Below are 56,512 nucleotides of genomic sequence, written 5' to 3'. Positions count from 1 at the left end.
CCGAGACCAGGTTCACCCGCACCCTGTGCTCGCCCAGGTAGCGGGCCAGGTAGCGGGCGGTGGAGGTGAGCGCCGACTTGGCCACGCCCATCCAGTCGTAGATGGGGTAGGACACGCTGTTGTCGAAGTCCATGGCCACGACGGACCCGCCGTCCTTCATCAGCGGCAGCACCGCGGTGGTGAGCGCCTTGAGGGAGTAGGCGGAGGTGTGCATCGCGTTGGCCACGTCCTCCCACGGGGTGTTGAGGAAGTTGCCGCCCAGCCCGGACTGCGGGGTGAAGCCGATGGCGTGCACGACGCCGTCGAGCCCGTCCACGTGCTCGCGCACCCGGTCGGCGAGGCTGGACAGGTGCCCCTCGTCGGTGACGTCGAGCTCCAGCACCGGCGGAGCGTCGGGCAGGCGCTGGGCGATGCGCTCGACCAGGCTGAGCCGGCCGTAGCCGGTGAGCACGACGGTGGCGCCCTGCTCCTGGCACAGCCGGGCGACGTGGTAGGCGATCGAGGAGTCCGTGATCACCCCGGTGACCAGGATGCGCTTGCCTTCGAGAATTCCCATGAGAGTCCTTGTCAGGTGTTCGTGCGTGCGGCCGGGCAGGGCCTAGTGGCCCATGCCCAGGCCGCCGTCGACCGGGATGACCGCGCCGGTGATGTAGGCGGCGTCCTCGGAGGCCAGGAAGCGGACGGCCTTGGCGATCTCCTCGGTGGAGCCGTAGCGGCCCAGCGGCACGCTCTTCTTGATCTCGGCCTGGCGCTCCTCGGGCAGGGCCGCGGTCATGTCGGTCTCGATGAACCCGGGGGCGACCACGTTGACGGTGATGTTGCGGGAGCCGAGCTCGCGCGCCAGGGAGCGGCCGAAGCCGACGAGGCCGGCCTTGGAGGCGGCGTAGTTGGCCTGCCCGCCCGAGCCGAGCAGGCCCACCACCGAGGAGATCAGGACGATCCGGCCGGTGCGCTTGCGCATCATGCCGCGCACGGCGCGCTTGGCGACGCGGAAGGTGCCGGTCAGGTTGGTGTCCAGGACCGAGGAGAAGTCGTCCTCGCTCATCAGCGCGAGGAGCTGGTCCTTGGTGATTCCGGCGTTGGCCACCAGGACCTCGACCGGGCCCTGCTCCTCCTCGACGCGCTTGAAGGCGGAGTCGACCTGGGCGGTGTCGGTGATGTCGCAGGGGACGCCGAGCAGCCCTTCCGGCGGCTCACCGGACCGGTAGGTCACGGCGACGTCGTCCCCGGCGGCGGCGAGCTCACGGGCGATGGCCAGGCCGATCCCCCGGCTGCCGCCGGTGACCAGTGCCGAGCGGGACATGTAAGGGCACCTCCGTACGCGCTGCTGAGCGCGGTAAGACCATGTCAGAACGGACAGCAGAGTATCGAGCTACCGCCCGGTACATGAACCGCGGGCGCCGCGGCCCCCGCCGCCGTGCCCGGGGGCCCGTTCCGGCCCGGCCCCGGGGCGGGTACCGGGCGTCCCCGCGGCGTCGCCGCAGCGGAGAGCGGGTATGGGGGGACTGGCGCGCGCACCGGTGCCGGCCACCGGTCGGAGCCTTGGAGTTCCCGGGGAGGACCACCATGACGACCGTCACGACCGCTGCCCCCGTCGACTTCGCCCGCTACGGCGACTACGGAAGCTCCCTGACCACCCCCAAGGGCGCCGCGTTCGAGCGCCCTGCGTACCGCTTCGGCGGCCGGATCGGGTCCGAGCGCTTCCCCGCCGAGGCGGGGCGCTACCGCCTGTACGTGTCCTACGCCTGCCCGTGGGCGCACCGCACGCTCATCGTGCGCGCGCTCAAGGGGCTGGAGGACGCGGTCTCGGTCGCCGTCGTCGACCCGGTCCGGGACGGCCGGGGGTGGGCCTTCCGCGAGGGGCCGGGGCACGGCCCGGACACCGTCGGGCACTTCGCGCTGCTGCGCGACCTGTACGAGGGCACCGAGCCCGGGTACGAGGGGCACGTGTCGGTGCCGGTGCTGTGGGACACCGACACCCGGCGCATCGTCTCCAACCGGTTCGACGAGATCGCGCTGGACCTGAACGCCTGCTTCAACGCCTGGGCGCGCAACCGCGCCGACCTCTACCCGGCGGGCCTGAGGGAGGAGATCGACGCGCTCGACCGCCATCTGTACGCCGCCGTGAACAACGGCGTGTACAAGTGCGGCTTCGCCCCTTCGCAGGAGGCCTACGACGAGGCGGTGGCGGCGCTGTTCGAGGCGCTCGACGGCCTGGAGGAGCGGCTGTCGCACCGGCGCTACCTGGCCGGGGACCGGATCACCATGGCCGACGTGCGGCTGTGGCCGACGCTGGCGCGCTTCGACACCGTCTACGGCACCCACTTCAAGGCCAACCTGAGGCGGTTGCAGGACTACCCGAACCTGTGGGGGTACGCGCGGGACCTGTACGCCGAGCCGGCCTTCGGCACCACCACCGACTTCGACCACATCCGGCGGCACTACTACATCACCCACGGGGCGCTGAACCCGCGGCGGATCGTGCCCGCGGGGCCGCTGCCCGACTTCGCGGCCCCGAACGACCGCGCCCGCCTGGCCGGGGCCGGGGCGGGCGCGGCGGCGGGCGCGGGGGCGCGGGTGGTCAGCCCGCGCCCAGGCGCTTGAGCCCGGCGCCGACCAGGCCGGGGACGGCGTCGCCGATGTGCGCGAAGTCCCCTCCGACGGTCTTGCCCTGGGTGTAGCGGAAGTGGATGCCCTCCAGGATCACCGCGAGCTTGAAGAAGGCGAAGGAGACGTACCAGTCGAAGTCGGACAGGTCCCGTCCGGAGCGCTCGGCGTACCGGGCCACCAGCTCGTCGACGGCGGGGAAGCCCTCGGCGGCCGCGGCGTCGCCCACGCCCGGCACCGAGGGCACCTCGGCGCCGCTGTAGACGGCGATCAGCGCCAGGTCGGTGAGCGGGTCGCCGAGGGTGGACATCTCCCAGTCCAGGACGGCGGTGATGCGGTCGGCGCCGCCCCCGGAGGCCACCAGGACGTTGTCCAGCCGGTAGTCCCCGTGCACGACCGCGGGGGCGGGTGAGGCGGGGATGCGTGCGGCCAGGCCGTCGCGCAGCTCCTCGACGCCGGGCAGGTCGCGGCTGCGGGAGGCGTCGAGCTGCTTGCCCCAGCGGCGGACCTGGCGCTCCAGGAACCCGTCGGGGCGGCCGAAGTCCTCCAGGCCGACCCCGGCGGGGTCGACGGCGTGCAGGGCCACGAGGGTGTCGACCAGGTCGAGCACGACGGCCCGGGTGCGCTCTGGGCCCAGCTCCGCCAGCTGGCCGGAGGTGCGGTAGGGGGTGCCCTCCACGTACTCCATGACGTAGAAGGGCGCGCCGAGCACGTCGGTGTCGGTGCACAGCAGTTCGGTGCGCGGGACCGGCACGGGGGTGGGGGCCAGGGCGCTGATGACGCGGTGCTCGCGGGCCATGTCGTGGGCGGTGGGCAGGACGTGGCCGAGCGGGGGGCGGCGTACGACGAGGCTGCGGGCGCCGTCGGTGACCTCGTAGGTGAGGTTGGAGCGGCCCCCGGCGATGAGCCGCGCGGTCAGCGGGCCGGCCGCCAGGCCCGGGCGCTCGGCGTCCAGGTGCGCGCGGAGGCGTTCGGGGTCCAGGCCGGGTGGGGGCGTGCCGCGGTCGTCCACGCGTGCTCCTCGTTCGGTGGTGGGCGGTCGGCGAACCAACATACCACTTGGTCTGTCGCCTGGGCCGCTCCCCCGGCGCCTCGCCTCCCCCTCCCGCCCCACCCGCCCCGACCTGCCGAAGAAGGATTGCATTCGCGGGCCCGATCATGAAGGTTTCTTACTAACCCCTGTTCGACAGGGAGTCGCGGCGTCTCCCCCGCGCCGGACACGCACGAGGGGCGGCGCCCGACCTCACGCACGGTGTGTAGTGAATTCACTACACTCTGCACATATCGCTGAGCGGAAGGAGCCCCCGTTGGCCCGCCCCGACCGGACCGCCCGCCCGTCGCCCCGCGACGCGGCCGCGGCCCCCATCCCCCGAACCGCCGCCGTGTGCGGCGTGCTCGCCTTCCTCCTGACCGCAGCGCTCACGGCCGCGCCCCCGGCGTCGGCCTCCCCCGGCCGCTCCGAGGGCGCCGAGGGCGCCGGACGGCCCGGAGCCGGATGCGAACCCCCCGCCGACGCCCCGCCCAAGCGCCGGATGCGCGCCGAGTGGATCGCGAGCGTCGTCAACATCGACTGGCCCAGCGAGCCCGGCCTCAGCCCGAAGGAGCAGCGCGACGAGCTCGACGCGCTCTACGACGAGGCCCAGGCCAATGGGCTCAACGCCGTGTTCGTGCAGATCCGGCCGACCGCCGACGCGTTCTGGCCCTCCCCGCACGAGCCCTGGTCCGAATGGCTGACCGGCGAGCAGGGGCGCGACCCCGGCTACGACCCGCTCGCCTATGCCGTGGACCAGGCGCACGCGCGCAACCTGGAGTTCCACGGCTGGTTCAACCCCTACCGGGTGGCCATGCACGACGACCCCGGGCGGCTGACCGAGGACCACCCGGCGCGGCGGAACCCGGACTGGGTGTTCTCCTACGGCGGGCGCCTGTACTACGACCCGGGCGTGCCCGAGGTCCGCGCGTTCGTCATCGAGGCCATGATGGACGCGGTCGAGGGCTACGACATGGACGGCGTCCACTTCGACGACTACTTCTACCCCTATCCCTCCGGCGGCCAGGAGATCCCGGACGGGGACACCTTCGCCGAGTACGGGGGCGGCTTCGACGACATCGGAGACTGGCGGCGCGACAACGTGAACCGGCTGGTCGAGGAGATGGGCGAGGCGGTCCACGCGGCCAAGCCGCACGTGAAGTTCGGCATCAGCCCGTTCGGGATCTGGCGCAACGCCTCCAGCGACCCCGACGGCTCGGACACCTCCGGGTTCGAGTCCTACAGCGGCATCTTCGCCGACAGCCGCACGTGGGTCCGCGAGGGCTGGGTGGACTACATCAACCCGCAGGTGTACTGGGAGATCGGGCTGCCGGTGGCCGACTACGCGAAGCTGGTGCCCTGGTGGGCCGAGACGGTCGAGGGCACCGGGGTGCACCTGTACATCGGGCAGGCGGCGTACAAGGCCGGCAACGACGGCGCCTGGTCCGACCCGCAGGAGCTCTCCCGCCACCTGGACCTCAACCGGCGGTACCCGAACGTCGCCGGGGACGTGTACTTCAGCGCGACCTCGCTGCGGACCAACGCGAGCGAGGCGATGGAGGCGGTGGTCGAGGACCACTACTCGTCTCCCGCGCTGATCCCGGTCAAGGAGGACCTGGGCGGCCGTGCGCCGTGGCGGCCGCACGTGGTGGGTGCCGAGGCCGGTGAGGGCGGCACCGAGCTGACGATCCGCCCGCACCGGCGCACCCCGGCGGCCTACTTCGCCGTCTACCGGTTCGACGGGGGGCCGGACCCGGACGACCGGTGGTGCGGCCTCAAGGACCCGAGGAACATGATCGGGACCGTGCGTGCGTCCGGCGGCGGGAAGACGGTGTTCACCGACCCGGAGGGCGGCGGCGACCGGACGTACTACGTGACGGCGCTGGACCGCCTGCACCACGAGAGCCGTCCGGCGGTACACCACGTGGGCTGACCGCGAGGCGTGGGACCGCGGGGCCGGTGCCCGCTCCGGAGCGGGTACCGGCCCCCTCCGCCGTCCTCCCCCGGTGAGGGATCCCACCGAAGAGACCGGCCGGTAACAGGCCAACCGGTCTATTGTGTTCCCAGGCCTTCCCGAGGCCCACCAGCCCGCCGGACCACCCGGTCCGCGCCCCCGACAGAAAGGCCGTGCCGTGGCCGTGCGTACCCGCGGCGGTCGGGCCAAGCCGACCGCGACCGCGCCCGACACCGCGCTGATCGCCGCCGCCTCACCCGACAACCCGGTCCCGCAGCGGCTGCTGGCGGTGGCCACCCGCCTGTTCGCCGACAAGGGGTTCGACCGCACCTCGGTGCAGGAGATCGTGGAGACCGCCCGGGTCACCAAGGGCGCGATGTACCACTACTTCGACTCCAAGGACGACCTGCTGGCGGAGGTCTACGCCCGCGTCCTGCGCATGCAGATGGAGCGCCTGGAGGCGATCGCCGCCGAGGGCGGCCCCGTGTCCGAGCGGGTGCGCCGCGCGGCGGCCGACGTGGTGGTGACGACCATCGCCAACCTGGACGACGCGACGATCTTCTTCCGCTCCCTGCACCAGCTCAGCGAGGGCAAGCAACGCGAGGTGCGGTCGCAGCGCCGGACCTACCACGAGCTGTTCCGCTCCCTGATCACCGAGGGGCAGCGCGAGGGCGTGTTCACCGACCGGGTGCCCGCCGACATCGTGGTCGACTTCTACTTCGGGTCGGTGCACCACCTGAGCACCTGGTACCGCCCCGACGGCGAACTGGCCCCCACCGAGATCGGCGACCACTACGCGGACCTGCTCCTGAGCGCCCTCCGCCCCGACGGCCCGGGGCCTGCAGCAGTGAAAGACCTGCCCCAGCCGTGAATGCCGATCCCGCGCCCCGGTCGGAGGCGGGTGCACGGAAGTGGAGACGCTACAGCGTGTGAGACCTGGAGGCCGGGGCCCGACCGGATCCGGGAGTGGACCGGCCTGTGCCGTGGCGGCCGGTCCACTCGCCCGTCACCCTTCGGCGCCGGCCTTCTCGCGGGCTCGGCGGCCGCGGACCAGGAGGCCGACCGACAGCAGGGCCACCAGACCCAGTGCGATGAGGTAGGCCGAGACCGCCATGGACGTTCCCGCCACGCTGAGCAGGGCCACCATCGCGAACGGGGCGAACCCGCCGCCGACCACCGAGGCGATCTGGTAGCCGAGCGAGGCGCCGGTGTAGCGCACCTCGGCCGAGAACAGCTCGGCGAACAGGGCGGCCTGCGGGGCGTACATGACGCTCAGGAAGACCCCCGCGACGAACATCCCGACGGCCATGAGCAGGATGTCGCCGGTGTCGACGAGGAGGAAGAGCGGCACCGCCCACAGGCAGAGCCCGACGATCCCGAAGGTGTAGACGCGGATGCGCCCGATCCGGTCGGACACCGACGCGGCGATCGGCATCAGCGGCAGCTGGAACAGGCTCAGCCCGAGGGCGACGGCGAGCACGGCCTCCCGGGCCAGACCGAGCTCGCGGGTCGCGTAGTCCAGGATCCCGGTGATCAAGATGTAGAACGTAGCGGTGTTGACCGCGAAACTGCCCGCCGCCAGCAGCACCGTGGCCTTGTGGGAGCGCAGGACGTCGCGCAGGGGCGAGCCCCGTTCTTGCCGCTCGGCGGCGGCGCGGCGGAAATCGGGGGTCTCCTCGACGTTGCGGTGGATCAGCCAGGCCAGGACCAGGACGAAGACGCCGAGCAGGAACGGGATCCGCCACCCCCAGGCGGCGAAGGACTCGTCGCCGGTGGCGAAGCTGACCGCGAAGTAGACGCCGTACGCGGCGACGAGCCCGAGCGGCACGCCCATCTGGACCAGGCTGCCGTAGAGGCCGCGGCGGCCCTCCGGGGCGTACTCGGTGGCGAGCAGGGCCGCACCGCCCCACTGCATGCCCACGGCGATGCCCTGGACCAGGCGCAGCAGCACCAGGGCGATGGGGGCGGCGATGCCGATGGCCTCGTAGGAGGGCAGCAGCCCGATGGCGGTGGTGGCGGCGCCCATCCCCGCCAGCGCCCACACCAGGACCGGTTTGCGGCCGTAGGTGTCGCCGAGCTGGCCGCCGATCACCCCGCCGAGGGGGCGGGCGAGGAAGCCGACCGCGAAGGCCGCGAAGGAGGCGAGGACCCCGGCGACCGGACTGAACTCGGGGAAGAACAGCGAGCCGAACACCAGGGCGGCGGCGACGCTGAAGACGAAGAACTCGTACCACTCGACGGTGGCCGTGGCGGCCGCCGCACCGGCGACGACCCGGCGTGTGCGCAGGGGGACGTCCAGCCCGGGAGAGGCGGGGGTGGTCGGGGGGTCAGCGGACATGCCGGTCCTCCTCGGCAGGGGATGGGACCACGGGCGCCGGGGCGATGCGGGACGCCCCGGCACCTGGCCCGACGATGGAACCGACCAGCCGGTATGTCAACGCCCCTTCCGGCCTTCGCGACCCGACCGTGACCTGAGGGAACGGCGTCCGACGCGGGTGCGCGCAGGGCGCAGTGGGCGGCGGGGCGGACCGGGCGCCGCCCGGCACCGCGTTCATCCGCACAGAGCAGGTCGTTTGCATCTGAGTCGAAATTCGTTGACCGCCGAAAATCCGATGGTTACCGTTTTCCGTACTCTGATCTCTCCCCCGGGCCGAGTCCGCACGATTCGATCAAGGTCTTTCACCGACGCCTGTACGAACGGCATCTGTACGAACGGCACCGACCCCGGCACACCTGTCCCCCGTATTCCGTATTGGAGAGTGCGATGTCCCGTCTCCACGCGTTCGCCATTGGGCTTCTCACCGTCGGAGCGGTCTTCACCGCCACGGCCCCGGCCTCGGCGGCCGAGGCCTCGCAGGCGGACGACGGCGTCCGGACCGCCGCCGCGTGCTCCGGTTCGCGCATCGGCGTGACCTACACCAAGTCCACATCACCCCTGCGCACGGGCCCCGCCGCCAGCTACAGGGAGATCCTCACCCTCCCCGCCGACTACCAGCTGGGCATCTACGAGGTGACCAGGAACAGCCACGGCAACGTCTGGTACCGCGTGCAGTACACGACACGGGCCAACGACTGGTGCGGCTGGGTCTACTCCGGAAACGTCACCTGACGGAGCACCCGCCGCGAAGTACCGGCCGCGAATCCCCGGCCGTCGAATTCCCCGCAGGCCTTCATGAGCCGGAGCCCATCGGAAGCGGAATGATGCTGGGAGGCCTGCGGGGACGAATCGCCGTCCCGCGGCTTTTCAGCCGCGCCCCCGGCGTTCGATGAGTTTGGCGTGGAGAAGGGACCCGGAGACCTCGATGTGAAGGGGCGCGTCGGCGGAGAAATCCTTTGAGGCGACCTTGGCCTTGGAGAAGGCGAGGTTGAGCCCGCCGGCGTCGACCACCGTTCCGGGCGGGGTGACCAGGCGCAGGCGGCCGTGCATCATCTCGGCGTTGATGCGCACCAGGTTCGACGTGATCAGCGCACGGGTGAAGTCGAGGGTCACCCTGCAGATCTGCGTGTGCACATCGATCCGCGGCGGAACGGGCCACCGCCCGTCCTGGACGTACTTCCCGCCGGCCTGCCTGATCACCAGGACCTCCTTGGCCTCGGGCCGGGCCGGCAGGTCGGCGGTGAGCGCGGACAGCTCCCCGCGCGTCCGGGCGTTCAGCGCCCTCTCCACCCGGGTGTCGAGCTCCTCGGCGCCGAGTCGGCCGTCGGCCGCGGCAGCCTGCAGGACCTCGACGACGCGGTCGCGGTCCGCGTGCGACGCCCGCATCTCGGGCGCGTGATTCGACATGCGGACCACGCTAGCAAGCCCGCGCTTGCCCGCCCACGGTGCCGACCGGCCGCACACGGCCGGGGCGCCGGAGCCGATCGGCAGGCGCTCAGCAGGGCGAGTGGAGACCGACGGTCACATGCTGCTACTACTGAACGCACAGGGAGACACCCCCACACTCGTCTCCCTCACCCCGCACCCACGAGGACCATGAAGCAGCCGCACCCCGCTCAGCCTGCGTCGACTCTGCTCTCCTCGCCGCCGGTACCGGACGGGCCGCCCGTCCGGGCCGTCGGCGTGCCGGACGCCGTCCGCGTCCCGGCCCCCGGACGGGCTCCCGGCCCGGACCCAGGGCCGGAGCCGCCGGGCGGCCGGGCCGCCGCCGATGCGGCACCGCCCGACGAGGAGCCTCCCCATCCGCCGCCCCCCGGGCGGCTGACCGGCGTCGACCTCGCCCGCTACCTCGCCATCGCGGGCATGCTCGTCATCCACTTCGGCGTTCCGTTCCTGGAGGCGGACCGGCCGACCGCCGCGATCGTCTTCACCTACGCCTGGGGCCGCTCCACCATCCTGTTCGCCTTCCTGGCCGGTGTCTCCCTGGCGCTGGCGTCCGGGGGCGCCCGCCCGCACCGGGGGCGGCGCGCCCGCACCACCGCCGCCCGGGTGGCGGTGCGCGGCGCCTGCCTGCTGGTCATCGGCTGGCTCCTGCACGCCGTCATCACCGCCGGCCAGTCCAACCTGACGGTGATCATCACCTTCTACGGCCTGTACTTCCTGCTGGCCCTGCCGTTCCTGCGCCTGCCCGCCCGCTGGGCCGCCACCGCCGCCGCGGCCGCCCTGGCCGCCGGGCCGCAGCTCCTGTTCCTGCTGCGCCGGTCCAACGACACCGGCGGCGCCGTGTCCGCCTTCACCGAGGCGTGGAACGGCCGGGACCCCGCCCACCTCCTCCTCGGCCAGGGCATGCTGGAGCTGGGCGTCTACGGCTACTACCCCGCCCTCGCCTACCTGGGCGCGGTGCTGGCCGGGCTCGCGGTGGGCCGCCTCGACCTGCGCTCCCGGGTGGTGCGGCTGCGGCTGGCCCTCGGCGGGGCCCTGCTGGCCGCCGTCGCCTACCGGGTGTCCTGGCACGCCTGGTACAACTACGGGCTCTACGACGCGCTCGGCCCGCGCGAGGAGGTCATCGGCTCGATCCCGACCGACGACGCCCGGTGGCTGCTCACCAGCATGCCGCACACCTCCACCAGCGTGGAGGTCGCCGGGGGCGTCGGCGTGGCCGCGTGCATCCTTGCCGGCTGCCTGTGGGCCGCCGAGCGCCTGCCCCGGCTGCTGGAGCCGTTCACCGCGGCGGGCGCGATGGCGCTCTCGGTGTACGCCGTGCACGCGCTGGCCATGGCCTGGCAGGCGTGGTTGCCCGACCACTTCGTGGGTCTGGCCGGGGCGGTCGACGCGCACATGGCGGAGGTGTTCTTCATCGCCTCGCTCATCGGCGCGTTCCTGTGGCGGAGGCTGGTCGGGCGGGGGCCGCTGGAAGCCACCGTGTCGACGCTGGCCCAGGCGGCCGCCCCCGGCCCACGGACGGGGGCCCACGCACGTCCGAAGGGGTGACGGGGGCGGGCGCCAGGGGCGGCCGCGGGCGCGCCCCGGCCGGGTGGGTCAGACCCAGCCCGCGTCGTGGGCCAGGATGGCCGCCTGCACCCGGTTGGTCATCTCCATCTTCGCCAGGATGCGGCTGACGTGCGCCTTGACCGTCGCCTCGCGCATGCCCAGCTCCCGGCCCGCCTCGGCGTTGGACATGCCCCGGGCGATGGCCACCAGCACCTGCCGCTCCCGGTCGCTGAGCACCGACAGGCGCCGCTCGGCCTCGCTGGAGGCGGGGGCGACGGGCGCGGCGAAGCGCTCCAGCATCCGCTTGGTCACGCTCGGCGCGAGCATCGCGTTGCCCTCGTGCACGGTGCGCACCGCCCCGATGAGGTCCCGGGGCGGGGTGTCCTTGAGCAGGAACCCCACGGCCCCGGCGCGCAGCGCCCTGTGCACGTATTCGTCGAGGTCGAAGGTGGTCAGCAGCACCACCCGGGGAGGGGTGGGCAGCTCCGCCAGCTCGGCGGCGGCGGTGAGCCCGTCCACCCCGGGCATGCGGATGTCCAGGAGCATGACATCGGGGGCGGTCTCGCGGGCGACCTGGACCGCTTCGGCGCCGTCCGAGGCCTCGCCGACGACCTCGATGTCGTCGGCCGCCTCCAGGATCATCTTCAGCCCCGAGCGGACCAGCTGCTCATCGTCGACCAGAACCGTGCGGATCATCGGCCGCCTTCCCCGTCACCGCCTTGCACCCCCGGGCACCGCGCCCCGGCGCGCTCCCCCTGCCACGCGCGACGCTAGCGCATCGCGAGGGGAACGGCGGACGCCTGCGCCGGCGCCGAACCTTCACGGGCCGGGCTCACCGGTCCCCCTCCTCACCGGAGGGGGTCTCGTCCTGCCTCAGCGGGAGGACCGCCCGCACCTGCCATCCGCCGTCCGGGTACGGCCCCGCCGTCAGGGTGCCGTCGGCCAGCGCCACCCGCTCGTGCAGGCCCGCCAGCCCGTAGCCTCCCCCCATCGGCGGCTCCGGAGCGCCCCCGGTGCGCGGCGGGGGCGGCTCGTTGGCCACCGCCACCTCCAGGTCGCTCTCCCCGTAGTCGACCCTGACCTGCACCCGCGCGCCCGGTGCGTGGCGCCCGGCGTTGGTCAGCGCCTCCTGAACCACGCGGTACGCGGTGCGCTCCACTTGGGCGGGCAGCGGGCGCACCCGCCCGCGGGTGCTCCACACCACATTCATCCCGGCGGTGTGCCACTCCCCCACCAGCCGCCCCAGGTCGGCCAGGACCGGCTGCGGCGCCGTGGGCGCCGGACCGGACCCGTCGGCCGAGTCGCGCAGCACCCCGAGGATCTCCCGCAGCTCGCCCAGCGCCTCGCGCCCCGTGGTGCGGATCAGCCCCGCCACCTCGGCCGTGCGCTCGTCGGAGGCGTTCACCTCCAGCCCGCCCGCCTGCAGGACCATCATGCTGACCCGGTGCGCCACCACGTCGTGCATCTCCCGGGCGATGCGGGTGCGCTCGGCGTTGATGGCCCGGTCGGCCATCAGGTACTGCTCGCGCTCCAGCCGCTCGGCCCGCTCGCGCAGGTTGCCGATGAGCTGGCGGCGGGTGCCCACCCACAGCCCCAGGGTGAGCGGCAGCGCCACCCCGGTGAGGAGGAAGAACACCGAGGCGGTCTTCGGGGCGTCCGACACGGCGAAGGCGGCCCCGCCCGCGACCACGGTCACGGCGGTCCAGGTGGCCAGCCTGCGCCGGTCGTTGAACCACGACGCGTAGGTGTACAGCGCCAGCATGGCCGGCACCGGGTTGCCCAGGAGCAGCAGCAGCGCGGCCGACACGGCCAGCAGCCACTCGGGCCGGCTGCGGCGGAGGACCAGCAGCACCGACACCCCGGCCGGGATCACCAGTCCGAGCACGAGCCCCGCGGCGACCTGCAGGGGGAAGGGCAGGGCCGTCGCCAGCGCCATGGCGGCGGTGGACCCGGTGGCCAGCCCCCCGCTCGGCGCGATGTCGAACAGCGCGGTCCAGGGGAAGGCGCACACGGCCACGAACCAGTCGCCGATCCGGTGGCGGCGCTCCCACCACCACTTCCACACCTGGACCGGCCCGTTGCCGAACGCCGCCCGCAGCCGCCCCTCTTCGCCTTCCCCGTAGAACACACCCCGGAGTCTAGGCGGCGCCGCGGCCCCGATCCTGCCTGGTGAGCGGCGGTTCCCGGCGGGGGCGACGAAGGTCGGTGCCGGGCGCGCGCCCAGCTCAGGGCGGGCCGACGCGGTGCCGGAGGGCGCCCGGACACCCCCGGGCCGCCCCGCGGTACCGACGAAAGTCGGTACCTGGACACCGCCCAAGGCGCCGGACCGCGGCACATCCCCTCCTTTCGGCCATGACGGATATCGGCTTCGCGACCGAGGTCCGAAGGGCATCCGCGCCCATAGCGTTTCCAGGGTCGGTGTCCAGGCCGCGAACCCGCCGGACTCCGCCGCACTCTTCCGGGCCGTCCGCGGCCCGGCCCACCAGCCCATCGACGGCATTCGACAGCAGGAGCGACGAGACGTGAGCCAGACCGCAGCGGTGGCCGCACCCGACCACAGCACACAGGCGCCCCCCGTGGTGATCGCACGGAGCCTCTCCAAGGTGTACGGGGCGGGCGACTCGGCCGTGCGGGCGCTCGACGGGGTCAGCGTCGAGTTCGCCCGCGGGCACTTCACCGCCATCATGGGCCCGTCGGGCTCGGGCAAGTCCACCCTGATGCACTGCCTGGCCGGGCTGGACACCGCCAGCTCGGGCACCGTGCACCTGGGCCGCACCGACATCACCCGCCTCAACGACCGGCAGCTCACCCAGCTGCGCCGGGACCGCATCGGCTTCATCTTCCAGTCGTTCAACCTGCTGCCGATGCTCACCGCCGAGCAGAACATCCTGCTCCCGGCGCAGATCGCCAAGCGCAAGGTGGACCGGGGGCGCTTCGAGCGGCTGATCGACGTGGTCGGCCTGCGCGAGCGGCTGGACCACCTGCCCTCCAAGCTCTCCGGCGGCCAGCAGCAGCGCGTGGCGGTGGCCCGGGCCCTGCTCGGCGCCCCCGAGGTGGTCTACGCCGACGAGCCCACCGGCAACCTCGACTCGCGCTCGGGCGCCGGGGTGCTGTCCTTCCTGCGCGACTCGGCCCGGGACATGGGCCAGACCATCGTGATGGTCACCCACGACCCGGTGGCCGCCTCCTACGCCGACCGGGTGATCTTCCTGCGGGACGGCCGCCTGGTCGACGAGGTGCACGCGCCCACCGCCGAGACCGTCTCGGACCGACTGCTGAAGCTGGAGTCCTGATGCTGCGCACCACCCTGGCCGGGCTGCGCATGCACAAGGCGCGGCTGGTCACCACCGCCCTGGCGATCGCCCTGGGCGTCATGTTCGTCTCCGGCACCCTGGTGTTCGGCGACACCCTGCAGGCGGGTTTCAGCACCAAGATGATGGGGTCGGCCGGCGACTTCGCCGCCGTCGCCGTCCCCGCGGAGGACGAGGACGCCCCCGCCGACCCCGAGGCGCCGGCGCCGGTGCTGCCGGCCGACACCCTGGAGGAGGTCCGCGACCTGCCCGAGGTGGCCTCGGCCGGGGGGATGACCCGCGGCGACGCCCCGCTGCTCGACAAGGACGGGCGGGCCGTGGGGAGCATGCCCACCATCGGCATGGGGCTGGGGGACGGAACCCGGTTCCAGCCCGATGAAGGGGGCATGCCGGAGGGTTCCGGTGAGGCCGCGCTGGCCACCACCGTCGCCGAGGCGACCGGGTACGGGGTCGGCGACACCGTCACCGTGCTCGACTCCGAGGGCGACCGGCACGAGTTCACCGTCAGCGGCCTGGTCGACTTCGGTGTCGACGGCGAGCTGGCCTACCGCGGCGTCGTCGCCTTCGACGAGGACACCGCCCGGGAGATGACCGGGGCCGAGGGGTATTCCGAGATCGACGTGACCGCCGCCGAAGGCGTCACCGACGCCGCCGCCGTCAGCGCGGTGGAAGGCGTGACCGGTTCGGACGCCGACGTGGAGACCGGCACCGCCTTCGGCGAGCGGCTCGCGAAGAACTCGGGCGCCGACTCGCAGATGCTCACCGTCGCCCTCATGCTGTTCGCGCTGATCTCGGTCTTCGTGGCCGCGATCGTCATCTATAACACCTTCGCGATCCTGGTGGCCCAGCGCCAGCGGGAGATGGCGCTGCTGCGGTGCGTGGGCTCGGCGCGCGGCCAGGTGTTCCGCAGCGTGCTCACCGAGGCGCTGGTGGTCGGGCTGATCGCCTCCGCGCTGGGCATCGCCGCGGGCCTGGGGGCCGGCTGGGCCGGGTTCGCCTTCGGGGGCGAGGCGCTGGGCGCCGACACCTCTCAGTCGCTCGTCGTGGGCGTCCTGCCGATCGCGGTGGGGATGACCGTGGGCACCGTGATGGCGCTCGGCGCGGCGCTGCTGCCGGCCTGGCGCGCCACCCGCGTTCCGCCGCTGGCGGCGCTGCGCACCAGCGCCACCGCGCAGGGCCTGGAGAAGGGCATCGGCTGGGCGCGCATCGTGATCGGCGGGGTGCTGTTCCTCGTCTCGGGCGGCATCGTGTTCGCGGCCACGAACTCCACCGGCATCGGCACCACGGGCCTGGTGCTGACCACGGTCGCGGGCCTGATCTGCTTCGTCGGCGTCGTGGTCCTGTCGCCGCTGCTGGTGCGCGCGGTCGTGGCGGCCGTCTCGCCGGTGATGCGGCGCGTCGGGGTGGCGAGCATGCTGGCCGCCGACAACTCGCGCCGCAGCCCGAAGCGGGCGGCGACGGCGATGATCGCCCTGACCGTGGGGGCGACGCTGATCACCGGGTACGCGGTGGTCAACGCCTCGCTCAAGACCACGATGGACGAGATGCTCTCCGAGCAGTTCCCGGCCGACTACATGATCAGCGCGCCCCTGGACGAGCCGGACGCGGTGATCCCCGACTCGGCGGTGGCGGAGCTGGAGGACTCCGACGCCCTCGGGAGCGTCGTCGAGGTGCACCAGGCCTACGCCGGGAGCGGCGGCGCCACGGGGGACATGCCGGTGAGCACCTACATCGGCGCCACGCTCGGCGAGGACCTGAAGAACGACGCCGTCTCCGGGTCGCTGGCCGACGTGGGCCCCGGCAAGGTGGCCGTGTCCCAGGGGTACGCGGGCGACCTCAAGGCCGGGGACACGCTCCCCGTCGCCACCGGGAGCGGCGAGAAGGAGTACGAGATCGCCGCGGTCCTGGAGGAGGGAGGGACCCTGTACGGGGCGACCCTGTCCCCCCGGGACTTCGAGCAGGCGTTCCCGGACGCCGACGGGGCCTCCAGCGTGATGGTGACCGGGGCCGACGGCGCCTCGGCCAAGCAGGTGCGCGACGCGGTGTACGACGCGGTCGCCGACGCCCCGACGGTGGGCGTGGACTCGATGGCCGAGATGAAGGCGCAGTTCGACGACGTGCTCAACATCGCGTTCCTGGCCATCGCGGCCATGCTGGGCCTGGCGATCATCATCGCGGTGTTCGGCATCGCGAACACGATGGCGCTGTCGGTGCTGGAGCGCACCCGCGAGTCGGCGATGCTGCGGGCGCTCGGGCTCGCCCGGGGGCAGCTGCGGCGGATGCTGAGCATCGAGGCCGTGGTCCTGTGCCTGATCGGCGCGGGCGTGGGCATCGTGCTGGGGATCGTGTTCGGCTGGGCGGCCGGGGTCTCGGCCATGCCGAGCATGGTGTTCGCCCTTCCGGCCGGCCAGATCTCGGTGTTCATCGGCGTCGCGGTGGCCGCGGGCCTGCTGGCCTCGGTGCTGCCGGGCCGGAAGGCCGCCGGGCAGTCGATCACGGGGGCGCTCGCGAGCGAGTGAGGGGGAACCGCACCCCGGCGGGGGCGGGACAGGGCGCCTGTCCCGCCCCCGCTCCGTGTGCCCTCCGGCGCGCTGTCCCGCCGCTCCCGGCCCCGCGCGCGTAATGTGACGCCCGGCGCGGCGCGGGATCCGCCGTCGGCGGTGACGGCCCGTCGGGAGCGGCGCGCCGGGGAGAGGAGGCGCGCGTGGACACGGGGAGCGGCGAGGAGCGGGGCGGCGGCATCGCCTGGGGGACGCCCGCGGCACGGTGGACACTGGCCGCCACCGTGCTCGGGTCGGGGATGGCCTTCCTCGATTCCACGGTCGTCAACGTCGCCCTGCCGGTCATCCAGGACGACCTGGGCACCGGGGTGGCCGGGCTGCAGTGGATCGCCAACGGCTACATGGTCACCCTGTCGGCGCTGATCCTGCTCGGCGGCTCGCTGGCGGACCGCTTCGGGCGGGTGCGGATGTTCTCCCTCGGCGTGGCGTGGTTCGCCCTGGCCTCGGCCCTGTGCACGGTCGCGCCGACGCTGGAGCTGCTGGTGGCCGGCCGGGTGCTGCAGGGGGTGGGCGGCGCGCTGCTCACCCCGGGAAGCCTGGCGGTGCTGCAGGCGGGGTTCCGCAAGGAGGACCGGGCCCAGGCGGTCGGCGCCTGGTCGGGCCTGACCGGGGTGGCGGCGGCGGTCGGGCCGTTCCTGGGCGGGTGGCTGGTGGACATCGGCTCCTGGCGGCTGATCTTCCTCATCAACCTGCCGCTGGCGGCGGCGGTGCTGCTGATCGCCCGGCGCCACCTGCCCGAGTCGCGGGACGCGGGGGCGCCGGCGCGGATGGACTACGCGGGGGCGCTGCTGGCGGTGGTGGCGCTGGCGGGCATCACCTACGCGCTGATCGAAGCCGGGGCGGGGGCGGTCCCGCCGGTGGCGGTGGCGGTGAGCGGGGCCGTGGGCGCGGCGGCGCTGGCGGCGTTCGCGGCCGTGGAGGCGCGCAGCGCGTCCCCGATGCTGCCGCTGGGGGTGTTCCGGTCGGCGCGGTTCACCGCGGCGAACCTGGTGACGGTGCTGATGTACGGGGCGCTGGGGCCGCTGCTGTTCCTGCTGGTGCTGTACCTGCAGGAGGCGGCGGGGTACACGGCGTTGGAAGCGGGGGCGGCGTCCCTGCCGATCACGGTGCTGATGCTGCTGCTGTCGGGCCGGTCGGGCCGCCTGGCCGAGCGGATCGGCCCGCGCGCGCAGATGACGGCGGGCCCGCTGCTGGTGGGGGTCGGCATGCTGCTGTTGTCCCGGCTGACGCCCGAGGCGGGGTATGTGACCGGCGTACTGCCGGGGGTGCTGGTGGTGGGGCTGGGCCTGTCGGCGGCGGTGGCGCCGCTGACGGCGACGGCCCTGTCGTCGGCCCCGGAGCGGCACGCGGGGGTGGCGTCAGGGGTGAACAACACGGTGGCACGGGCGGCGCAGCTGATCGGTGTCGCGGCGGTCCCGGCGGCGGCGGGCGTGAGCGGCGCGGCGGGGATCGAGGGCGGTTTCGCGGCGGCGATGCTGATCGTGGCGGCGGTGAGCGTGGGCGGGGGCGTGCTGGCGTTCGTGCTGCTGCGCGAGCGGGCACAGCGCGTGGAGCCGCACAAGGGCCTGTTCTGCGGTGTGAGCGGCCCCCCGATGGAGCCGCGCGAACCCGCCACGGAGACCGGCGAGGGAGGGCCCAGCGGCCGGGGGGAGGGGTGACGCCTCCGCTGCGGCGCCCTCCCCGCCCGTCGGCCCTCAGGGCTTGCGCCTCAAGCGGCTTGAGGTAGCACAGTGGCCCCCATGCACGACGAAGAGCTGTATCCCATCGGAGACGCCGCGCGCCGCAGCGGACTGAGCGTCAGCGCCGTCCGGTTCTACTCCGACGAGGGACTCATCGCACCCACGCGTCTGAACGAGGCGGGTCACCGGCTGTACGACATCGACGCCATCGCCCGCCTCGAACTCGTCCGAACCCTGCGCGAGCTGGACACCGACCTGGCCGGGATCCGCCGGCTGCTCGAAGGGGGGACCACGCTGCACGCCCTCCTCAGCACCCACCTGGAGATCGTCGAGCGCCAGGAGCGCACGCTGCGGGCCAGGCGCGCGGTGCTCAGAGCGCTGATCGGGCAGGGCGGCACGATCGCGCAGGCCGACCTGATGCACAGGCTCGTCTCGATGACCGACGAGGAGCGCGAGCGGGTCATCGACGACTTCTGGAACGACGTCTGCGAGGGCCTCGACGTGCCCGAGGGCTTCGTCGACCGGCTGCGGGCGATGCGGCCCGTCCTTCCCGAGGACCCCACGGCCGAGCAGCTGGAGGCGTGGATCGAACTGGGCGACCTGGTGCAGGACCGGGCGTTCCGCGACGCGGTCCGCACCTACCTCCACGAGACCTACTCCGCGGACCTGGGAAGGACCGTGGCCGGTGCGCCCTTCCAGGAGTTCATGTACGAGAGCGGGGTGCCCCTGGTGGAGGAGGTCCTGGCCGCGTACCGCGCCGGTGAACCACCGCGCTCCCCTCGGGCGCAGGAGGCCGTGACGCGCTTCATGGAAGGCGCCGCGGGGGTGACCGGCGACCCGCTCACCCCCGAACTCCGCGACCGGATGGCGGACGGCTTCCAGCGCATCCCCGACCTTCTGCGCGAGATCGCCGACGAGGACGCCGCTTCCGAGGACCCGGTGTACGACGAGACCCACGGCCGGTACGTCGCCCTGGTGGAGGTGATCAACGGGACCGCCTATGAGGAGGACGACCTCCCCTACCTCTGGATCGCCGAAGCCATGCGCACCTCGCCCGCCGACGCCTGAATGCGCCGCGCGGCCGCCGGCGGTCATGAGGGCCAGGCGACCTCGCCGTCGCGGACCACGACGGGCTCGAACCGGTCGGACTCGTAGAAGCGGATCCACCCGAGGCGGATGGACCCGTCGGGGTTCCGGTGCCTGGGGCCCGCCCTGGCCGCGAGCCAGGCGAGCAGTTCGCCCGTCTCATCGAAGGCGTCCGGGTGGATCTCCTGTCGACTGGTCAGGGCCCACGCCCCGGGCCAGGTGTCCTCCCGGCGCAGCAGGGCCGAGACGAGCGCCCCGCCCACCTTGGCCGCCTCACCGTGCTCCCCCAGCAGGGGCTGGGGACGGTCCTCGACGACGGGCCCGCCGTCGTCGCCCTCGGTCACGAACGAGAACGCGGTCACGATGCGGGGGGCTCGGGCTCCGGCCCAAGCCCGAGGTGCCATCGCAGTTCAGCGACCTCCTCCTCCGAGATCTCGTCGCGCAGGTCCACCGTGATCGCGAGTTCGAAGACATCGGCCATGCCGGCACGTTATAGACCGCCCACGACACTCCCTGCCTCCCCGGCCGGGCGATGAGTTCCGGGTGGCGGGAGAGTCCCCTCTCGGAGAGGCGGCCCCGGCCGCACCCGACCGGAAGGACCACAGCAATGGCCATCGAGCATGTCCTCGCCGTCGCGCCGGTCACCGACCTCGGCGCCGCGCTCCCCTGGTACGAGCGGCTCTTCGGGCGGGCGCCCGACAACCGCCCCATGGACGCGCTCGCCGAGTGGCGGGCCGCCGACACCGGGTGGGTCCAGGTGTGGCAGGACCCGGACCGGGCGGGCACGGCGCTGGTGAACCTGGCGGTCGACGACCTTCCCGCGCACGTGGAGGCCCTCGGCGAGCGAGGGCTGGCGCCGGAGGGGATCCAGGAGGTGAACAAGGGGGTGCGCCTGTCGGCGGTCACCGACCCCGACGGCAACCGGATCACCCTCATCGGAGGGTTCCGGCCTGTCTACTGACCGCCGACCGGGTGCGCGGCGCACGGCGCGCGTCCCGGCCGGGGCCCGCCGGGGGTTGGCCGGGGACCGGTCGGCATCGCAGGTGCGCCGCGCCGCCCGCCCGCACCGGGCGGTGCCCGGCGCGCGGGGTTCGATGGGCCCGGCCGGAGGTCTAGACTCCCGGCATGGACGGATCCGCGGCGCCCGGCGGCGGTGCGGAACCGCTGGTCGCCTTCGCCGGGGGCGGCCTGAGCACCGCGCTGGCCGCCATCGCCCTGCTGCGCGCCACCACCTGGCTGCGCCTGGAGTACCGGGTGGTCGTCCTCGACGACGAGGGGCGCTGCGGGCGCGGCTCGGACCTGCACACCTCCGAACGGCTCCCGGTGCCCGCGCGCCTGCTGTCGGCGTTCCCCGACCGCCCGGCCCACCTGCTGGAGTGGGCCCGGCTGAGCGGGCTGCGGTGCACCCCCGCCACGTTCCTGCCGCGCCGCGTCTACGGGGACTACCTTGAGGACACGCTGACGGCGACGGCGGCGTGGGCGGCCCCGTACGCGTCGCTGGAGGTCCGCCCCGTCCGGGTGGCGGGCGCCCGCGCCGAGGCCGACCGGGTCCGCGTCGAGACGGGCGGTCCGGACCCCGTCGCGGCGTGGGCCCTGGTGGTCGCCACGGGCGACCCCCGCGTGAGCACACCGCCGCTGGTGTCCGGCCACGACCCTGCGGAGGGCCTGGCGACCTGCCCGCGTGGCGCCCTGCTCGGCCCGGAGGGGCGGGCCGAGCGCCGCCTGTTCGCGGTGGGACCGGTCCGCCGGGGAGCCCGCGGGGACACCGTTCCGCACACACGCGACCACGCGGAACGCCTGGCCGGACTGATCAGCGACACCGTGCTGCGCGCACAGAGCCGCCGATGACCCCGTGATGCGGGGAAAGCCCGCGATGATCTCGATGAAGGTGCTGTCATTCCTGCGGTTTTGACAGCACTCTTGTCGAGATCATCGTCAGAGGGCGGCGCTCATGGGCGGCCCTTGCGGTGTCCCCGCTCGTCGCGGCGCAGGCGGAAGGGGCGCAGGGCGGACTCCACCTGGACCGCCAGGTCCATCTTGCTGTCGCCCTCGCGGCGGTCCTCGAAGTGGATGGGGATCTCCAGCATCTTCTGTCCCCTCCGGTAGGCCCGGAAGTGCATCTCCACCTGGAAGCTGTACCCCGCGCTCCCGATGGTCTCCAGGTCCAGCGCGCGCAGGGCCTCGGCGGTCCAGATCTTGAAGCCCGCCGTCACGTCCCGCACCGGCAGCGCCAGGATCGCCTTCACGTAGGTGTTCGCCCACCCGCTGAGCACCCTGCGGCGCAGGTTCCACTCCTCCGACAGGCTCCCCCCGGCCACGTACCGGCTGCCGATCACCACGCCCGCGCCGGTCGCCAGGGCGGTGCCGAGCAGCTGGGGGACGTACCGCGGCGGGTGGCTCAGGTCGGCGTCCATCTGCACCACGTACTCGGCGCCCTCGTCCAGGGCGCGGGTCATTCCCGCCACATAGGCGCGCCCGAGCCCGTCCTTGGCGGTCCGGTGCAGCACCCCGACCCTGCCCCCGGCGTCGGCGGCGAGCTTTTCGGCCACTTCGCCCGTGCCGTCGGGCGAGCCGTCGTCGACGACCAGCACCCGCAGACCCGGAAGGCCCAGTCCGAGGAGCGCGCCCACGAGCACCGGCAGGTTGTCGGCCTCGTTGTAGGTGGGGACGACGACGGTCACCCTCGACGCGGCCCAGGGCTCGGGCAGGGGTGCGGGGGTCGGCATGGATCGGCCCTCCTGGCCTCTCGGGGGCGCGGGGACCGGACTGCGCCCCCGTCGGCCCCACATTCTTACCGACCGGGGCCGCCGCCCGCCACGCGGACGGGGCGGGGCCTCATTCGCCCCGGTCGGTGTCGAGGACCGCCACGTGGACCAGGGTCCCGGCGTCCTCCAGGGTCATCAGCACCTCGGGGTCGGCCCGGTTGTCGGTGACCAGGTGGGCGATCTGTTCCGGCGGCACCGTCTGCACCATGGTGTCGGTGCCGACCTTGCTGCTGTCGGCGAGCACGATCGCCTCCTGCGCGGCGGCGACCAGCGCCCGGTCGGTGGCGGCCACCGCCGGGTTGGGCGTGCTCAGCCCGCGGTCGGCGGTGACCCCGTTGCCGGTGACGAAGGCGCGCCGCACACGCAGGCCCGCCAGGGCCTGCTCGGTGGCGGTGCCCACCAGGGCCCGGATGGACGAGCGCAGGGTGCCGCCGGGCATGACCACCTCGACGCCCGGCGCCCCGGACAGCACGTCGGCCGCCGGGAGGGAGGTCGTCACGACGGTGAGGTTGCGCCGCCCGACCAGTTCGCGGGCGAGCGCCTCGGCGGTGGTGCCCGGACCGAGGGCGATCGCGTCGTCGTCGTCGACGAGCCGGGCCGCCGCGGCGGCGATGGCGCGCTTCTGCGGGGCGTTGTGCCCGGTCATCTGGGCGTAGCTCTGGTCGTGGCCGAGCTGGCCGGGCAGGGCGGCGCCGCCGCGGCGGCGGTCGATCAGCCCCTCGGCCTCCAGGGCGCGCACGTCCCGGCGCACGGTGACCTCCGAGGCGCGCACCTGGGTGGCGATGTCGCGCAGGGCCATGCTGCCGTTGGCGCGCACCAGCTCCATGATCCGCTCGCGGCGCGCCGCCGCGAACGTGGTCCTGCCGTCGTCGGTCATCTAGTGCTCCGCTCCCCGGGCCGCTCCCTGCGGCCGCGGCCCCGAGGATAGCGGCGCCCGGTTCAGCAGCCGTGCACGCCGTGCGTGGACAGGGCGTCGTCGACGGACTCCTCGTCCGCGGTGGCGTCGCCGGTGCCGGCCGCGGCCAGCAGGGCGGCGAGGAAGAGGATCGTCAGCACGGCCAGGACGGCGAGGGACCCGAGACCGAAGAGGGCCGAGAGGGACACGGGGGCCTCCTTGCGCGCTGGTCCGGCCTGCGGCCCGCGGGGGCTGCGAGCGCCCGGGCCGGACGGTCACTTGACGGATTCCCGCTGCGCCTCCGGGTTACACCTGGCCGGGGTCCGCCGGGGCGGATCCCGCACCGGCGGGGCGGCGGGGGCGCAGCGCTCCGGCCGCGGCGACCGCGGCCAGGGCGAGCAGCGCGGGCACGGCCAGCGCCAGGCGCAGGTCGGTCAGGTGGGCGATGGCGCCGATGGCGACGGGGCCGCTGAGCAGGCCGACGTACCCGAAGGCGGCGACCATGCCCAGGTTGCGCCCGGCGCGGGCGGGGTCGTAGGAGGTCGCGGCCGAGAACGCCTGCGGGACGACGCACGACAGCCCGGCCCCCATCAGGGCGAACCCGGCCAGGGCGACCGGCGGGACGGGGACGGCCAGGGCGAGGCCGAGGCCCCCGGCGGCGAGGAGGCCGCAGGAGCGCACCAGGGCCACCGGGCCGAAGCGGGCGGCGAGGCGGTCGCCGACGAGGCGTCCGGCGGCCATCGCGGCGGAGAACACGGCGAAGCCGGCGGCGGCGACGGCGTCGGAGGCCCCGGCGGTGTCGTGGAGGTAGACGCTGGTCCAGTCGGTGGCCGCCCCTTCGGCGACGAAGGAGGCGAACGCCACGATGCCGAAGAGGAGCACCAGCGGGGCGATCCGGGGCCGGGAGCGTCGGGCGGGGGCGGTGGCGCCGGTGTTCCCGCTCCGCCCCGGCCCGCTGTCGCGGCCGGGGAGCAGCATCGGGCGGGCGGCGAAGGAGGCGGCCGTGCAGACCGCCGCCACGGTCCAGAAGGCGGCGGTGGCGCTCATGCCCAAATGCGCGCTGAGCGCTCCGGTCCCGGCGCCGACGAAGCCCCCGATGGAGAACGCCGCGTGGAATGAGGCCATGATGGGACGACCGTAGGCGCGCTCGACCCGGGCGGCGTGCACGTTCATGGGGACGTCGATCAGGCCGTGCCCGGCGCCGAGGGCGAAGAGGGCGGCGAACAGCGCGGGCAGGGAGTGGGCGTGCGCGGGGGCGGCGAGGGCGAGGGAGCCGAACACCGCGGCGGGCAGTGTGACGGCCGCGCTGCCGAACCGGTCGGTGGCGCGCCCGGCGACCTGCATGGCGGCGAGCGCACCGACGGCCAGCCCCAGCAGGCCCAGGCTCAGCGCGCCGTCGTCGATGCCGACCTGGGCCTTGATGTCGGGCACCCGCGACGCCCAGGTCGCCAGGATCACCCCGGCGACGAAGAAGTAGACGACGACGGCGCCGCGGGCCCGCCGCAGCCGCCGGTCGGGGGCCGCGTCGGCGGGAGCGGCCGCTCTGTCGACACCGGTATCGGGCACGGTCTCTCCTCTATCTCCGTCATGATGTCCGCATCGGTGCCGCCGCCGGCGCTCCGCGCCGTCCTGCCGCCCGCGTCCCGGCCGGAGGGCCCGGGCGGGTCGACCGCAGCGCCCTCTACACCGTCACCACGTCGACGCCCGCCGCGCGGATCTCGGCGATCGCGTCCTCCGGGGCGCCGTCGTCGGTCACCAGCGTGTCGATGTCCCCGACCGGGCACACGTGGCCCATCGTCACCAGGCCGATCTTCGTGGAGTCCGCCGCGGCGATGGTCCGCTGTGACGAGCGCATCATCGCCCGCTTGACCGCCACGTCCTGCAGGTCGTGCGCCGTGACGCCCTCCCCCGCCGACACGCCGCAGCACCCCACCACCGCCGCGTCGAAGCGCACCGCCGCCAGCGACGCCTCGGCCAGTGGGCCGTGCAGGTTCAGTTCCCCGGGGCGCACCTCGCCCCCGGCGACCAGGACCGTCGTCTCCGCCGACCGCGCCAGCACGTCGGCCCCCTGCAGCGACAGCGGCATGACGGTGACCGGGCGCCCCGCGAGCTCGCGGGCCACCTCCAGCGCCGTCGTCCCGCTGTCCAGGGCCACGGCGGCCCCCGTCGGCACCAGCGCGGCCACCTGGGCGGCGATGCGCCGCTTGGCCTCCACCGCCTGGCGCTCGCGCAGCACGTAGGGCGGCTCCTGCCCCCGCGGAACGAGGCTGACCGCCCCGCCGCGCACCCGGCGCAGGACGCCCTGCGACTCCAGCCGGTCCAGGTCGCGGCGGATCGTCATCTCCGAGTGGCCGCTGGCCTCGGCCAGTTCGGCGACGGCCACCTCACCGGTGTCCTTCAGCCGGGCGATCACCAGGTCCACCCGCTCCGCACTGTCCATGGCGACATTCAAACACCAGACATGTTCGTTACGCAATCCAACGAACACGAGAATTGATCGGACGGCACCGCTCCCCGATCGGCCACAATGGGACGGTGAGCGACGCACGGGTGCACTGCGACGTATGGTGGGCCGCGCCCTCCCAGGCCCATCCCGACCTCGAACGACTCCTCTCCGGGCACGAGCGCGAGCGCCACGCCCGGTTCCGCCGGCAGGCCGACCGCGACCGCTACTCCGTCGCCCACGCCCTCGCCCGCCTGGTCGTGGCGCGCGAGGCGGGCTGCGCCCCGGAGGCGGTCGAGTTCGAGCTGCGCTGCCGCAACTGCGACGGCACCGACCGCGAACCGCACGGAAAACCCGTCCCTGCCGGGCCCGCGGCCGGGCTGGAGGTCTCCATCAGCCACTCGGGCGACCGGGTGGCGCTCGCCGTCGCGCGGGGCGTGCCGGTCGGCGTCGACGTCGAGGAGGTCTCCCCCCGGCGCGACACCACCTCCCTCGCCGAGATGGCGCTCGCCCCCGCCGAGCGGGAGGCGCTCGCCGCGCTGCCCGCCGACCGCGCGGCCGAGGGCTTCTTCACCTACTGGGCCCGCAAGGAGGCGCTGCTCAAGGCGAGCGGCGAAGGCATCTACGCGGGACTGACCTCGGTGGAGGTGTCCTCCCCCGCCGCACCCGGCCGGGTGCTGGCCTGGACCTCGCCCGGAGCCCCGCCGCCCGGGCAGGTGCGCCTGGTCGACCTGGACGCGGGACCCCGCTACCGCGCGGCGCTGGCCGTCCTGAGCGCCGACGAGCCCGACGTCGCCGTGCGCGACGCGGGCCCGCTCCTGGCGGCCGCCGCCTCAGGCGGCGAGGGCGAGGGCCACTCCGAAAGCGGTCAGGGCCACGCCCCCGGCCAGGTCGATGCCCTGCCGGACGCGGCGGCGCCGCATGATCTCTGACAGTGCGCTGATGCCCAGCACGTAGACCAGCCACCAGACCACGACCATCGCCACCAGCACGGCGCCGAGCAGGGCCGTCTGCTGCACCGCCGCCTCGGGCGCGGAGACGAACTGCGGGAGCACGGTCACGAACATGACCGGGAGCTTGGGGTTGAGCAGGTTGTTCACCAGGCCCTGCAGGTAGGGGGTCCCGGAGCGGTCCGCCCCGCCGTGGCGGGCGGCCGCGTCGGCGGCACCGTCCCCGGCGCGGCGCGCGCGCCACAGCGCCAGGATCGTGCTGCCGCCGAGGTAGACGAGGTAGGCGGCGCCGGCGAGGCGGAGTGCGTGCAGGACCGCCGGGTGCGAGGCGACCAGCACCGACAGGCCGGCGGTGGCCAGCAGCGCCCACGCGGCGATACCGGTGACCGACCCGGCGGCCGTCGCCAGGCCGCCGCGCCGCCCGCCGCGGGCGGTGTTGCGGGTGATGAGCACGAAATCGGGTCCGGGAAGGACCGTGACCAGCACCGCCGCCGCGATGAACCCGCCCATGTGCTCCGGGATCGGCACGAGCGCACCCCCTCGTCTGCTTCGGGACCCGCCGCGCCCGCGCCCCGGGGCGGCCCCGGTCGGCGCTCGGCCCCTCACCCCCGCCGGAGGAACGGGGGCACGGCGGAACGAACTGCGGAACGGCCGGGCATCGCCCGGCCGTTCAACGACCATGTCCCGCTAATTATGGATGATCTGCGAAAACAGCAGCAAATCACCGTGATATATTCGGCGCATGACTGGACGAGTCGATCTGGATTCGGTCGATCTGCGGATTCTGCGCATCCTGCAGAACAATGCACGGATCACCAACCGCGACCTGGCGGCGGAGGCGGGCGTGGCGCCGTCGACGTGCCTGGACCGGGTGAACCGGCTGCGGGCGTCGGGCGTGATCGAGGGCTACCGCCTGAAGGTGTCGCCGGAGGCGCTGGGGCGCCCGATCCAGGCGTTCCTGACGCTGCGCACCCAGCACAGCCGCGACGTCCTGGCACCGCTGGCCGAGCACATCCTGGCCCAGCCGGAGACGCGGGCGCTGTACAACATCGCGGGGGCATCGGACTTCCTGGTGTTGGTGGCCTGCCCGGACGTGGCGACCCTGCAGCGCCTGATCGTCGACGAACTGACCTCCCGCCCGGAGATCCACAACGTGGAGACGATGCTGGTCTTCCAAGAATGGGAGGGAGGACCGCTCCTACCGCCGGACGCGGAGGCGGGGGCGGGGGCGGAGTAGCGGCAGCAACGGATGGACCAGGTCCCCCGCTCCCGGTCACCGGCCGGGCGGCGGGTCGATGGGGTGCGAGGTCGCAGGGCGGCGACGACAAAGGAGGGCGGCCCTTGCACCAGCACTGTCGGCCGTACGGCGTGTGCGTAGTCACCGGAGAGGGCAGCAACGGCGACAGCCGGGCGGTTCCCCGATCTTGCTTGCCGTCCGTCCGGCCGCTCGCGGACCGGTGGCCAGGCGGCTGAGCTGGTGCCCCGCTCGTGGGCCCCGTCCGGGCGGCGGGCCGCCGGGGTGTGGGGTGGAGGGCGGCAACGAGAACAGGGCGGCGGCCCATCCGGCAACACTGTCGGGTGCCGGGCGCGTACGTGGTCACCATGGTCAGCAGCGACGGCAGACGCGGGGCGGTTCCCCGATCTTGTCTGCCGTTCGTCCGGCCCCTCGCGGACCGGTGGCCAGGCGGCTGAGCTGGCGCCCCGCTCCCAGTCACCGGCCGGGCGGCGGGCCACCGGGGTGTGGGGTGGAGGGCGGCAACGACGAAGGTCAGCGGCCCATCCGGCAACACTGTCGGGTGCCGGGCGCGTACGTGGTCACCATGGTCAGCAGCGACGGCAGACGCGGGGCGGTTCCCGGATCCTGCTTGCCGCCCGTCCGGCCGCTCATGGTCCGGGTGGCCGGCGCGGTGGGCAGGGTGCGTGGTCATTCGCGTTCGTGGCGCCCGCCCCCCGATGCCGCTCCTTGTTGATCTCGGGGAAGTCGGGCTTATCGTGTCCGGTTTAACCCCGGGTTCCCCGAGATCATCGCGGGGAGGGTCGCCCGGGCGGCACATACCGGGCATACCGGACGGCGAGTGGAGGGGGCGGGCATCCTGCGTCGTGAAATCGACGCTTTTCTGCAGATCAGGTGTCGGTTTCACCACCCAAGTTGCCTCCAGAGCACCTGAGGCGCCCGGAAGGCGGGTTCCGGTCGAGCCACTACCGCCCCAGCGCCCGGTTTGCCCGGCTTTTGGGGTGCCGCCCCCCTCCGACGCCCCGTTCGGCGCCCGCACCGGCCTCGTGGGCGCCGCAGGTGCGCGGTCATCGCGACACCAGAACGGGATTCGGTGCCAGGAGGGCCCTAAACAGCACACCTGGCCCGTTTACCAGGCCCAGCGTCACCGCGCGTAGCCGATATCGGCCCACCCCGGACCCCGGGTGTGCGGCGGTGGTGTCGGGGTGGCCGCGCGACCATCCCTGGCGGCGAGCCGAGCCAACCAAACAGGCACGAACCGGGCATCGCGTTCCCGAATCCCGTTCTGGTACGGCCGTGTTCGTCGCCCTGAGGCCTTCGCGGGTGTCGCGGAGCGCGTATCCCACCCCTTCCCGCCTTTGACGCGGAGTGTTCGCCCAGGTCACGGGTCTGCCGGGGTTCGCCTGGCGGGCCCGGCGAGCGTCCCGGGCGACGAAGAGCGCGACCCCCGCCCGCCGCGCCGCCTCGCCGACCCCTCGGCGCCTGCCGGACGGAAGACGGGGCCGGGGAACCGCCCCGCTGTCGCCGTCGCCGCCCATCGCGGTGACCACGCACGCGCCGGACAGTCGACAGCGCTGCGAGGAGGGCCGCCCTCCCTTGTCGTCGCTGCCCTGCGACCTCACACTCCGGTGGCCTTCCGCCCGGCCTGGGCCCTGAAGTGGGGTACCAGCTCAGCCGCCCTCCCGCCTGGACCGCGAGCGACCGGACGGACGGCAAGCAAGACCCGGGAACCGCCCCGCTCGCTCCGTCGCCGCCCTCTCCGGTGACCACGCACGCGCCGCACGGCCGACGACGCTGCCGGAAGGGCCACCGACCTCCGTCGTCGCCGCCATCCACCCCACACCCCGACGGCCCACCGCCCGGCCGGAGCCCCGAAGCGGCACCTGCCGAGGCGTGTCCGGGCCGCCCCTCTCGCTCCGTGCCGCTGCCACCTGCTGGATCGGGGAACGCACCTCGCCATGGCGGCACATCGGGCTTGCTTCCCGGACAGCCACTCCTCCCTTGACCGTCGTCGCGGCGCGCTTGAACGATGTCATCGTGCGCAGCCGACACGCCCACGTGCCCGCCCGGAGCAACCCCCGCCGCCGACCCCGCGCCGCCCGGTGAGCATCCCGTTCGCCCGGACCGCACCCCAGGGGCCCGCCGCGTCGGTCCTCGACACCGTGCACGGGCGCACCGTCCCCGACCCCTACCGGTGGCTTGAGGACGGCGAGTCCACCGCCACCCGGCGCTGGCTCGACGCGCGGCAGCGCGAGTTCACCGAGGCCGCCCGCACCTGGCCCATGCGCGACCGCCTCGCCGCCGACATCACCCGTCTGCTCGACCACGACCTGTGGTCGCCCCCGCTCCTGCGCGGCGGCACCGCGTTCGCCACCCGCCGCTCCCCCGGCGACGAGCACCCCCGCATCGTCGCCCTCGAAGACGCCCTCGAAGGGGGCGGCGCCCACCACGGCGGCACCGGCGGCCGCGGGAAGGGCAGGCACGCCAAGGGCGGCGCGGCCCCCCGGAGCGAGCGGACCGTGTTCGACCCCGTCGCCGCCGACCCCAGCGGGCGCACCACCCTCGACGCCTGGGAGCCCTCCCCCGACGGCTCCCTCGTCGCGGTCCAGACCTCGACCGGCGGCACCGAGCACGGCGAGCTGCACATCCTGCGCACCCGCGACGGCTCCCCCGTCGAGCCGCCCATCACGGGCGTCCGCTACTCGCACGTCGCCTGGCTCCCCCCGGACCTGGGCGGACCCGCCTTCTTCTACGCCCGCCGCGACGGCGCCGACGGCCGCCGCGGGCTCTGGCTGCACCGCGTGCCCGTGGACGGGGCGGCCGCCGCAGGCGCCCCCGACGTCCTGGTGCGCGCCTGCACCGGCCCCCGGACCGTGCCCGGCGTGCGGGTGCTCGGCGGGCGCTTGCTGCTGGCCACCGAGAGCCACGGCACCGGCCACCGCAACGACGTGTGGATCGCCGACCTGCACGCCTCCCCGCCCGACGCCCCCGCCTGGGTCCCGGTCCAGGAGGGCCTGGAGGCCGAGACCACCGCCGACCTGGGCCCCGACGGCGTCCTCTACCTCCGCACCACCCTGGACGCCCCCCGCCGCCGCATCTGCGCCGCCGACCCGGCCGCCCCCGCCCCCGGGAACTGGCGCGAGGTCGTCCCCGAGGACCCCGACGCGCCCCTCGACGGGTTCACCGCCGCCGGCACCCCCGACCGGCCCGAACTCCTGGTCGCCCGCACCCGCCTGGGCGTCAGCTCCCTCGACGCGCACGACGCCCGCGACGGCCGCCGCCTGCGCGCCGTCGACCTGCCCGGCGAGGGCATGGTCACCCGGCTGGAACAGGGGCCGGACGGCACCGCCCACTTCTGCTACGCCGACGTCGCCACCCCCCAGGGCGTGCTGCTGCTCGACCCCGGCGCCGCGCGCCCGCGCCCCTGGCCCTCCGCCGCCGACGGCGGGCGCCCTCCGGCACCCGCCGCGCGCATCCGGCGCCGGGTGCTGCGCTGCCGCTCCGCCGACGGCACCCGGGTGCCCATCACCCTGCTGTCGGCACCCGGCTCCGACCCCGACGAGGGCGGCCCGCTGCTGCTGCACGCCTACGGCTGCTTCGGCCGCCCGCGCCAGTTCGGCTTCAGCGCCACCGTGCTGGCCTGGCTGCGCGCCGGGGGCCGGTACGCGGTGGCGCACGTGCGCGGCGGCGGCGACGGCGGCCGCGACTGGCACCGGCGCGGCGCCGGGCGCGCCAAGCCCCGTGCCGTGGAGGACCTGGTCGCCGCCGCGGACGCGCTGGTGGAGGGCGGCCACGCCGACCGCGCACGGCTGTGCCTGACCGGCGGGTCGGCCGGGGGCATGCTGGTGCTCGCCGCCGCCGGGCTCCGGCCCGACCTGTGCGCGGCGGTGATCTCCTCGGCGCCGCTGACCGACATGGCCCGGTTCGAGCGCATGGGCCTGGGCCGGATGTGGACCCGCGAGTTCGGCACCGCCGCCGACCCGGACGACTTCGCCGCGCTGCTCTCCTACTCCCCGTACCACCTGGCGCTGGACGGGGCGGGCGGCCGCCGTCCGGCGGTGCTGCTCACCGGGTTCCACTCCGACACCCGCACCGGCGCCGCCCACCCCCGCAAGATGTGCGCCGCCCTGCAGGGGGCCGGCGCGCCCGCCCTGCTGCGCTACGAGCGCGACGTCGGCCACGGCCAGCGCGCCGTGTCCCGGGCCGTCGCCCTGGCCGCCGACGCCCACGCGTTCGCCGCCGAGCGGACCGGGCTGCGGCCGCGCCCGGGCGGGCGCTGAAGCTCTGCCCCACCGGGCAGGGAACCCCGACGAGGAAGGACAGGAGGAGACATGGACCCCATGGAGTTCGAGGTCGAGGTCGAGGACCTCGGCGAGGTCACCTCGCGCGACCTGACCGCCGGCGGCGGCGACAACGACGGCACCGACGGCAGCTCCGACTTCATCTGATCCCGACCGAGTCCGACCGTCCGATGCACCGGTCACCGCGCGGCGGCGTCCCCGCCGGGGTGACCGCCCTCTAGAGCGCCGCCGGGGGTTCGCCACTGGCCCCCGGCGGCCCCGCCCCTCTCCCCGGGAGGTCACCGCCACCGTGTCCCAGCCCCACACCCTGTTCACCGGAGCCGTGCGCGCGGCGATCGGCGAGGACGCCCTGCGCGACCGCCTGTCCGAGGACGTGCTCTTCGCCGACGTCGGCGAGGGCGCGGTGCGCGGCCTGCTGGACTTCGACGCGCTCGACGAGGTCCTGGCCACCCGCCCGCTGGCCCCGCCCCGGCTGCGCCTGCACCGCACCGGCTCCGCGGTGCCGGTGGAGCGCTACACCGAGGCCGGGGAGGTCTCGCGCGAGGCCACCCGCGTGGTGCGCCCCGAGGCGCTCTACCGGGAGATGCGCGAAGGCGCCAGCCTGGTGCTGGACAGCATCGACCGGCTGCACCCGCCGGTCCGGGAGGCGGCCGACGACCTCATGCGCCTGGTGCACGAGCGCGCCCAGGTGAACCTGTACCTGATCTGGGGCGACTCGCACGGCTTCGCCACCCACTGGGACGACCACGACACCTTCATCGTGCAGGTCGCCGGGGAGAAGGACTGGAAGGTGCACGGCCCCGGGAGCCGCCCCTACCCGATGAAGGTGGACTCCGACCACTCCCACACCCCACCGGAGGGGACGGTCTGGGAGGGCGTGCTCCGGCCGGGGCACGTGCTGCACGTCCCGCGCGGGTGGTGGCACACGGTCACCGGGACGGGCGGGGTGAGCATGCACCTGACGTTCGGCTTCACCCGCGCCACCGGGGTGGACTGGGCGCGGTCGCTGGTCGAGCGCCTCTTCGACGAGGAGGTGTTCCGCCGGGACCTGCCGCGCTTCTCCTCGCCGGACGAGCGCCGCAAGCGCCACGACGAGCTGGTCCGGGTGCTCTCGGCGCTGGCCGAGGAGAACGGGGTGGACGCCTTCCTCGCCGAGCGCGACGCCCGCTTCCCGCGCCGCCAGTCCTACGCGCTGCGGTGGGCGGTGGAGGACGGCCGGGCCCCGGACGAGGGCACGCTCGTGGAGTTCGTGCCGCTGATCGCGCCGCCGGTGGAGGTGGAGGGCGGCAAGGCGTCGGTGACGGTGTCGGGGCGCCGGTACCGGTTCCCGGCCGCGGCCGAACCGGTGCTGAGCGTGCTGGCGCGCGACCGCCGGCTCACCGCGGGCGAGCTGGCCGAGCGGTCGGGGGCGGGCTTCGACACGGTGTCGGCGGTGCTGCGCGCGTTCGTCCGGCACCACCTGGTGGTGCTGCGCGATCCTCGTTGATCTCGGGAGAACGGACGCTAAAACCGGCCTGGTAGGGGCGTTTTCCCCGAGATCAACGAGGGGTCGTCAGGCGGTGACCGCCTCGGGCGCCGGACGGTGCTCGCCCATGAGCCCGCGCAGCCTGCCGACGAAGAGGAACAGCGTGATGCCGCACACCACCGCCAGCAGGCCCAACAGCAGGAAGTAGTTCCCGCCGAGCACCGGCTGCAGGCGGCTGACCTGGGCGCCGACGGCGTCCCCGGCGGTGATGGACAGGAAGAACAGCCCCATCATCTGCGCCTTGAACGCCTGCGGGGCCAGCTTCGAGGTCATCGACAGGCCCACCGGGGACAGGCACAGCTCGGCGATGGTCTGCAGCAGGTAGACGCCGACCAGCCACATCAGGCCCACCTTGACGGTGCCGCCGTCGGTGGCGGCGGTCGCCCAGCTCATCACGACGAACGAGAAGCCGCACACCACCAGGGCGAAGGCGAACTTCATGCCGGTGCTGACCCGGTCGCCCAACTTGTTCCACACCAGGGCGAACACTCCGGCCAGCACGATCACCATCACGGGGTTGACCGCCTGGGTGGACCCGGCGGGCACGGCGAAGGAGCCGATGTGCAGGTCCACGTGCTCCTGGGCGAACAGGGTGAGCGGCCCGGCGGCCTGGTCGAAGATCATCCAGAACACGGCCGAGGCGATGAACAGCCACATGAACGCCTTGAGCCGGGGCCGCTCCTCATCGGTGATGTCGTCGCGGCGCACGACGAACATGTAGAGGAAGTACAGGACCGGGACGACGATCGAGAAGGCCGTCAGCACGTAGGTGACGTTGTCGACGCTGAGGGTGCCGGTCAGCGCGGCGGCGGCGAAGGCCAGGACGACCGCGGCGGCGGCGACGGCCAGGTTGCGCAGCAGGCGGCCGCGCTCCGGTGCGGTGAGGGGGTTGCCGGGCCGGTCCCCGGCGCCCTGGAGGTTCTTCTGGCCCAGCACGTACTGCAGCAGGCCCAGGGCCATGCCGACGGCGGCGACGGCGAACCCGACGTGCCAGTCGAAGCGCTCGCCGAGGTAGCCCACCAGGAACAGGCCGACGGCCGAGCCGATGTTGATGCCCATGTAGAACAGCGAGTACCCGGCGTCGCGGCGGGCGTCGGGAGCGCCGGAGTACAGCTCGCCGACCATCGCGGAGATGTTGGGCTTGAGCAGCCCGGTGCCGACGCACACCAGCGCCAGGCCGAACCACACGAACGCCGGGCCGAACTCCAGCGCGAGGCTGATGTGGCCGAGCATGATGACCACGCCGCCGACCAGGACCGTGCGGCGCTGGCCGAGCAGGCGGTCGGCGATCCACCCGCCGGGCAGCGCCGTGAAGTAGCTCATGGCCAGGTAGAGGCCGACGACCGCGGTGGCGGTGCCCGTACCCAGGCCCATGCCTCCCTCGCCGACCGCGGCGGCGAGGAAGAGGACGAGGATGGCGCGCATCCCGTAGAAGGACAGGCGCTCGTTCATCTCCGTCCCGGCCAGGGTGATCAACCCTTTGGGGTGGTTCCGCATCGGTGTTCCCGTCGTTCGCGTGTGCCCGCGCGCACCCGGTGGGGGCGCGCGGGCGCGGCCGGGCGGACCGGCTTTCGGCACAGGTGGTCCCCGTACCCCTCGTGGGGGCCGGGGTGCGGCGGGCCGGGCGGCGCCTGGGCTGCGATCGGGTGGTCCGGTCGGCGGGCGTCGGGCCGCCCCGCCGGGGACGTCCGGGGTCGCGGACGTCCGTCCTGGTCAAGGAATGTACACCCTGCGTCATTCCCGACTTTCCACTCACTTGGGGTTTGTAGCATTCTTCACAGGACATAACGGGCAGCCCGCGGCGGCCCACCCCCGACCCCGGAGGCCGCCTCACGGCCGCGGCACACCGCCCGACCCGCGGCGCGAGCCGACACACCGAGAGCGCGCACCTTTGCCCTCGGAGAAATGATTAGGGTAGCCTCAGCTAAAGACGGAGGGTCGCCCGCGGTCCGCGGCGTTCACGCCCGCCCCGTCGCGCACTCCGGCGTCACGAGGAAGGTCGTCCGGCGCATGCCCGAGGTCCCGGTCCCGCTGCAGGCAGTGGTCGACGCCTGCGCGCCGCTGAAGTTCTCGCCGCTGCCGGCCCTGCGGGCGCCCGGCGTCACCGCGGGGGCGGGCGACCCGGTCGCCGACCAGTGGTTCCGCACCGACCTGATGGTCGCCGACGGCGAGGTCCCGGTGCTGTTCGAGCGCCTGACCGCACTGGGCGGGCGCGGCCACCGGCTGCCCGCGGTCACCGACTTCCTCCGCGCCACCCTGCGCGAACCGGTCTTCCTGGTGTCGGCCGGAACCTACCTGACCCGCCGCGCCGCACTGCTGGACGCCGACCGCCTGTGGTTCCCCTGGAGGTCGGAGAGCGGCTTCGGCACCCCCACCCTCACCGGCGGACGCACCGCCGTGCTGGCCGACGACCCGGCGGCCGGGCACCCCTCGGCCGTGGTCTGCGCCGACGAGGACGAGCTGGTCCGGCTCGCCGCCGAGCACATGGTGGCCGCCTTCACGCCCGTCATCGACGCGCTGCACGCGCACACCCGGGTGGGCCTGCGCACGCTGTGGGGATGGGTGCTGGACACCTCGCACTTCTACATGCTGAACCCGGCGCGGTTCCTGGGGCGCGACGCCGGTGAGGCCTGGCGGCTGGCACGCGCGCTGGGGGATGCGCTGATCGAGGCGGGCGCGGTGACGCGGGCCCGGCCCCGGCTCTTCCCGTTCCGGGAGGACCACCCGCGCGGGACGTGGGCGGTCCGGGGGACGTGCTGCTTCGACTACAAGGGCGACCCCGAGCACGGATTCTGCACCACGTGCCCGCTCAAGTGCGACGACGACCGCCGGGACGAACTGCAGGAGTGGATCAGGAACCCGGCGCTCGCCCCCTGACCGCGCTCGCCGGAGAACCTGCATCCTGCCCTGCGGAAATGCGCTCCCACCCCCTTTATCCCAGGGCCGGAAGGCGCATTTTCCCGCGCCTCCCCCAATTCCCGCGAGTTTCGTTAGTTTCGTTCCCTCCCCTCCTTTCCATGCGGATTCATGGAGTGTTACCTTCGCCACGCATGGTTGGGAGCGCTCCCATTTCCCCTGTTCACAACGGTGCGACGCACTCGGAGGTGCCGAGCATGAGATCGAGAGGAAACGGACGAGCGGCGGGGCCGGGCGGGACACCGCGGACGGCCGGACGCCGCCGGCGCGCGGGTATCGGGACGGCGCTGGCGATCGCGCTGTCGGCGGCCATGGCCGTCACGGCGCAGGCCCCCGCCCAGGCCCAGGGATCGCTCCGGGACCTGGCCGAGGCCAGGGGCGTGGAGATCGGCACGGCGCTGGCGGTCGGCCACCTCGGGAACGACCCCGAGTACGCGCGGCTCGGAGGTGCCGAGTTCAACGCCGCCACCGCCGAGAACGCCATGAAGTGGGACGCGCTCCAGCCGTCGCGGGGGCAGTTCAACTGGGGCGGCGCCGACAGTTTCATGGCCACCGCCCGCGCCAACGGCCAGACGGTGCGCGGCCACACCCTCATCTGGCACAGCCAGCTCCCCTCGTGGGTGTCCAACGGCGGGTTCAGCCCCGACCAGCTGCGCAACGTCATGGGCGAGCACATCGGCGCGGTCGCCGGGAGGTACTCGGGCCAGGTCGCCTACTGGGACGTGGCCAACGAGATCTTCCTGGAGGACGGCCGCTGGCGCGGGTCGGTCTTCTACGACACCCTCGGCGAGGGCTTCGTCGCCGACGCCCTGCGCATGGCCCACGAGGCCGATCCGAACGCGAAGCTGTACCTGAACGACTACAACATCGCGGGGATCAACCCCAAGAGCGACGCCTACTACAACCTGGCGCGGTCCCTGCTGCAGCAGGGCGTCCCGCTCGACGGGATCGGGATGCAGACGCACCTGATCAACGGCCAGGTGCCCCACGATATGCGGCAGAACATGCAGCGGTTCGCCGACCTCGGCCTGGACGTGGCCGTCACCGAGCTGGACGTGCGCATCCAGATGCCCGCCGACGAGGGCGAGCTGTGGCAGCAGGGCCAGGACTACCGCCAGGTGATGGAGAACTGCCTGGCGGTGGACCGCTGCATCGGCGTCACCGTGTGGGGCATCGTCGACAAGTACTCCTGGGTGCCCGGCGTCTTCCCGGGCTACGGTGCCGCGCTCCCCTTCAACGACCAGTACCAGCCCAAGCCCGCCTACTACGGCCTGGAACAGGCCCTGGCCGGCTGACGACCGGCGTGTGGGCCCGCATCCGGCCGCGGGCCCACACGCCGCCCGCCCACCGGGCGGCGGTCAGTCGGTGTGCAGGGCGAACGGCGAGAGGTCATCGGCGTCGAACCGGATGCGGTCGTCGACGTGCAGCACCCCTTCGATGGTGCGCACGGCCCGGCGGACGGCCACGGCGCTCGAACGGAGCCGCACCCGCCCGGTCAGCGTGACGATGCCGTCGCGCACCTCGGCGCGGACGTGGGGCAGCTCGAACTCCAACATGAGCAGGCGCTCCACCCGCTCCAGGACCCACGGGTCGGGCCGGGCGTAGACCTTCACGAGGTCGCCGCGGCTGACGATGCCCTCCAGCTCCCCCGGATCCGAGACGACCGGAAGGCGCTTGATCCGGTGCTCCTGCATCAGACGCGCCGCCTCGGCGATCTCCGCCCGGGCGCGGACCGTGACGGCGGGCGCCGTCATCAGCCTCTGCGCCGTTACGGCCGAGCGCTTGGTGCGGTCGGCCGTGGCGGACGTTCCGTCCCCGTCGGCAAGCTTGTGCATCAGGTCCGCCTCGGAGACCAGACCGAGGACGTGCCTTTCACCGTCGACGACGGGCACGGCCGAGATCCCGTAGCGGCCCAGCACGAGGGCGATCGTCCTCATGCTCGCACCGGCCTGGACGCACACCACGTCGGTCGTCATCATGTCGCGTACTCGGACGGCCATCGTTGTCTCCTCACGGGGTCCCGCACCCATCGCCCCGCCGCGCGCCTGTGCGGCGGCGGGCGCGACCGGTCGGGCCGTGGGCCCGGCGGCCCGGCCCCTGCTGCGATCATCGCCCCGGGGGCCCAGGGGGGCCATGTGCCGGACGTCCCTCCCGCTCCGCCTCAGGCGGGACGATCACGGTCCGAGGGCACCGTCCGGCGGGCGGAAGGTCCCGTCCGCCGGGCTCCCACTGTGCCCGAGGGCGTCCGGGGGATAGCCTGGACACATCGTGAACGGGCCGGAGCCGGCCTGCGCCCGGGCCGGTGCGGCCACGACCGGACGGCGGGGTGAGCCACCATGGCCGCAGAGCAGCGGACCATCAGGGTGTTCCTGGTGGACGACCACGACATCGTCCGGCGCGGGGTCGGAGCGCTGTTCGAGTCCGAACCCGACATCGAGGTCGTGGGCGAGGCCGCGGACGCGGCGGGCGCGCTCGCGCGCATCCCCGCGGTCGGGCCCGATGTGGCGCTCCTCGACGTGCGGCTGCCGGACGGCAGCGGTGTGGAGGTCTGCCGCGAACTGCGCTCCCGGCGGCCCGACCTCGCCTGCCTCATGCTGACCTCCTACGCCGACGACGAGGCCCTGTACGCGTCCGTGATGGCGGGCGCCTCCGGGTACGTCCTCAAGCAGATCCACGGCGGCGACCTGGTCGGGGCCGTCCGCACGGTCGCCGCGGGGGAATCGCTCCTCGACCCGCGCAGCACGGCGCGGATCATGCGCCGCATGCGTGAGGAGGCCGAGCGCAAGGACCCGCTGGCCGAGCTGTCGGGCCAGGAGCGGCGCGTCTTCGATCTGATCGGCGAGGGGCTCACCAACAGGCAGATCGGCGAGCGGGTCTTCCTCGCCGAGAAGACCGTGAAGAACTACGTCACCAACATCCTGGCCAAGCTCGGGATGGAGCGCCGCACCCAGGCCGCCGTGTACGCCGCGCGGCTCAAGTCCGAGCGTTCGGACGGCGGCACCTACTGAGACCGGGGGCGCCTCGGCGCCCCTGAGCCCGACCAAGGTCCCCCTCGCCCCTGCCCTTGGACGCTGCCCGTCGGTCCGCGCCGGCCGTAGCGTCGGTTGCGGGAGTCCGATCGAGGGAGCGTGGGGGAAGATGGCGACGAGACCGGACGCGCCGGTGCTCGCGGCGGTCAACGGGACCGAGGCGAGCCTGCGCGCATTGGACTGGGCGGCCGACGAGGCGCTCGTGCGCGGCCGGAGCCTGCGCATCGTCTACGCCTTCGACTGGCCGCTGTACCACCGGGTGTCCAAGAGCGTCCCGGGCTTCTCAGCGGAGCGCCTGGCGCAGAAGGTGGTCGATGAGGCCGAGCGGCGGGCCGCGGAGCGCACCCCCGGCCTGAGGACGGCGGCGGTGTACAAGGTCGGCGACGCCGCTCCGGTGCTCATGACGGAGTCGGCCGAAGCCGGGCTCGCCGTCATCGGCTCCCGCCTCCAGTCCCGGATCGGCGCGCTCCTGCTGGGGTCGACCGGCTTGGAGCTGGCCGCCGCCGGACGCTGCCCGGTCGTCGTGGTCCCCGACCGCGACCCCAAGCCGCCGGTGCGGCGGATCGTCGTCGGCCTCGACGGCTCGGCCTCCGCACGCGCCGCGGCGGAATGGGCGTTCGCCGCCGCGGCCCGGCGCGGGGCCGCGCTGCGGGCGGTCATCGCGCACGAACCGGCCTCCCGCAGGCTCATGGGCCGTTGTGAGGCCCCGGTCCGCGACGGGTCCGACCAGGCGGAACCGGAGGAGGCCGCGCGGGAGGCGCGGCGGCTCCTCTCCGAGTCGCTGGCGGGCCTGCGCGAGCACCACCCGCAGGTCGAGCTCGAGGAGTCGGCGGTCCCGGGCCACCCGGCCCAGGTCCTGGCCGACGCGTCGGCCGGCTGCGACCTCCTGGTGGTCGGAAGCCGCGGGCGCGGAGGGTTCACGGGGATGCTGCTCGGCTCGGTGAGCCAATCGGTCCTGGCCCACGCCTCCGTCCCGGTCGCGGTCGTCCCCGCCGACACGCACTGACCACCGCCGTACCCAGAGAGGAGAAGGACGATGCCACGCACCATCGCGGAGGTCATGACGGCCGGGCCCGCCTCGGTCACCGAGGGGACCGGTTACCGGGAGATCGTGGAGACGCTGCTGGAGCGCAACACCAGCGCGCTCCCGGTGGTCGGTGCCGACGGCAGGGTCGTCGGAGTCGTCACCGAGCAGGACCTGCTGCACAAGGCGGAGTTCAAGCAGACCGAGCAGGGCGAGGACTACCGGCCGCCGCTCCGGGCCCGGCTGCGGTCCCGGCTCACCGGGTCCGGGGTGCTGGTCGAGCGGGCCGACGAGAAGGCCGCGGCCACGACGGCGGGCGAGCTGATGACGAGCCCGGCGATCACGGTCTCACCGGACACCGGCGTCGTGGAGGCCGCCCGCACCATGGAGCTGCGCGGGGTCAAGCGGCTGCCCGTGGTCGGCGAGGACGGGCGGCTGGTGGGCATCGTCGGGCGCCGCGACCTGCTCCGGGTGTTCCTCCAGGACGACAAGTCCGTCTCGGACGCCGTCGGAGAGGAGATCGGGCACCTGAGCCGGGCGGTCCGCGGGGCCGACCTGTCGCACTCGGTGTCGGAGGGGGTCGTCACCCTGACGGGGTCGGTCCGCTACCGCAGCACGGCGCACGCCCTGACCCGGCTGATCAACCGGATCGAGGGGGTCGTGTCCGTCGACGACCGGCTCTCGTGGGAGGTCGACGACCTGCTGCCGCCGTACAGCACGATGCCCGGCCGGGTGTAGCGGCGCGGTCCGGCCCGGAGCGGCCGGACCGGCCTTCGGGCGGCCGCCGGCGGTGCGCGGTGCGCACAACCGGCGGCCGGCATGCGCGGACGGATCGTCGCACCAGGTGGCGGCGCCGCCGGACGGGGCCGCCGGGGCCGTCGCGGGTACGATGACGTGTGCGGCGACAGGCCCATGCGGCCGTGGCCGCCTGTGCACCGGAGGTGGGCCGTGTCCGACGACGCCCGAGCCGAACCCGCGCGGACGCTGGTGCCGCAGATGTGGCTCGACCGGCTCCCGTCCGGACTCCAGAACCGTCTCAGCGGTGTCATCGCGGCGCGCGAGCGGGTCCACTCGCTGTTGGACGCGGTCGTGCTGATCGGCACCGGCCTGGACCTGGAGACGCTGCTCAGGCGCATCGTCGGGGCCGCCATGGACCTGGTCGACGCCCGCTATGGAGCGCTCGGCGTCGTCGGCGGCTCCGGCGAGCTGGAGCGCTTCATCCCGGTCGGTCTGGACGACGAGGAGATCGCCGCCATCGACCACTGGCCCGAGGGCCGCGGAATCCTCGGGACACTGGTGGAGGACCCGCGACCACTGCGGCTGCGGGACATCGCCGGGCACCCCGACTCGCACGGCTTCCCGCCCGGCCACCCGCCGATGCGCGGTTTCCTGGGGGTGCCGGTGCGGGTCCGCGACGAGGTGTTCGGCAACCTCTACCTCACCGAGAAGGCCGGCGGCGCCGACTTCGACGAGGACGACGAGGCCGTCGTGGTGGCCCTGGCCACCGCCGCGGGTGTGGCCATCGAGAACGCCCGCCTGTACGAGGAGTCCCTTGAGCGCGAGCAGTGGCTCAGCGCCTCCGACGAGGTCTCCACCCGGCTGCTGACCGGGGACGATTTCGACGAGGTGCTGCGCCTGCTGACCGGGCGCGTCCGCTCCGTCACCGGCGCAGACCTGGTGGCCGTCGCCGTGCCGGAGGCCTCCGGCACGGTGCTGGCCGTCCGGTCGGCCGAGGGGCACGGGGCCGGGGACGTGCGGGGCCGTACCGCCGCCGTCCAGGGGACGCCGGCCGGACGGGCCTTCCTGGGCGATGCACCCGTCAGCGGCGACATGAGCCGCGGCGAGAGCGGCTCGTCCCCGCTCCTGGAGGGGCTCGGCCTGGGCCCGGTGCTCCTGGTCCCCCTCACCGGGGGCGAGCATGCGCACGGCGTACTGATCCTCGGCCGCCGCGCGGGCGCACAGGCGTTCCCCTCGGCGACCGTCCGCATGCTGCACACGTTCCTCGGCCACGCTGCGCTGGCCCTGGAGCTCGCCGAAGCACGCGGCCGGGCCGAACGGCTGAGCGTCCTGGAGGACCGCGACCGCATCGCCCGTAACCTGCACGACCTCGTCATCCAGCGCATGTTCGCCGTCGCGCTGTCGCTCATGGGCTGCGTGGACCGGATCTCCGACCCGGCACCGGCCCGGCGGGTGCAGCAGGCCGTGGACGACCTGGACGACACGATCCGGCAGACGCGCTCCGCCGTCTTCACCCTCCGGCACGAGGACGAGGAGCGGCGGTCGCTGCGCACCAGGATCCTGGACGCGGTCGCCGCCGCCACCGGGCCTCTCGGCTTCCCGGCGGACCTCCGCCTGGAAGGCCCCATCGACGGCGCGGTCCCCGACGCCCTGGGCGAGGACGTCGTCGCGGTGCTCGTCGAGGCGTTGTCCAACGCCGCCCGCCACGCGCGTGCGTCCCGGGTCGACGTGGAGGTGAGGGCCGTGGTCGGCGGGGACCTCACCGTGGAGGTGCGGGACGACGGTGTGGGCCTGCCGGAGGAGGGGCGCCGCAGCGGGCTGGGCAACCTCGCCGAACGTGCCGAACGCCGCGGCGGGACGTTCACGGCCCGTCGGCGGTCCGAGGGCGGGACCCGGCTGGAGTGGCGCGTCCCCGTCGATGAAGAGTCCGGAGACTAGCCGTTGCCACCACGACCGGTACGTCGGCGTGGTGGAGCACGCCCTGGCGGACCGAGCCCCGCAGCGGTCCGAGCCGAGGCCGCGCGAGCCCACGGCCACCACCGCCGCCGGGCAGCACCGTGGTTCCCGGCGGGTAAGGGCCCAGGTCCCGGCCGGTCGCTGTGGCGCGCAGATTCCGGCCCGGACGGCCGATGACGGGCCGTCCGCAACCACAGCGCACGGCTGTGTGCGCGATTCGTTCACACGGCGCCGATTCTGTTGTGAATCCGGCTCTTGTGTGCCCGATCGGCCCGCCGAAGAATCCATGGGCGCCTCCCCCTCCCCCGGCGGGAGAATCGGCCTCCCGATTCCGGCATAGGACGAAGGGGCGGAGCAATGGAGACGGTCACCGACGGCGCGGCCGAGCGGAGCGACGGCATCCGGCCGAACGAGAAACTGGTCCCGACACTGCCGTGCGCGGCCCCCGAGGAGACCGAGGAGTTCTACACGGCCCTCGGGTTCACGGTCGCCTACCGGCAGCGGAGGCCCTACCTGTACCTGGCCTTCTCCTGGAGCGGCATCGACGTTCACTACTTCGGCCCGCCGAAGGTCTTCGCCCCGGAGAACCAGGACACCGGCGGGTGCCTGGTGATGGTGGACGCGGTGGCCCCCTACCACGCGGCGTTCGTCCGGGCGATGCGCGAGGCCTACGGCAAGGTCCTGGCGAAGGGGTGCCCGCGCATCACCCGGCTGCGGCCGGGGGCGTCGCGGTTCACCCTCGTCGACCCGTCGGGTAACTCGCTGATCTTCATCCGGCGCGACGAGCCGGAGGAGCTGGAGTACGGCGGCTCGAAGGAGCTGGAGGGGCTGCAGCGCGCCCTGGACAACGCGAGGATCCTGCGGGATTTCAAGAACGACGACCGCGCGGCGATGAGGTCGCTGGTCTCGGCGCTGCGCAGGCGGTCCGAGGGCGCCTCCGACGTCGACCGGGCGCTGGTGTACGCGACTCTGATCGAGCTGGCGGCAGCGCTCGGCGAGCACGGGAGGCGCGCGGAGTGGGAGGAGGAGCTGCGGCGGATCGACCTCGACGGGGAGGAGCGGGACCGCGTCAGAGAGGTCCTGGCGAACGTCGACGCGTCGGACGAGTGGTTCGGCCGTCCGGGCGAGGGGACCGCGGGGGCCGACTGACCACCGGATCCGCCGGCGCCCGTCAGACGACCGCCTCGGGGTCCTCGGCGCCGAGGCGGTGCACGGCGGTCCGGTCGCAGTGCGGGGCGAGGAGCTCCTGCAGGTCGGCCACAGCGCTCTTGACCTCGGCCCCGTCCTCCCGCCCGCGGACGGTCTCCAGGATGAACACCGCCCGCACCGACTCCTCGGTGACGCGGGTGCGGTGGGCGTCGCGGTGGTTCCAGTGGCGGGTCAGGACGCCCGCGTCGTCGGCGTAGACGACCTCCCCGGGGCGCGGGGCCTCCACCGTGTCGGGCTCGCCGAGCGGGGTGAAGGCCTCGGTGCCCTCGGCGTGGCGGATGACGACGTCGCCGGAGACCCGGTCCAGGTCGAAGGCGCCGGCGGGCAGGCCGTGGGCGACCGAGACCGCGTTGTAGGCGTCGACGGCCGGGTTGATGCGCGGCAGGGCACCCTTCTTGGCCAGGCGGCGGCCGAGCGCGTCGACGCTGGGGCGGACGCGGCGGGGGTTGGTGCCGAAGGCGCGGTAGGCGGTGTGCCAGGCCCCGATGCGCGGGTCGGCCTCGTCCGCGGGTGCCCAGGCGCCGTCGGCGACGCGCCGCTCCAGGTCCTCGAGGGCGGCGGTGGCGGCGGGCCAGGGCTCGCGGCCCCGCAGGCCGTCGGCGGTGACCAGGGCGACGAGGGCGTCGGGGAAGGCCTCGGCGACCCCCGGGGCGAGGCGGAAGGCGGTCATGGGCGGTTCTCCGTCCTGCACTCATGGGTGCGGACCCATAGGATTCAATGGAACGACCTCAAAGTACATTGGATCGACCCGCACGTGTCAACCGAACGACCACCGAGTGCATTCCAATGACCGACCGGAGAAGACCGACCGCAGAAGGGGGCAGCATGGCCGAGGATGCGGCGCTGAGGACGGTGGCGCGCAACGTCCGGGTGGCCCGGCTGCGCGCGGGGCTGTCCCTCGAAGAGCTCGGCCGCCGCGCGCAGGTGAGCAAGGGGGCCCTGGTCGGACTGGAGAAGGCGCAGGGCAACCCCAACCTCGCGACGCTGGTCCGGCTGGCCGACACGCTGGGCATCCCGGTGTCGAACCTTCTGGAGGGGCCGCCCGAGAGCAGCGTGCGGATCGTGGACGCCGGGGCCGTGGACCCGTTGTGGGAGGGGGAGCGGGGCGGGGAGGCCCGGCTCATGCTCACGACGGCGGGCCCGGCGCCGGCGGAGGTGTGGCGCTGGCGGCTGGAGCCGGGCGAGGAGTACCCCAGCCACCCGCACCAGGCGGGGGTCGTGGAGACGGTGAGCGTGACCGCGGGCCGGATGGTGCTGGTGGTCGACGGCGACGAGTACGGAGTGGAGGCGGGCCAGACGGCCACCTTCGCCGGAGACGTGTCCCACGGGTACAGGGGGGCGGGCGATGGGACGTGCGAGCTGGTGATGACGGTCCACCTGCAGCCCGCCCCCGCGGAGGGGGGCGCGGCCTCCTAGACGCCGCCGAGCCTCAGTCCGACCACTTCAGGTACTGCCCGTGCGGAGCGGCGACGGCCTTGGGACGCCCGTCGAGGGCCACGACGAAGTCACCGGTCCTGAAGGGCGCCGTCGAAGGAAGGGCGCGCCGGACGTCGGGGAGGGCCGCGGGGGACTCGTTGGAGATCCAGTGGCAGGGCCCGTCCTGCACGAGCGCGACGAATTCCCGGCGCTTGTCCTCGGCGAGGTAAGGGAGCACGGCGCTGTGGAAGACCACAGGCGTGGCGCCGTCCGGAACTTGTTGGAGGAGCGACGCGAGCGCCTGCGTCAGGTCGCCCTGGATGACCGGGGCGGGGTGGAGGCTGGCGGTTTCGAGCGCCGCCCGGAGGCGCTCCAGGCGGTCGTGACGGCCGGGCCAGACGAGGCACTCCAGCCAGCGCACATCGTCGGGGTCGGAGGGGTCCAGGGGGTTGAGGTCGATCCCGGCGCGCCAGGCGACCCGGGGGACCTCGTCGGGGACAGGGACGCGGCCGCTGGTCGCGCACTCCAGGAGCGGCCGGGCGCCGGGGGCGCCGATGGGCGGGGCGGCGTCGTAGCTGTAGCGGTACCGGTCGGGGTGCAGGCAGAGCCCGGCGGAGGCACCGACCTCGATCAGGGCGAGGGGCTGCGGGAGCGCGGCCAGGAGGGGGAGGAGGACGGCGCAGCGGGCGGGTTCGTTGGTCTGGGTACTGCGGCAGCGCATGGTGGCCTCGACCCGGTCCCAGTGGTCGAGGAGCCAGGCACGGAAGGCGGGGTAGCCGTCGATCGGCCCGCCGTGGAGGCGCACCGCGGCGAGAAGGAGGTTGGGCTGCCGCTTGGGGAGGGGCAGCCGCTCGATGAGGGCGAGGAGGTCCTGGTCGTCGGCGATGCCATCGGCGAGGACGGAGTAGGTGGGAGACGTGGCGCGGGCCTCGTGATGGGCGAACCAGCGATAGCGCCGGTCGGTCGAGAACGCCGAGATTTCAGACTCCACGAGGCCGCCTCTCACTAGGGTCGAGCCTCGACTATAGGAGCCGGCAGGGGCGGCCCCAGGTGGGCCCGGGGGCGGATGCCCCGGAGGATGGGGGCATCAGCGGCAGCACCACCCGCAGTTGCCCACCTGCGGCCCATCCCCGCATACGCGGGGAGCATGGGGAGCGGCGCTTCGACGTGAGCGCCCCGCTGGGTCCAGCCCCGCGCGCGCGGGGAGCATACCCACTGCAGCGGCGACAGGCTCAGAGCCAGGGGGCCATCCCCGCGGGCGCGGGGAGCGTCCGCGGCTGGCACGTCTTCCCCCTCGCCCCCAGGGTCCATCCCCGCGTGCGCGGGGAGCATGCGGCCTGGCGGCCCAGCACGGCGGTGGCCGCGGGTCCATCCCCGCGTGCGCGGGGAGCATCGGATGCGGTCGGGGTGGATGATCCACGTGTCGGGACCATCCCCGCGTGCGCGGGGAGCATTACACCCTGGCGCTGCCCGCGGGCGTCCCGGTGGGACCATCCCCGCGTGCGCGGGGAGCATTCGACGGCTCCGGCGCGGCCGGTGGCCCTGACCGACCCGGGTCCATCCCCGCGTGCGCGGGGAACATCTCCCCGTCCAGGCGACCCTGCCGGTCGTGAAGGGTCCATCCCCGCGTGCGCGGGGAGCGTACTCGTTGACCTGGGGTGACTCACCAAGCAGCTGCTTGTTTTCGACCACTTCGGCGCCTCCCGGCGCTGGCACCCTACCGGCTTCTCCGCTTCCTCTCCCCCGCGTTCCCATCAATTGCTGATCAGGATGACCGCCGGGTCTTCGAAGGAGGTCCAGCCGCTCAGTTCCACCTTCTCCGGCTCGGCGTTCCTCGGGAGGTCGAACGGGATCTTCCCCTCGGCCGTGCTTCCCGGGTTCACCTCCTCGAAGAGGGTGCCGCCCTCCTCCGCCAGGACACTGGCCGACTCGTCGGCCGAGTACTCCTTGCCGTCGGTGTCGATCACCCGGGCATCGGTCGCGGCGAAGTACTCGGGCTCGTTCCCCGTGTTGCGCGCCTCCACCGACACCACCACGTACCGTCCCTGCGGCTCGGACGAGAAGGGCGGATCCCCGAACGTCTGCACATCGTCCTCGACCCGCGTCACCGTGAACTCGAACCCGCCCGACGTCGCGGGCTCGCCGATGCCCACCGGCCCCCCCGTCCTCATCGCCGCCGGACACACCGCCATCGCTCTCGGCGAGCCGGTTCACCAGCACCGAGCACCCCACGACGACCAGGATCGCGAGAACCGCCAGCACCGCGCACCCGATGCCGATGATCTTGCCCCACGGCGTCTCCTTCGCCTGCCCCTGAGGCGGATACGGCGCGTACCCGCCCCCCGGAGACGGATGACCGCCGCTCGGTGGCACGCCGCCGGGCGGTGGCGGCCCCTGTCCCGGAGGCGGCCCTCCAGGCGGAGGTCCTCCCCACCCGCCCGGCGGCGGACCCCCCTGGGGCGGCCCGCCGGGAGGCGCACCGCCCGGGGGCGGAGCCCCGCCCGGCGGCGGGCCTGCGTTCATCGGGCCAGGCGGCGTCTGTCCCCCGGTCGGGTAGCCGCCGTAGGGTCCCGGACCAGGGCCGGGCCCTGGACCCCCTTGCCCCGGAGGCCCACCACCGGTGGGCGGAGGGCCGTAACCCGGCGCGCTCGGCCCGGCCGTGCCGCCACCGCCACCGGAAGCACCCATGCCGCCCGCATGAACTCCCTCCGGCCCCGGCGGGCCGGGGTCGCCGTACGCGGGGGCGAACCTCGGGCCGCTCTGTTCCCTCGACGGCGGCCCACCGACCGGCCCACCCGGCCCCGGCACATCACTCGGAGGGGTCTCCGGAGTAGGAGGCGGCGGAGGCGTCTGCGAAGGGCCGAACCCCTCGGGCGGGGTGCCCGGTGCCCCCTCAGCGGGACCGGAGGGACCGGACCCACCACCACCCGGCACGCCGGGACCGCCGGAGTCCTCGCCCTGCCCCGTACTCGCACCCGCGCCGGCACCGCCACCGGCACCGGCATCCTCGCGCGGGGGCGGCGCACCGTCGGGCCATGGCCCCCGGCCGCTCGCCTCGTCGCCCTCCTCAGGCGGGTGTCCGCCCGCGTCCGGATCCCTCTCCGTCATCGCCTCGCCCCCGCTCGCAGGGCGGCCTCGGCCTCGGCTCCCCCGGGGCCGCCAACGCATCGGACGCGAGAAGTGCTACCCGGAGTGACGGAAGAGGCAAACTCCACTCACTGTGCGTATTGGGCAAACAGGCGGCGCGATGAACCCCTGCCGCATCAGGACGTGGCCACCGGCCCCGTCCGCCGCACCCACAGCGCCAGCGCGACCACCGGCACAACGAACACTCCCGCGAACGCGTTAAGCCCGCCGAACCCGACCAGGGACAGCAGCACCCCCGACATCGCTCCGGCCATCGCCCCGCCCAGGTTCATCGCCAGGTCGGTCACGCCCTGTGCTCCCGGACGGCGCTCGGCGGGCAGCGCCTCGGCGAGCATCGCCGACGACGCCACCAGCCCGAACGACCATCCCAGCCCCAGCAGCACCAGCCCAGCCATCACCACCGGCTCACGGTGGTCGGAGGTGCCCGCCACCGCCACGGCCAGGACCAGGACCGCCTGCCCCGCGACCAGCGTGGGAATCCGCCCGATCCGGTCCGACAGCCACCCCACCAGCGGGGACAGCGCGTACATCCCGGCGATGTGCACGCTGATCGTCATCCCGATCACGGTGAGCGCCGAGCCGCCGTGGGACATGTGCACGGGCGTCATCGTCATCACCGCCACCATCACGGTGTGCGAAGCGACCGTTCCGACGAGGGCCAGCAGCGCGCGCGGCGTGCGCGCGATCAGGCGCAACGACTCCAGCGGCGGCTCCTTGCCCGCGCTCGCCGCGGTGTTCCCGCCGACCTCGCGCGCCACCAGCAGCGGGTCGGGGCGCAGCAGCGCGAACGTCAGCACACCGGCGAGGAGGAACGCCGTGCTGGAGAAGAGCAGCGGCCCGAGCAGCGGCTCCAGGCCGAGCGGACGCGCCACCGCCGCTCCGGGGCCGGTCAGGTTGGGGCCCGCGACCGCGCCCACCGTCGTGGCCCAGACGACGAGCGACAGGTCGCGGCCGCGCGTCGCGTCGGCGGCGAGGTCGGCGGCCGCGTGCCGGGCCTGCAGGTTGGTGGCGGTCCCGGCGCCGTACAGGGCCATGCCCGCCAGGAAGACCGGGAACAGCCCGGCCTGGGTGCCGCCGATGGCGACCGCGCCGCCCACGGCCGCGATCAGCCACCCCGTGCCGAGGCCGGGGCGCCGCCCGCGACGTGCGGCCAGTCCCGCGAGCGGGAGGGCGAAGACCGCCGCCCCGAGGGTGATGGTGGTGGTGGCCATGCCCGCCCACCTCTGCGACCCGGTCAGGTCGTCGGCGATGAGACCGCCGACGGACAGCGCGGCGCCGACACCGAGTCCGCCGATGACCTGGATCGTCACCAGGACACCGACGGCCCACCGCTGGACCCGCGCGGGGTCGTGTCCGCTCCGGGTCAGGGGCCGCCCGCCGCCGGGCGCTTCCTCGGCCATCGTCATCGCGCGTCCACCGCCGCTCCCCTCGCCCCGGCGCGCCCGCCTCCATCGGCCGGCGCGCTCCTCGTCGGATGACCCGGGCAATGGTATGCGGGGCGGGTGACGGTACAGGGAGGCGACCCCGGGGGGGTGCGAGGCGGGACGCCCATACGAGCAGGCACGGGCGGACGGAGTGGGGGCGGATGGCGCCCGGTGACCACGCGGCGTCTACGGAGTTCCGTAGCCGGACCCGGCCACGGAGGGACGACGTGGGGCGGCGTCCCTAGCGGCTGCGTCGCCAGGCGGAGGGGGTGTACGCGGAAGGCGGCGCCGAGGCCGGTGGGCTCGTGCCCCGCCTGGGCGCGGGCGGTCATCGGTCTGGATCGGCGGAGGGCGGATGGTCAGGCCCCAGGACCGAATCGACCGGGTCGGCCTGTGCGGATGGACACCGGACCATTCCCGGAGACGCGCCCCGCAGGAACGGGCGTTCGGAGATCCGGCGTGGCGAAAAAGCCGCTTCGGAGGAGAGCGAGGAGAGGGAGTGGTGGAACCACCACCCTCGTCGGCCCTGCGATGCCCTGGTACGCGACGCCCGAACCGCCGGATGACCCGAGGGCCGGAGCGGGCCCTACCTCCCGCCGTACCGCCACCTCAGGAAGTCGTACTGGCGCTCGGTCTTGCGCATCTCCGCGTAGAGGGCCTCGGGGTCGGTCGCGTGCACGACCGCTCCCCCGGGCGGGACGGGCCAGCGCGCGAACGCCCAGTAGCGTCGGGTGTAAGCACCCCACACCACCACCCACGCGCCCTGTTTCTGCCACTCGATGTGAGCGGCAACGCGCCTGCGGTCCTCGTCCTCATCCTCCATCGCAGAGGACGCCATACCCGCACGCATGACGGGCGAAAGGGCCGAAAGTGGACGGTCCACACCCCTGGACACCGGGCGTGACACGGTCTTGGAGCCGGTGCCGGTACGGGCGCCACCGAGCCGCCGACGGGTCGGAGCACCCCGACCCCAGGCGGGAGCCGCGCCCCGACTCTCACCGGGCACGGCCCCGGTACCGTCGTCCCGCGCCGGGCCGCGTCCGCTGGAGTGGTGGAACCTCCGTCGACCCTGTTCGGCCGGTTCCCCATCGACGCTTTCGTGTCCATGTCAATGTCCCAGTGTCGAGCGGCCGATGAGAGGGGCCAAGAGGTCGCGCGGATAGGCGGGCGCGCCGCAGGGGCCCGGCCCCGCCGACTCCGCCGCCGAACGCCGCCCCCACGTCGTTGATCTCGGGAAAAGCGCCCCTAAAAGCGGCCCGGTAGCGTCGTTTCTCCCGAGATCAACGCTGAGCGCACCCGCCTATCCGCGTGGGCTCTAATGGTCATGCGCCGTGCGAACCCGGAGCTCGAGGGTCGTCACAAACCCGACCGCCGAGACCAGCGACGGATGGGCCGAGCGTCAGCGGACGCCCGCGGCCTGCCTGCCGGAGATCTGCTCGGACCCGGGCACCGGCTCGGCCGGGTCCTCCCCGAGTTCGATGATGCGGTTCTCCCGGTCGACGTGCACGATGCTGGGCGTGTGCCGCCCGCGCTCGGCCTCGTCCACCTGGGCGTAGCCCATGATGATCACCAGGTGCCCCGGCTTGACCAGGTGCGCCGCGGCGCCGTTGATGCCGATCACACCGCTGCCGCGCTCACCGGTGATCGCGTAGGTCACCAGCCGCTCGCCGTTGTCGATGTCGACCACGTGCACCTGCTCGCCGTCGACGAGGTCGGCCGCCTCCATGAGGTCGGCGTCGATGGTGATCGACCCCACATAGTGCAGGTCGGCCTGGGTCACCGTGGCGCGGTGGATCTTCCCGTTGATGAGAGTGCGCTGCACGTTCTCGGTCCTCGTTTCGCGTTCTCGCCGTCTACAGGCCTCGGAGAGGTCCCGTGCGGCTCCCATGATGGCGTGCCCGCTCGACCACCGAGAACGCGGGGGCCCACCCGGGTGTTCCCGGGGCGGGCGGTGTCCGCCGGAGTCGTGCCGCTTCCGGCAGCCGAGGCCGCCTCAGCGGACCGCCCTCGGCCGTCCGACGAGGGGTGACGACGGGCGGGACGCCGGTGCGGCGCTCGCGCAAGAACACCCCGGGGCCGCGCCGACCCAATCGCCCCCGCCGGATGGGCCGGATGGAGACGACACCGCTCCACCCAATGCTGTCGCACTCGGCGGGACACCATCCCGTCGCCGCCCAGGCCGACAGCGGGAGACGGACAGGCGGCCTCCCCCTCCCGGCCCTTGCTCGGCGCCGCGCTCAGTCGTCGTCGTGGTGGTCGTGGTTGGCGGTGCCCTTCCGCCAGTAGCCGTCCACCACCGACGTCGAATTGCGCACGAACCCCATCTCCTTCAGTCGGCGCCGCACCGGCTTGAGCGAGTCCGCCTCACCGCCGAACCACGCGAAGCCGGTCCCCTCGGGCAGGGTGAACCCCGCCAGGGCCCGGTCGAGCAGCCCGGTGGTGCCCGGCGCCGCGCCGTCCCGGTGGAGCCAGGTGATCCGCGCCCCCTCCGGCGCGTCGATGTAGCGCTCCTCCCGCGCGTCGGCGACCTCCAGGAACGCGAACACGCGGGCGTCCCGGCGCAGGTCCTCAAGGCGGCGGGCCACCGCCGGGAGGGCCGTCTCGTCGGCGCCCAACAGGTGGTAGTCGTAGCCGTGGTCGATGTGCAGCGTGCCGCGCGGCCCGAGGACCCCGAGCTCGTCACCGGGGCGGGCGGCCATGGCCCAGCGCCCGGCGGGCCCATGGTCGTGGGCGACGAAGTCGAGCACCAGCTCGGCCGCCGACGGATCGTAGCGCCGCACCGTGTAGTCCCGGTAGGTCAGGCCGGGGGCGCGCATGTTCCACCGCCCCTGCTCGTCCATGTCGGGAAGGCGCGGCGTCCGCTCGCCCTCCCCGGGCAGGAACACCTTCACGTGGTCGTCGAAGTTCTCGGTGCGGAACCCGTCCAGCTCCTCGCCGGTCAGCACGACCCGGATCATGCGCGGGGTGACCCGCTCGACCTCGCTGACCCGCAGGGTGCGCGGCTGCAGCGGGTACCACTCCAGCCTCGGCTCGGTGAGTGCGGCGGTCATGCGGCCTTCTCCTTCTCTGGCTCGGGTGGGGTGCCGGGCGGCGGTGCCCCGGCTCCGGCCGGGTGGGCCCGGCGCAGCCCGGGAAAGATCCCGGCGATGGCGGCGGTCAGCACCGCGGTGGCGGCACCGCCCGCGAGCACGGCGGCGCCGGGGCCGACGGCGGCGGCGAGCGCGCCGAGCACGACCCCGCCCAGCGACCCGCCGACGGTGTTCTGCGCGGTCCAGACACTATTGACCCGCCCGCGCAGCCTGTCCGGGGTGTGCGACTGCAGCAGGGCGAAGCGCAGGATCTCCTCGATGATCTCGGCGAAGCCGAGCGCGACCAGGGCCGCGACGGCCGCCGCCAGGGCGGTGGAGGCGCCGAGCCCGGCGGCCGCCGCTCCGCACAGGGCGACCGCGGCCGCCAGGACCGCGCCCGCGCGGCGCAGGTGCGCGGTCCAGCCGCTGGTCAGCGAGGCGGCGACGGCGCCGGCCGCCGAGGCCGAGTAGAGGAGCCCGGCGGTCTGCTCTCCGCCGCCCAGCACCCGGTCGGTCAGCTCGGGGATGAGCACGTACGGGGTGGCGAACAGCAGCTGCACGAAGCCGAGCAGCAGGATGGGGCCGACGACGCGGTCGCGGACCGCGAAGCGCAGCCCCTCGGCGATGGCGCCCAGCGGCGAAGGCGCGGTGCCGGAGACGGCCTCGGCCCCTCCGCCCGGGGCGCCCCCGGTCCCGGCCCCGACGCCGGTGGCGGGGGCGGGCTCGGGCGCCATGGCGGGCAGGCGGGCGACCATCAGGGTCGTCACGGCGGACGCGGCGGCCGTGATGCCGTAGACCAGGGGGTAGCCCAGCAGCGCGATGAGCGCGCCCCCGGCTGCGGGGGCGACCACGCTGCCGAGCTTGCCGGTGAGCGCCAGCAGCGCCCCGGCGGCCGGGAGCCGGTCGCGCGGGAGCAGTCCGGGGACCGCCGCCTGCAGCGCGACCTGGCTGAAGGTGCCCAGGAAGCCGTTGACGGCCGCGCACAGCACGATCGCGGCCAGGGCGGCGGTGCCGTCGAGCCACAGGGCGCCCAGCGCCAGGCCGGTGAAGGCGGCCGTGGCGGCGAGGCGGCCGGTGACGATCAGACCGCGGCGGGGGCGGCGGTCGGCCAGCACGCCGGCGACCAGCGTGCCGCCGAGCACCGACGCCCCGTTGACGGCGTTGACCAGCGCCACCATGGCCGACGACCCGGTCAGGCCGTAGACCTGGAGGGGGAGCGCGACGAGCGCGAACCCCAGCCCGAAGACGGACAGGGTGCGCGCGGCGAAGACGTTCCGGAAGGGGCGGCTGACCTTGAGGGGGGTGAGGTCGATGGCCGCGCGGCCCACTGCCCGGCGCAGCCGGGGGCCGCGCGCGCTCACGCCGCGCCGGTGGCCCCGGCGCCTTCCATCGCCTCGCGCAGGCTGCGGGGCCGCAGGTCGGTCCAGTTCGCCTCGATGTGCTCAAGGGCGGAGGTGCGGTCGGCGGGCCCATAGACGGTGGTCCAGCCGGCGGGGACTTCGGCGAACTCGGGCCAGAGGGAGTACTGGTCCTCGTCGTTGACGAGCACCAGGAAGGTGCCCTCGGGGTCGTCGAAGGGGTTGGTCATGGTCCGGTCCTCGATGGTTCGGTGTCCACAGTGCACGGGGGCGCGCCCGCCCACGGGCCACCTTCCCGCACATCGCAGATTTAGGCAAGCCTTGCCTTAGAGATTTGTCCGTGGCCTGCGCCGCCACCGCCCGCCGGGCACGGACGCGGCCGCCACGGAGCTCGACGACGGATCGGGGGGACGGGCTTCCCGGCCCTGCCCGTCGTCCAGCGGCCCCGGCACGCGGAGCGGCGCCGAGGGCACGGCGGCCCCGTCGGGAGCCCGGCGCCGCACCACTCGGTCGGGGCTGCCGAGCGCCACCGCCCCCAGGCAACGGACGGCGGGAATGGGGCGGCAATCGACGAACGTGCGGGAATGACCGCCGGACGGACGGTCGGTCGAAGGAACCGCCCCCTTTCCCCAGGCGGCCCGGGCGGTGCCGATGGTGTCAGCCGGAACCGGGAGCGAGGGGTTCGGGGAGCAGCGGTGTCGGGCCGTAGTGGGCCAGGACCAGATCCCGTGTGGCAGCGGCGAGTCTGCGTGCGCTGACCGGGTCGAAGGTCGGCAGCGACAGGTCGACCGGCCTCCCCCGGTCGACCGCCGTCAGGCGCCGCGCGGGCGGTTGGTCGACCGCGGCGACCACGGGCGCCACCGCCTTCTCCACGGGCCTGGCGGCGACCCTCCCGAGTGCGGCGATCCCGGCCCGCACCGGACGCGGGAGCGCCGCGAGGCCGCCCTCCGTCCGGGTGAACCCCGGGTGGTAGAGCAGCTGGTGGGCCCTGCTGCTCGGGTCGTCGGCCATCGACCGGCCCAGCAGGTCGTTCGCCCGACCCGCCTGGAGCTGGGCGCGGATCGGCCCGTACCCGCGCTCCAGGTTCAGGTCGTCGAAGCGGACGGATCCCGCGGTGAGCCCCGCACCGGCGACGTTCACGACGACCGGGGCGGGGGCGGCGTCGAAGGCGGCCCGCACCGCAGCGCTGTCGGGCGTGCGGCGTGTGCGTGGTCACCGTGGATGGCGGCGACGGAGACAGCGGGGCGGTTCCCCGGCCCTGCCTGCCGTCCGGCGGGCTGCTCTCGGTCCGGGCGGGCGGCGCACTGGGCGGGGTGCGCGGTCACCCGCGTTCGTGGCGGCCGCCGCCCCAGAGTGCCCCTACTCGGCGATGATCTCGACAGGAGTGCTGTCAAAACCGCCGGCATGGCAGCACCTTCGTCGAGATCATCGCCGAAGGGGGCGGGCGAGGGGGCGAGGGGGCAACTTGGGTCGTGAAACCGACGCCTGATCAGCCAAAAAGCGTCGATTCCACGACGC

General features: G+C 74.2%; 50 protein-coding genes (1 of these 50 cut by a window edge). 23 read left to right on the top strand and 27 right to left on the bottom strand.

The annotated features are described in order from the left end of the window. Both fabI and fabG read right to left on the bottom strand, forming a co-directional pair. Positions 1 to 556, bottom strand: partial view of an enoyl-ACP reductase FabI gene (fabI, locus tag O4J56_RS14410; RefSeq protein WP_270686285.1) — the 5' portion only. 209 nt of this gene lie to the left of the window's left edge; only the first 556 of its 765 coding nucleotides appear in the window; it begins with the start codon at positions 554 to 556; its stop codon lies beyond the left edge, outside the window. A gap of 42 nt (positions 557 to 598) precedes the next feature. Continuing rightward, positions 599 to 1,303 (bottom strand): 3-oxoacyl-[acyl-carrier-protein] reductase, encoded by a 705-nt coding sequence (gene fabG, locus O4J56_RS14405; RefSeq protein ID WP_270686284.1) that lies wholly within the window; start codon positions 1,301 to 1,303, stop codon positions 599 to 601. Between the two features lie 263 nt (positions 1,304 to 1,566). Here fabG and O4J56_RS14400 point away from each other — a divergent pair, with 263 nt between their 5' ends. After that, positions 1,567 to 2,604 (top strand): glutathione S-transferase family protein, encoded by a 1,038-nt coding sequence (locus O4J56_RS14400; RefSeq protein WP_270686283.1) that lies wholly within the window; start codon positions 1,567 to 1,569, stop codon positions 2,602 to 2,604. Here O4J56_RS14400 and O4J56_RS14395 read toward each other — a convergent pair. Then, entirely contained in the window at positions 2,582 to 3,619 is a 1,038-nt protein-coding gene (locus tag O4J56_RS14395) for a phosphotransferase family protein (protein ID WP_270686282.1), read from the bottom strand. The two genes, O4J56_RS14400 and O4J56_RS14395, sit on opposite strands and share 23 nt — an antisense overlap. Positions 3,620 to 3,914: 295 nt before the next feature. Here O4J56_RS14395 and O4J56_RS14390 point away from each other — a divergent pair, with 295 nt between their 5' ends. Beyond that, positions 3,915 to 5,570 carry a glycoside hydrolase family 10 protein gene (locus tag O4J56_RS14390; RefSeq protein WP_270686281.1) on the top strand — a complete coding sequence of 552 codons (1,656 nt, stop codon included), beginning with the start codon at positions 3,915 to 3,917 and terminating at the stop codon, positions 5,568 to 5,570. A gap of 199 nt (positions 5,571 to 5,769) precedes the next feature. Then, entirely contained in the window at positions 5,770 to 6,462 is a 693-nt protein-coding gene (locus O4J56_RS14385; RefSeq protein ID WP_270686280.1) for a TetR/AcrR family transcriptional regulator, read from the top strand. Positions 6,463 to 6,597: 135 nt separating this feature from the next. On the opposite strand, the gene O4J56_RS14380 is transcribed toward O4J56_RS14385, so the two are convergent. Beyond that, positions 6,598 to 7,929, bottom strand: a complete 1,332-nt coding sequence (locus O4J56_RS14380; RefSeq protein ID WP_270686279.1) for an MFS transporter — start codon at positions 7,927 to 7,929, stop codon at positions 6,598 to 6,600. Between the two features lie 426 nt (positions 7,930 to 8,355). On the opposite strand from O4J56_RS14380, the gene O4J56_RS14375 reads away from it, so the two are divergent. After that, positions 8,356 to 8,700 carry an SH3 domain-containing protein gene (locus O4J56_RS14375; protein ID WP_270686278.1) on the top strand — a complete coding sequence of 115 codons (345 nt, stop codon included), beginning with the start codon at positions 8,356 to 8,358 and terminating at the stop codon, positions 8,698 to 8,700. A gap of 135 nt (positions 8,701 to 8,835) precedes the next feature. Here O4J56_RS14375 and O4J56_RS14370 read toward each other — a convergent pair whose 3' ends face one another. Then, positions 8,836 to 9,375, bottom strand: coding sequence for a DUF1707 SHOCT-like domain-containing protein (locus O4J56_RS14370; protein ID WP_270686277.1), 540 nt, complete (start codon positions 9,373 to 9,375; stop codon positions 8,836 to 8,838). Positions 9,376 to 9,564: 189 nt separating this feature from the next. On the opposite strand from O4J56_RS14370, the gene O4J56_RS14365 reads away from it, so the two are divergent. Next, positions 9,565 to 10,959: a heparan-alpha-glucosaminide N-acetyltransferase domain-containing protein gene (locus tag O4J56_RS14365; protein ID WP_270686276.1), complete on the top strand. Its 1,395-nt coding sequence runs from the start codon at positions 9,565 to 9,567 to the stop codon at positions 10,957 to 10,959. Between the two features lie 48 nt (positions 10,960 to 11,007). On the opposite strand, the gene O4J56_RS14360 is transcribed toward O4J56_RS14365, so the two are convergent. Both O4J56_RS14360 and O4J56_RS14355 read right to left on the bottom strand, forming a co-directional pair. Next, a complete protein-coding gene (locus O4J56_RS14360; RefSeq protein ID WP_270686275.1) occupies positions 11,008 to 11,655 on the bottom strand; it encodes a response regulator in 648 nt (215 codons plus the stop codon). Between the two features lie 136 nt (positions 11,656 to 11,791). Beyond that, positions 11,792 to 13,087: a sensor histidine kinase gene (locus O4J56_RS14355; protein ID WP_270686274.1), complete on the bottom strand. Its 1,296-nt coding sequence runs from the start codon at positions 13,085 to 13,087 to the stop codon at positions 11,792 to 11,794. 394 nt (positions 13,088 to 13,481) lie between these two features. Here O4J56_RS14355 and O4J56_RS14350 point away from each other — a divergent pair, with 394 nt between their 5' ends. The 4 genes from O4J56_RS14350 to O4J56_RS14335 all read left to right on the top strand — a co-directional run bounded on the left by O4J56_RS14350 (position 13,482) and on the right by O4J56_RS14335 (position 19,578). Then, on the top strand, positions 13,482 to 14,252 hold the full coding sequence (locus tag O4J56_RS14350; protein ID WP_270686273.1) for an ABC transporter ATP-binding protein: 771 nt from the start codon (positions 13,482 to 13,484) through the stop codon (positions 14,250 to 14,252). Then, positions 14,252 to 16,789, top strand: a complete 2,538-nt coding sequence (locus tag O4J56_RS14345) for an ABC transporter permease (protein WP_270686271.1) — start codon at positions 14,252 to 14,254, stop codon at positions 16,787 to 16,789. Before O4J56_RS14350 ends, O4J56_RS14345 begins: the two co-directional genes overlap by 1 nt. 281 nt (positions 16,790 to 17,070) lie before the next feature. Continuing rightward, positions 17,071 to 18,489 (top strand): MFS transporter, encoded by a 1,419-nt coding sequence (locus tag O4J56_RS14340; RefSeq protein WP_408639118.1) that lies wholly within the window; start codon positions 17,071 to 17,073, stop codon positions 18,487 to 18,489. Between the two features lie 81 nt (positions 18,490 to 18,570). Continuing rightward, the gene (locus O4J56_RS14335) at positions 18,571 to 19,578 is read left to right on the top strand and encodes a MerR family transcriptional regulator (protein ID WP_270686269.1); all 1,008 of its coding nucleotides are present in this window, start codon (positions 18,571 to 18,573) and stop codon (positions 19,576 to 19,578) included. A 23-nt stretch (positions 19,579 to 19,601) separates the two neighbouring features. On the opposite strand, the gene O4J56_RS14330 is transcribed toward O4J56_RS14335, so the two are convergent. Both O4J56_RS14330 and O4J56_RS14325 read right to left on the bottom strand, forming a co-directional pair. Beyond that, on the bottom strand, positions 19,602 to 19,958 hold the full coding sequence (locus tag O4J56_RS14330) for a hypothetical protein (RefSeq protein WP_270686268.1): 357 nt from the start codon (positions 19,956 to 19,958) through the stop codon (positions 19,602 to 19,604). Continuing rightward, positions 19,955 to 20,077, bottom strand: a complete 123-nt coding sequence (locus O4J56_RS14325; protein ID WP_270686267.1) for a hypothetical protein — start codon at positions 20,075 to 20,077, stop codon at positions 19,955 to 19,957. Before O4J56_RS14325 ends, O4J56_RS14330 begins: the two co-directional genes overlap by 4 nt. Positions 20,078 to 20,203: 126 nt before the next feature. Here O4J56_RS14325 and O4J56_RS14320 point away from each other — a divergent pair, with 126 nt between their 5' ends. Next, positions 20,204 to 20,557 (top strand): VOC family protein, encoded by a 354-nt coding sequence (locus O4J56_RS14320; protein ID WP_270686266.1) that lies wholly within the window; start codon positions 20,204 to 20,206, stop codon positions 20,555 to 20,557. Between the two features lie 164 nt (positions 20,558 to 20,721). Continuing rightward, positions 20,722 to 21,444: an FAD/NAD(P)-binding protein gene (locus O4J56_RS14315; RefSeq protein WP_270686265.1), complete on the top strand. Its 723-nt coding sequence runs from the start codon at positions 20,722 to 20,724 to the stop codon at positions 21,442 to 21,444. A 101-nt stretch (positions 21,445 to 21,545) separates the two neighbouring features. Here the strand turns inward: O4J56_RS14315 and O4J56_RS14310 are convergent, their stop codons facing one another. The 5 genes from O4J56_RS14310 to O4J56_RS14290 all read right to left on the bottom strand — a co-directional run bounded on the left by O4J56_RS14310 (position 21,546) and on the right by O4J56_RS14290 (position 25,696). Beyond that, complete coding sequence (locus O4J56_RS14310; RefSeq protein WP_270686264.1) at positions 21,546 to 22,322, bottom strand: polyprenol monophosphomannose synthase; 777 nt, start codon at positions 22,320 to 22,322, stop codon at positions 21,546 to 21,548. A gap of 109 nt (positions 22,323 to 22,431) precedes the next feature. Further along, positions 22,432 to 23,238, bottom strand: coding sequence for a DeoR/GlpR family DNA-binding transcription regulator (locus tag O4J56_RS14305; RefSeq protein WP_270686263.1), 807 nt, complete (start codon positions 23,236 to 23,238; stop codon positions 22,432 to 22,434). Positions 23,239 to 23,300: 62 nt separating this feature from the next. Then, positions 23,301 to 23,465, bottom strand: coding sequence for a hypothetical protein (locus O4J56_RS14300; RefSeq protein WP_270686262.1), 165 nt, complete (start codon positions 23,463 to 23,465; stop codon positions 23,301 to 23,303). Positions 23,466 to 23,562: 97 nt separating this feature from the next. Then, on the bottom strand, positions 23,563 to 24,822 hold the full coding sequence (locus O4J56_RS14295) for an MFS transporter (protein WP_270686261.1): 1,260 nt from the start codon (positions 24,820 to 24,822) through the stop codon (positions 23,563 to 23,565). A 115-nt stretch (positions 24,823 to 24,937) separates the two neighbouring features. Continuing rightward, on the bottom strand, positions 24,938 to 25,696 hold the full coding sequence (locus tag O4J56_RS14290) for a DeoR/GlpR family DNA-binding transcription regulator (protein WP_270686260.1): 759 nt from the start codon (positions 25,694 to 25,696) through the stop codon (positions 24,938 to 24,940). A 95-nt stretch (positions 25,697 to 25,791) separates the two neighbouring features. Here O4J56_RS14290 and O4J56_RS14285 point away from each other — a divergent pair, with 95 nt between their 5' ends. Then, positions 25,792 to 26,631 carry a 4'-phosphopantetheinyl transferase family protein gene (locus O4J56_RS14285; RefSeq protein ID WP_270686259.1) on the top strand — a complete coding sequence of 280 codons (840 nt, stop codon included), beginning with the start codon at positions 25,792 to 25,794 and terminating at the stop codon, positions 26,629 to 26,631. Here O4J56_RS14285 and O4J56_RS14280 read toward each other — a convergent pair. Next, positions 26,533 to 27,177 (bottom strand): LysE family translocator, encoded by a 645-nt coding sequence (locus O4J56_RS14280; protein WP_270686258.1) that lies wholly within the window; start codon positions 27,175 to 27,177, stop codon positions 26,533 to 26,535. The genes O4J56_RS14285 and O4J56_RS14280 overlap by 99 nt on opposite strands. A 214-nt stretch (positions 27,178 to 27,391) precedes the next feature. On the opposite strand from O4J56_RS14280, the gene O4J56_RS14275 reads away from it, so the two are divergent. From O4J56_RS14275 to O4J56_RS14265, 3 genes are all read left to right on the top strand, one after another. Continuing rightward, positions 27,392 to 27,886 carry an Lrp/AsnC family transcriptional regulator gene (locus O4J56_RS14275; protein ID WP_270686257.1) on the top strand — a complete coding sequence of 165 codons (495 nt, stop codon included), beginning with the start codon at positions 27,392 to 27,394 and terminating at the stop codon, positions 27,884 to 27,886. 2,099 nt (positions 27,887 to 29,985) lie between these two features. Continuing rightward, entirely contained in the window at positions 29,986 to 32,163 is a 2,178-nt protein-coding gene (locus O4J56_RS14270; protein WP_270686256.1) for a prolyl oligopeptidase family serine peptidase, read from the top strand. 310 nt (positions 32,164 to 32,473) lie between these two features. Further along, positions 32,474 to 33,670 (top strand): JmjC domain-containing protein, encoded by a 1,197-nt coding sequence (locus O4J56_RS14265; RefSeq protein WP_270686255.1) that lies wholly within the window; start codon positions 32,474 to 32,476, stop codon positions 33,668 to 33,670. A 66-nt stretch (positions 33,671 to 33,736) separates the two neighbouring features. On the opposite strand, the gene O4J56_RS14260 is transcribed toward O4J56_RS14265, so the two are convergent. Beyond that, the gene (locus O4J56_RS14260) at positions 33,737 to 35,206 is read right to left on the bottom strand and encodes a peptide MFS transporter (protein ID WP_270686254.1); all 1,470 of its coding nucleotides are present in this window, start codon (positions 35,204 to 35,206) and stop codon (positions 33,737 to 33,739) included. Positions 35,207 to 35,719: 513 nt separating this feature from the next. Here O4J56_RS14260 and O4J56_RS14255 point away from each other — a divergent pair. Together O4J56_RS14255 and O4J56_RS14250 are read left to right on the top strand one after the other, a co-directional pair. Continuing rightward, entirely contained in the window at positions 35,720 to 36,586 is an 867-nt protein-coding gene (locus O4J56_RS14255; RefSeq protein ID WP_270686253.1) for a (2Fe-2S)-binding protein, read from the top strand. Between the two features lie 236 nt (positions 36,587 to 36,822). Continuing rightward, positions 36,823 to 37,920: an endo-1,4-beta-xylanase gene (locus tag O4J56_RS14250; protein WP_270686252.1), complete on the top strand. Its 1,098-nt coding sequence runs from the start codon at positions 36,823 to 36,825 to the stop codon at positions 37,918 to 37,920. A gap of 63 nt (positions 37,921 to 37,983) precedes the next feature. On the opposite strand, the gene O4J56_RS14245 is transcribed toward O4J56_RS14250, so the two are convergent. Then, positions 37,984 to 38,625, bottom strand: coding sequence for a CBS domain-containing protein (locus O4J56_RS14245; protein WP_270686251.1), 642 nt, complete (start codon positions 38,623 to 38,625; stop codon positions 37,984 to 37,986). Positions 38,626 to 38,961: 336 nt separating this feature from the next. On the opposite strand from O4J56_RS14245, the gene O4J56_RS14240 reads away from it, so the two are divergent. The 5 genes from O4J56_RS14240 (at position 38,962) to O4J56_RS14220 (ending at position 44,521) form a co-directional block, all read left to right on the top strand. Continuing rightward, positions 38,962 to 39,633, top strand: coding sequence for a response regulator (locus O4J56_RS14240; protein ID WP_270686250.1), 672 nt, complete (start codon positions 38,962 to 38,964; stop codon positions 39,631 to 39,633). Between the two features lie 130 nt (positions 39,634 to 39,763). Further along, positions 39,764 to 40,660: a universal stress protein gene (locus tag O4J56_RS14235; protein ID WP_270686249.1), complete on the top strand. Its 897-nt coding sequence runs from the start codon at positions 39,764 to 39,766 to the stop codon at positions 40,658 to 40,660. A 30-nt stretch (positions 40,661 to 40,690) separates the two neighbouring features. Further along, positions 40,691 to 41,416, top strand: a complete 726-nt coding sequence (locus O4J56_RS14230; protein WP_270686248.1) for a CBS domain-containing protein — start codon at positions 40,691 to 40,693, stop codon at positions 41,414 to 41,416. A 258-nt stretch (positions 41,417 to 41,674) separates the two neighbouring features. Next, positions 41,675 to 43,354, top strand: coding sequence for a sensor histidine kinase (locus O4J56_RS14225; protein ID WP_270686291.1), 1,680 nt, complete (start codon positions 41,675 to 41,677; stop codon positions 43,352 to 43,354). Between the two features lie 375 nt (positions 43,355 to 43,729). Next, positions 43,730 to 44,521 (top strand): VOC family protein, encoded by a 792-nt coding sequence (locus tag O4J56_RS14220; RefSeq protein ID WP_270686247.1) that lies wholly within the window; start codon positions 43,730 to 43,732, stop codon positions 44,519 to 44,521. Between the two features lie 22 nt (positions 44,522 to 44,543). On the opposite strand, the gene O4J56_RS14215 is transcribed toward O4J56_RS14220, so the two are convergent. Continuing rightward, complete coding sequence (locus O4J56_RS14215) at positions 44,544 to 45,251, bottom strand: B3/B4 domain-containing protein (RefSeq protein ID WP_270686246.1); 708 nt, start codon at positions 45,249 to 45,251, stop codon at positions 44,544 to 44,546. Between the two features lie 155 nt (positions 45,252 to 45,406). Between O4J56_RS14215 and O4J56_RS14210 the strand changes: the two genes are divergently transcribed. Beyond that, a complete protein-coding gene (locus O4J56_RS14210; protein ID WP_270686245.1) occupies positions 45,407 to 45,997 on the top strand; it encodes a helix-turn-helix domain-containing protein in 591 nt (196 codons plus the stop codon). A 13-nt stretch (positions 45,998 to 46,010) separates the two neighbouring features. On the opposite strand, the gene O4J56_RS14205 is transcribed toward O4J56_RS14210, so the two are convergent. From O4J56_RS14205 to O4J56_RS14165, 9 genes are all read right to left on the bottom strand, one after another. Continuing rightward, the gene (locus O4J56_RS14205) at positions 46,011 to 46,988 is read right to left on the bottom strand and encodes a DUF2332 domain-containing protein (protein WP_270686244.1); all 978 of its coding nucleotides are present in this window, start codon (positions 46,986 to 46,988) and stop codon (positions 46,011 to 46,013) included. Positions 46,989 to 47,751: 763 nt separating this feature from the next. Then, entirely contained in the window at positions 47,752 to 48,150 is a 399-nt protein-coding gene (locus tag O4J56_RS14200; RefSeq protein WP_270686243.1) for a DUF4352 domain-containing protein, read from the bottom strand. 1,110 nt (positions 48,151 to 49,260) lie between these two features. After that, a complete protein-coding gene (locus O4J56_RS14195) occupies positions 49,261 to 50,550 on the bottom strand; it encodes an MFS transporter (protein WP_270686242.1) in 1,290 nt (429 codons plus the stop codon). 604 nt (positions 50,551 to 51,154) lie between these two features. After that, positions 51,155 to 51,391: a hypothetical protein gene (locus O4J56_RS14190; protein ID WP_270686290.1), complete on the bottom strand. Its 237-nt coding sequence runs from the start codon at positions 51,389 to 51,391 to the stop codon at positions 51,155 to 51,157. Between the two features lie 576 nt (positions 51,392 to 51,967). Continuing rightward, positions 51,968 to 52,390 carry an aspartate 1-decarboxylase gene (panD, locus tag O4J56_RS14185; RefSeq protein WP_270686241.1) on the bottom strand — a complete coding sequence of 141 codons (423 nt, stop codon included), beginning with the start codon at positions 52,388 to 52,390 and terminating at the stop codon, positions 51,968 to 51,970. Between the two features lie 415 nt (positions 52,391 to 52,805). Further along, positions 52,806 to 53,618, bottom strand: coding sequence for a siderophore-interacting protein (locus O4J56_RS14180; RefSeq protein WP_270686240.1), 813 nt, complete (start codon positions 53,616 to 53,618; stop codon positions 52,806 to 52,808). Further along, positions 53,615 to 54,997, bottom strand: coding sequence for an MFS transporter (locus tag O4J56_RS14175; protein WP_270686239.1), 1,383 nt, complete (start codon positions 54,995 to 54,997; stop codon positions 53,615 to 53,617). The genes O4J56_RS14180 and O4J56_RS14175 overlap by 4 nt, the downstream gene beginning before the upstream one ends. Beyond that, the gene (locus O4J56_RS14170; protein WP_017557660.1) at positions 54,994 to 55,224 is read right to left on the bottom strand and encodes an MbtH family protein; all 231 of its coding nucleotides are present in this window, start codon (positions 55,222 to 55,224) and stop codon (positions 54,994 to 54,996) included. Before O4J56_RS14170 ends, O4J56_RS14175 begins: the two co-directional genes overlap by 4 nt. A 427-nt stretch (positions 55,225 to 55,651) precedes the next feature. Further along, complete coding sequence (locus O4J56_RS14165) at positions 55,652 to 56,173, bottom strand: Rossmann-fold NAD(P)-binding domain-containing protein (RefSeq protein ID WP_270686238.1); 522 nt, start codon at positions 56,171 to 56,173, stop codon at positions 55,652 to 55,654. Positions 56,174 to 56,512: the final 339 nt, after the last annotated feature.

The sequence above is a fragment of the Nocardiopsis endophytica genome (assembly GCF_027706725.1).
Lineage (GTDB): Bacteria > Actinomycetota > Actinomycetes > Streptosporangiales > Streptosporangiaceae > Nocardiopsis_A > Nocardiopsis_A endophytica.
The sequence above is the reverse complement of the archived record's forward strand: the minus strand, read 5'-3'. Positions and strand labels throughout refer to the sequence as shown.

Bases quoted from the DNA above. Each gene is read 5' to 3' on its own strand.
- O4J56_RS14340 (WP_408639118.1), top strand. From the start codon at position 17,071: ATGGCCTTCCTCGATTCCACGGTCGTCAACGTCGCCCTGCCGGTCATC.
- O4J56_RS14180 (WP_270686240.1), bottom strand. From the start codon at position 53,618: ATGACCGCCGCACTCACCGAGCCGAGGCTGGAGTGGTACCCGCTGCAG.
- O4J56_RS14320 (WP_270686266.1), top strand. From the start codon at position 20,204: ATGGCCATCGAGCATGTCCTCGCCGTCGCGCCGGTCACCGACCTCGGC.
- fabG (WP_270686284.1), bottom strand. From the start codon at position 1,303: ATGTCCCGCTCGGCACTGGTCACCGGCGGCAGCCGGGGGATCGGCCTG.
- O4J56_RS14190 (WP_270686290.1), bottom strand. From the start codon at position 51,391: ATGGAGGATGAGGACGAGGACCGCAGGCGCGTTGCCGCTCACATCGAG.
- O4J56_RS14370 (WP_270686277.1), bottom strand. From the start codon at position 9,375: ATGTCGAATCACGCGCCCGAGATGCGGGCGTCGCACGCGGACCGCGAC.
- O4J56_RS14260 (WP_270686254.1), bottom strand. From the start codon at position 35,206: ATGCGGAACCACCCCAAAGGGTTGATCACCCTGGCCGGGACGGAGATG.
- O4J56_RS14275 (WP_270686257.1), top strand. From the start codon at position 27,392: ATGACTGGACGAGTCGATCTGGATTCGGTCGATCTGCGGATTCTGCGC.
- O4J56_RS14250 (WP_270686252.1), top strand. From the start codon at position 36,823: ATGAGATCGAGAGGAAACGGACGAGCGGCGGGGCCGGGCGGGACACCG.
- O4J56_RS14400 (WP_270686283.1), top strand. From the start codon at position 1,567: ATGACGACCGTCACGACCGCTGCCCCCGTCGACTTCGCCCGCTACGGC.
- O4J56_RS14345 (WP_270686271.1), top strand. From the start codon at position 14,252: ATGCTGCGCACCACCCTGGCCGGGCTGCGCATGCACAAGGCGCGGCTG.
- O4J56_RS14255 (WP_270686253.1), top strand. From the start codon at position 35,720: ATGCCCGAGGTCCCGGTCCCGCTGCAGGCAGTGGTCGACGCCTGCGCG.
- O4J56_RS14195 (WP_270686242.1), bottom strand. From the start codon at position 50,550: ATGACGATGGCCGAGGAAGCGCCCGGCGGCGGGCGGCCCCTGACCCGG.
- O4J56_RS14235 (WP_270686249.1), top strand. From the start codon at position 39,764: ATGGCGACGAGACCGGACGCGCCGGTGCTCGCGGCGGTCAACGGGACC.
- O4J56_RS14335 (WP_270686269.1), top strand. From the start codon at position 18,571: ATGCACGACGAAGAGCTGTATCCCATCGGAGACGCCGCGCGCCGCAGC.
- O4J56_RS14375 (WP_270686278.1), top strand. From the start codon at position 8,356: ATGTCCCGTCTCCACGCGTTCGCCATTGGGCTTCTCACCGTCGGAGCG.
- O4J56_RS14220 (WP_270686247.1), top strand. From the start codon at position 43,730: ATGGAGACGGTCACCGACGGCGCGGCCGAGCGGAGCGACGGCATCCGG.
- O4J56_RS14225 (WP_270686291.1), top strand. From the start codon at position 41,675: ATGTGGCTCGACCGGCTCCCGTCCGGACTCCAGAACCGTCTCAGCGGT.
- O4J56_RS14310 (WP_270686264.1), bottom strand. From the start codon at position 22,322: ATGCCGACCCCCGCACCCCTGCCCGAGCCCTGGGCCGCGTCGAGGGTG.
- O4J56_RS14380 (WP_270686279.1), bottom strand. From the start codon at position 7,929: ATGTCCGCTGACCCCCCGACCACCCCCGCCTCTCCCGGGCTGGACGTC.
- O4J56_RS14290 (WP_270686260.1), bottom strand. From the start codon at position 25,696: ATGGACAGTGCGGAGCGGGTGGACCTGGTGATCGCCCGGCTGAAGGAC.
- O4J56_RS14240 (WP_270686250.1), top strand. From the start codon at position 38,962: ATGGCCGCAGAGCAGCGGACCATCAGGGTGTTCCTGGTGGACGACCAC.
- O4J56_RS14230 (WP_270686248.1), top strand. From the start codon at position 40,691: ATGCCACGCACCATCGCGGAGGTCATGACGGCCGGGCCCGCCTCGGTC.
- O4J56_RS14170 (WP_017557660.1), bottom strand. From the start codon at position 55,224: ATGACCAACCCCTTCGACGACCCCGAGGGCACCTTCCTGGTGCTCGTC.
- O4J56_RS14210 (WP_270686245.1), top strand. From the start codon at position 45,407: ATGGCCGAGGATGCGGCGCTGAGGACGGTGGCGCGCAACGTCCGGGTG.
- O4J56_RS14215 (WP_270686246.1), bottom strand. From the start codon at position 45,251: ATGACCGCCTTCCGCCTCGCCCCGGGGGTCGCCGAGGCCTTCCCCGAC.
- O4J56_RS14315 (WP_270686265.1), top strand. From the start codon at position 20,722: ATGGACGGATCCGCGGCGCCCGGCGGCGGTGCGGAACCGCTGGTCGCC.
- O4J56_RS14245 (WP_270686251.1), bottom strand. From the start codon at position 38,625: ATGGCCGTCCGAGTACGCGACATGATGACGACCGACGTGGTGTGCGTC.
- O4J56_RS14365 (WP_270686276.1), top strand. From the start codon at position 9,565: ATGAAGCAGCCGCACCCCGCTCAGCCTGCGTCGACTCTGCTCTCCTCG.
- O4J56_RS14305 (WP_270686263.1), bottom strand. From the start codon at position 23,238: ATGACCGACGACGGCAGGACCACGTTCGCGGCGGCGCGCCGCGAGCGG.
- O4J56_RS14325 (WP_270686267.1), bottom strand. From the start codon at position 20,077: ATGGCCGATGTCTTCGAACTCGCGATCACGGTGGACCTGCGCGACGAG.
- O4J56_RS14360 (WP_270686275.1), bottom strand. From the start codon at position 11,655: ATGATCCGCACGGTTCTGGTCGACGATGAGCAGCTGGTCCGCTCGGGG.